Origin of the sequence: Methylobacterium oryzae, from assembly GCF_021398735.1 — a bacterium.
Classification (GTDB): domain Bacteria; phylum Pseudomonadota; class Alphaproteobacteria; order Rhizobiales; family Beijerinckiaceae; genus Methylobacterium.
Genome location: NZ_CP090349.1, coordinates 5262525 through 5318064 on the forward strand (window position 1 = coordinate 5262525; position 55540 = coordinate 5318064).

Sequence of the window (55540 nt, forward strand, 5' to 3'; positions counted from 1 at the left end):
CGAGACGGTGACCGATCTCGGGCACACCGCGCTCCCGGTCGCCTCCGGGTCGGAGGCGCTGGCGCGGCTGGGCGAGGGTCCGGTGGCGGCGGTGCTCCTCGACCTGCGCATGCCCGGAGACCTCGACGGCATGGCCACGCTGGAACGGATCCGGGCCCTGCCGGAGCCGCCGCCCGTGACGGTCCTGACGGCCTTCGCGAGCCCGGCCAACACGATCGAGGCGATGCGCCTCGGGGCGCACGACCACCTGACCAAGCCGATCGGCCGGGCCGACCTCGCCGCCGTCCTCGACGCGATGCTGCGCGATGCCCGCTCCGATCCCGTCGGCGCTGCCCCGCCGCCGGACCACCCGGTCCTGATCGGGTCGAGCGCGGGCATGCGGAAGGTCCAGAAGACCATCGGTCTCGTCGCCGACAACGCGTCCACGATCCTGGTCCAGGGCGAGACCGGCACAGGCAAGGAGGAGGTCGCCCGGGCCCTGCACGCCTTCTCGCGGCGGCGCGCGCGGCCGTTCGTCCCGGTCAACTGCGCGGCGATCCCGGCCGAGGCTCTGGAGAGCGAGCTGTTCGGCCATGTCCGGGGCGCCTTCGCGGTCGCGACCGCCGACCGCGCGGGCGCCTTCCACGAGGCCCAGGGCGGCACCCTGTTCCTGGACGAGATCGGCGACATGCCGGCGGCGATGCAGGCGAAGATCCTGCGGGTGATCCAGGACGGCGTCGTGACCCCGCTGGGGGGCCGGCCTGCCCGGGTCGATGTCCGCCTCGTGGCGGCGACGCATCGCGACCTGCCGGCGCTCGTCGCCGCGGGCGGGTTCCGCGCCGACCTGTACTACCGTCTGAACGTCGTTCCGATCACCCTGCCGCCCCTGCGCGAGCGCCTGGCCGACATCGTGCCGCTCGCCGAGCACTTCCTGGTCCCTTCGGGCAAGCGCCTGAGCGGTGGGGCCGCCTCGCGCCTGCTCGCCTACGAGTGGCCCGGCAATGTCCGCGAGCTGCGCAACGTCGTGGAGCGCTCCGCCATGCTGGTGCGCGGCGGCGTGATCGCGGCCGAGGCCATCGATCTGCCGGCCGCGCGACTCGACCGCCGCGGCGAGGACGGCGCGGCCGACTGGCTCGCCGGCGACCTGCCCGGGGCCGTGGCTCGCCTGGAGCGGACCATGATCGCGGCCGCGCTCCGCGAGGCCGACGGCAACCGCGCCCGGGCCGCCCGCCGGCTCGGCATCCAGCGGCAGCTCCTCTACGCCAAGATCGAGCGCTACGGCCTCGGCGCGCCGGGCACCGATCTGTCGGAAGAGACGACAGACGCTGTCGGGAATTCCGACGCTTCGGCCGGCACCGACACGGCCTGAGGCCCGTGCGGGCCGGAGAACCGTTCACATCCCGCATGAGGCCCGCGCCGCGCGGGAACCGATGGCGCGCGCGGGCGTCGAGCCCCGCATGCGACGGTACGGCTTGGATCGGGGCCGCGCCGTCCGTCGGTCGGGGGATCGCGGCAGGATGAACAGCATCGAGACGGGCGCCCGCGGCGCCGGCGGCCGGACACCCTCGGCCAAGGCCCTGCGCGGCCTCGACGCGCTCAACTTCTTCCTCGCCGACGTGCGCGACGGCCTCGGCCCCTACCTCGCCATCTACCTGATCGCCGTGCGCGGCCCCGACCAGGGCTGGAACGAGGCCACGACCGGCCTCGTGATGACCATCGCGGGCATCCTCGGCCTCGTGGCGCAGACGCCCGCCGGCGCGCTGATCGACGCCACCAACCACAAGCGCGCGGTGGTGATCGGCGGCGCCATCGCGGTGACGGCCAGCTGCCTCGTCCTGCCGTTCATCACGAACTTCTACCTCGTCACCGCCACCCAATCGATCGCCCACGTCGCCGGGACGATCTTCCCGCCGGCGCTGGCCGCGATCACGCTCGGCCTCGTCGGGCCGAAGATGTTCGCCAAGCGGATCGGCCGGAACGAGGGCTTCAACCACGCCGGCAACGCGGTCTCCGCCGCCCTGGCGGGCGGGCTCGCCTACTTCTTCGGGCCGGTGGTCGTGTTCTGGCTGATGGGCATCCTGGCGGCGCTGTCGATCGGCGCCATGCTGATGGTGCCGGCCGACGCCATCGACAACGACCTCGCCCGCGGCATGACCGAGGCGGAGGAGCAGGCGCAGGAGAAGCCCTCCGGCCTCGCCACCCTGCTACAGAACCGGGCGCTGCTGATCTTCGCGGTGCTCTGCGCGATCTTCCACCTCGCCAACGCGGCGATGCTGACCTCGGTGGGCCAGCTCCTGACGCACATCTCGGGCAAGGACCACGCGACCTCGCTGATCGCGGTCTGCATCGTGGCGGCGCAGTGCGTGATGGTGCCGGTGGCGATCTTCGTGGGCGCGAAGGCCGACGTGATCGGCCGCAAGCCGATCTTCCTCACCGCCTTCGGCATCCTGGCGCTGCGCGGCGTCCTGTACACGCTGTCGGACAACCCGTTCTGGCTGGTGGGCGTCCAGCTCCTCGACGGCATCGGGGCCGGCGTCTACGGCGCGCTGTTCCCGATCGTCGTCGCCGACCTGACCCACGGCGGCGGCCGGTTCAACGCGGCCCAGGGCGCCGTGGCGACGGCCCAGGGGATCGGCGCCTCCCTGAGCGCGACGCTGGCCGGCGTGATCATCGTGTCGGCGGGTTACTCCACCGCCTTCCTGGCGCTGGCGGCCATCGCGGCGCTCGGCTTCGTCCTCTACTTCGCGCTGATGCCAGAGACCCGCGAGGCGGTGCGCGCGGGCAGCGAGCCCGAGAGCGGCGCCGGCATGCCGCCGGCCGTGCCGGCGAGCGCCTGAGCGCCGCGATCGGATCCGGAGGCCGGGCTCAGGACGCGGCGGCCAGCTCCGGCACGACTTCGCCCGGCACGACTTCGCCTGACCCGAGTTGGCCCGGCACGGTCGCCTCCGGCGGGGCCTTCCGCGAGACGTAGTAGATGTCGACGGCGCGCCAGAACGCGCCCTGCTCCTCCGTCGAGCGGCGCGCGAGGGAGGTCTCGAGGATCGACATCGCGGCCCGCGCGGGCTCGCTCCGCTCGAGTTCCTCGAGCAGGCCGGCGAGATGCAGCATGGGATCTATCTCCGAGCGGACAGCAACCTCCATCAACGCCCGAGCTTGCGTAACGATCCGTCGCGCCCTGCACGTCGGCGCCCTGCATGATCCTTGCCTCGGGCCGGGGCACGGCTACCATCCCCGCGTCGAGTCCGACTCGCTCTCCCGTCAACCATCGAGGATCTCCGATGTTCTCCTGCCGAAGCGGCGCGGCTCTTCCCCTGCGCGGAGCGGTCTTCGCCCTGGCCCTGGCCAGCGGATTCGGCGCGGCGCCCCTCGTCGCGCGCGAGATGCCCGAGGCCGGCACGGCCGCCGCGGCGAAGAAGCCGAACGTCGTGATCCTCGCCACCGGCGGGACGATCGCGGGCGCCGGCGCCGACGCCGCCAACAGCGCCACCTACACGGCCGCCAAGGTGCCGGTCGACAAGCTGATCGCCGCCGTGCCGCAGGTGAACACCATCGCCAACGTCCGCGGCGAGCAGGTCTTCCAGATCGCCTCCGAGAGCTTCACCGACGCCCAGCTGGTCCAGCTCGGCAAGCGCGTGTCCCAGCTCCTGAAGCAGGACGACGTCGACGGAATCGTCGTCACGCACGGGACCGACACGCTGGAGGAGACCGCGTTCTTCCTCGACCTCGTGGTGAAGAGCGACAAGCCGATCGTGGTGGTCGGCTCGATGCGGCCGGGCACGGCGATCTCGGCCGACGGCGCCCTCAACCTGCTCGACGCCGTCACGGTCGCCGCCAGCAAGGAGGCGATCGGCCAGGGCGTCACCGTGACGATGAACGACTACATCCAGTGCGGCCGCGACGTGAACAAGCGGACCAACATCGTGCCCAGCGCCTTCTACAGCCAGTGGGGGCCGCTCGGCATGGTGGTCGAGGGCAAGACCTACTTCTTCCGCTCGCTCACGAAGCGGCACAACATGAGCTCCGAGTTCGACATCGACCAGATCGACAGCCTGCCGCTGGTCGGCATCGTCTACGGCTCGGGTAACATGATCCCGGGCGTCTACGACGCCGAGCTCCAGGCCGGCGCCAAGGCGATCGTCAATGCCGGCACCGGCAACGGCTCAGTGCCCGGCTACCTCGTCGACAAGCTCAAGGACATCCGCTCCAAGGGCGCCATCGTGATCCGCTCGTCGCGGGTGCCGGACGGTTTCGTGCTGCGCAACGCTGAGCAGCCCGACGACAAGTACGACTGGGTGGTCGCCCACGACCTCAATCCCGCCAAGGCCAAGATCCTCGCCGCCGTGGCGCTCACCAAGACCAACGACACCAAGGAGCTGCAGCGCATTTTCTGGGAGTATTGAGGCCAGGGACGTGCTGGGTCTCTGAGGTTCGACCCCATCCTGCAGCATGCCTCGAACGAGCGCTTCGAGGCGTGGCGACGTCGGGCGTCCGGGCAAAGGCGGGCGGTCACCGTCTTTGCGGGCGCGGCGAAGCACTCCAGGGTCGCGCTGCCCTGGGTCACTTCGCTCCGCTCGTGATGACGATGCGGGCGGCATCGGTCGAACGCGACAGCGACCGCGGCCTCGGACTTGGGGTTTCCTGAGCCGGCGGGCAGACCTCATGTCAGCGTCGGCGCCCGCCCCGGGTTACATCCCGCGGCGCACTCCTTAGATACCGGCCACCGACGCGGGCGCGCGGCCGATCCCGACTCGCGGCCTCGGCCGCGCGCCCGTCGGCACCGAGCCTGGAGGAACGAGCATGACCGAGCTTCATCCCGAGGTCGCGGCGGTCACCGAGCGCGTCGTGGCGCGCTCCCGCGAGACCCGGCGCGCCTATCTCGACCTGATCGCCCGCGAGCGCGAGGCGGGGGTCCGGCGCGGGAAGCTCGCCTGCGGCAACCTCGCCCACGGCTTCGCGGCCTCCGGCGAGGACAAGGCGGCGATCCGCGACGAGCGGACGGTGATGAACATCGGCATCGTCACCGCCTACAACGACATGCTCTCGGCCCATCAGCCGTACGGGCGCTACCCGGAGCAGATCAAGCTGTTCGCCCGAGAGCGCGGCGCCACCGCGCAGGTCGCGGGCGGCACGCCGGCCATGTGCGACGGCGTCACGCAGGGGCAGAGCGGCATGGAGCTGTCGCTGTTCTCCCGGGACACGATCGCGCTCTCCACCGCGGTCGCGCTGAGCCACGGCATGTTCGACGGCGCGGCGCTGCTCGGCATCTGCGACAAGATCGTGCCGGGCCTGCTGATCGGGGCGCTCCGCTTCGGCCACCTGCCGACGATCCTGATCCCGGCCGGGCCCATGCCGTCGGGCCTCGCCAACAAGGAGAAGCAGCGGATCCGCCAGCTCTACGCCGAGGGCAAGGTCGGCCGGGCGGAGCTGCTCGAATCCGAGTCCGCCTCCTACCACGCGGCCGGGACCTGCACGTTCTACGGCACGGCCAACTCCAACCAGATGATGATGGACATGATGGGCCTGCACATGCCGGGCTCGTCCTTCATCAACCCCGGCACCAAGCTGCGCCAGGCCGTGACCCGGGCGGCGATCCACCGGCTCACCGAGATCGGCGGCGCCGGCAACGACTACCGGCCGCTGGGCCTCTGCGTCGACGAGAAGGCGATCGTCAACGCCGCGGTCGGCCTGCTCGCGACGGGCGGATCCACCAACCACGCGATCCACCTGCCGGCCATCGCGCGCGCGGCCGGCATCGTCATCGACTGGGAGGACATCGACCGCCTGTCCAGCGCCGTGCCGCTGATCGCCCGCGTCTACCCGAACGGCGCCGGCGACGTGAACCACTTCCACGCCGCGGGCGGCATGAGCTTCGTGATGGCGGCCCTGCTCGACGCGGGCCTCCTGCACGACGACATCCTGACCGTGTCGGGCCAGACGCTGCGCGACCACGCCCGCGACCCGAAGCTCGACGGCGAAGAGCTGGTCTTCGAGGACGCCGTGCCGGAGAGCCTGGACGACACGATGCTGCGCCGGCCCGGCAACCCGTTCCAGCCCGACGGCGGCATGCGGCTCGTGAAGGGCAATCTCGGCCGGGCGACGTTCAAGACCAGCGCCGTCGAGGAGCATCGCCGCACCATCGAGGCCCCGGCCCGGGTCTTCTCCGACCAGGACGAGGTGCTGAAGGCGTTCAAGGCCGGTGAGCTGGAGCGCGACGTCGTGGTCGTGGTCCGGTTCCAGGGCCCGAAGGCGAACGGCATGCCGGAGCTCCACAAGCTCACGCCGCCGCTCGGCGTGCTGCAGGACCGCGGCCACAAGGTCGCCCTGGTGACGGACGGGCGGATGTCGGGCGCGTCCGGCAAGGTGCCGGCCGCCATCCACCTGAGCCCCGAGGCGCTCGGCGGCGGCCCGATCGGGCGGATCCGCGACGGCGACATCGTCCGCCTCAGCGCGGCCGACGGGCTGCTGGAGGTGCTGGTCGACGAGGCAGAGCTTGCCACCCGCCCCGAGGCCGAGGCGCCGGAGCCCGCGCAGGGCACCGGGCGGGAGCTGTTCGCGTTCATGCGTCACGGGGCCGACACGGCGGAGCGGGGCGCCTCCGCGATGCTCGCCGCCGCCGGCCTCTGAAAGCGAGAGGGAGTTGCCGACCATGAACGATCTGACCAGCATCGACGCGCTGATGCGCTCCGTGCCCGTCATTCCGGTCCTGGTGATCGACGACGCGGCGCAGGCGCGGCCCATCGCCGAGGCCCTGGTGAAGGGCGGCCTGACCGCCCTGGAGGTCACCCTGCGGACCCCGGCCGCCCTCGACGTCATCCGGGAGATGACCCGGGTCGAGGGCGCGGTGGTGGGCGCCGGGACGGTGCTCAACCCGCGCGATCTCGAGAAGGCCCTGGCGGCGGGGGCCGAGTTCATCGTCTCGCCGGGCCTCACCGAGCCGCTGACCGACGCCGCCAAGGCCAACGGCGTGCCCTACCTGCCCGGCGTCGCGACGGCGGCCGACATCATGCGCGGCCTCGACCACGGGCTCGACCGGTTCAAGTTCTTCCCGGCGGAGGCCGCGGGCGGGATCAAGGCGCTGAAGGCGCACGCGGCGGTGTTCGGCGCGGTGCGGTTCTGCCCGACGGGCGGGATCACCGAGCTGAGCGCCCCGGACTGGCTGTCGATCCCGTCCGTGCTCTGCGTCGGCGGCAGCTGGGTGGTGAAGCCCGGCACGCCGGATCCGGCGGCGATCGAGCGGGCGGCCCGGGCCGCCGCGGGGTTGCGCAAGGCGTAAGCCTCACGACCGACGTCCTTGCGAGCGGAGCGAAGCAATCCAGGGTCGCGCCACATCTCCAGGATGTCGCGCGACCCTGGGTCACTTCGCTGCGCTCGTGATGACGGAGAGGGCGCGGCCCCGCCCGCAGAGAGGTGGGAGCTGTTGCAGCCCCTCACTCCGCCGGCAGCGGCTGCCTCTGCACCCGCGGGACGAAGACACCGCTTTCCGGCTCGAGCGCGATGCGCCGGTCGTGGAAGGCGTCCAGCGTCGAGCGGTGGCCGATCGACACGATCGTCGTGCCGGGGAGCTGCTCGCGCAGCATCCGGTAGAGGGCGGCCTCGGAGGGCTCGTCGAGGGAGGCCGTCGCCTCGTCGAGGAACAGCCATTCGGGCTTGGCCAGCAGCGCGCGGGCGATGGCGAGCCGCTGCTGCTCGCCACCCGACAGCCGCCGCTCCCAGGTGTCGCTCTCGTCGAGATGGTCGACGAGGTGGGGGAGCTGCGCGGCCGTCAGGGCGTCCCGGATCGCCGCGTCCGAGAACTGGTCGGTGGTGTTCGGGTAGACAACGGCGCCGCGCAGGGTCCCCTGCGGAATGTAGGGCCGCTGCGGCAGCAGCAGGGCCGACTGCCCGGCGGGCACGTCGACCCGGCCCTTGCCGAACGGCCAGATCCCCGCGATCGCCCGGAACAGGGTCGACTTGCCGGAGCCGGAGGGACCCGTGACCAGGGTCGCGCCGCCGCGCGGCAGGGTTAGCGCGTCGGCGGTGACGATCGGCTTCCCGTTCGGCAGGGCGAGGACGAGGCCGCGCGCGGTGACGTCGCCGGTGCTCTCGTTCCCCTGGACGAGGCCGTAGCCCGCCGCCTCCAGCGCCTCGGCCTTCGTCATGGCCCTTCGGAACGAGCCGAGACGGATGGTATTGGCCTTGTAGGCGGCCAGCGTCGTGTACGAGTCCACGAAGAACGACAGCGAGCTCTGCACCTGGCTGAACGCCTGGGACGTCTGCTGGAGCGCGCCCAGCGTGATCTTCTTGGCGAAGAAGGACGGGGCCGCCAGCACCATCGGGAAGATGACGCTCGCCTGCCGGTAGCTGAACGTGAAGGCGATCAGCTTGATGCGGCGGAAGATGATCCCGACGTAGTTGTCGATCACGCTGTGGAACAGGCTCGAGAGCCGCGAGGCTTCCGCCCGCTCGCCGCGCAGCAGGGCGATCTGCTCGGAGTAGATGCGGTTCCGGGCCAGCGCGAAGCGGAAATTCGCCTCGACCTGCTCCTGCCGGAAGTCCAGCCCGATGAGCGGCCGGCCGATCAGGTGGGTGAGCCACGTGCCGACCACCGCGTAGGCGATCACCAGCCAGACCAGGAAGCCCGGGATCACCGTGTCGGTGAACGGCACGACGAAGTCGCGCGACAGGGTCCAGAGGATCACGATGAACGACACGAGCTGCGCGGCCTGGCTGAGGAGCCGGATCGACAGCGTCGTGGTCTGCACGATGAAGCTGTTGACGTCGGCCTGGATGCGCTGGTCCGGGTTGTCCGCTTCCTCGTCGGTGAACGGGATCCGGTAATGCGTGCCGTTGCCGAGCCAGCGCTCGTACAGGCTGTGGGTCAGCCACGTGCGCCAGCGGATGAGCAGCGAGGAATCGACGAACAGGTCGAACATGCCGATGGCGATGTTCAGCGTGGCCAGCGGCACGAACACCCAGAGCAGCTGGTACCAGAACGCGTTCGCGTCGTATTCCTGGAGCGAGTTGTAGATGTCGCGGTAGAAGAAGTTGAACCGCAGCGTCAGCGCCACGTCGGCGAAGTTCACGAAGATCGACAGCGCCACGAGGTTGCGGCCGATCCGGCCCTCGGTGGTGCCGAACCAGCGGAACAGGCCGATCTCCTTGGTCGGCTTGTCGCGATTGGCGAAGTACGGGTCGGCGATGTTGGTGATCGCGCGGATCGGCTCGAGATGCGAGATGCCGAGCACGATGGCGGCGAAGACCACCGCGCCGGTGGCGGCGAAGGCCGGCGGGAGCAGCGCGGCGATCACCGGCGGCAGCAGTCCCATGGCGGCGATCGTCTTCGATCCGGCGAGCAGCAGGTAGCCGACGCCGTAGACCGAGACGAAGACCTTCAGGTAGGCCGAGATGCCGTTCGCGGCGATCAGGATGCCCGCCATGGCGAAGCCGGCGAGGGAGACGTAGAGCGGCGGGCTCGGGATTCCGGGAAACGCCAGCAGGATCAGCGCGGCCAGGGCCGTGAGCACGGCCTGGATGCCCAGTCCGGTCCTGAGTGCTGCCACCGTCGATCCCCCATCCGTGCGCGCCCGCCCGGGGCGCCGCCGGCGGCCTTGGCCCCGGCAGATGGCCAGATAGTGGCACTCGGCCCGCGCTGTCGCGTGAAACTTTGGTCACGTTCCGGCGGTGCGGCGATTTACGCGGGCACCGCGGCTACCAGTTCCACTCCTCGAAGCCGGGCTCGCGGCAATGGTAGCCGATCGGGCATTGCGGGTTGTCGCGCGTCGGGGCGAAGCGCAGCTCGGCGATCTCCGCGCCGCTGCACTGGCCGGGATTGCTGACGAACCGCTCCGGCGCCGCCCCGGCGGCGATGATCACGTCGCCCTCGTTCTTCACCAGGGCCATCGCCTCGGAGCAGGTCATGCGGGCCGTCATCGAGCCGCGCGGCGGCCGCGACTGCGCACGGGCCTCGACCCCGGCCGCGACGGCGGCGAGGTGGGCGAACAGCAGAGCGAGGGCCAACGGCCTCATCGGTTACGGGTTCCGGTACACACCCGGGAAGAAAGCCCGCGGGTCTGGCGCCATCCTGCACAAGCGGGCCGCCCGAGACTGTCACCGGAATGCGCCACCGGGCCGCTTTCGCCGTCGGACCGCCGCAATCGGCGGATTAGGAGATTCCGGGATCGCCGGAAGCAGCAGTAGATTTGTGGTCGTGGACGCCTGCGCGGGCGGCCCCGGCACGACGGCTGGACCGGCCCCCCGGCACGCGTCTCCGGCGCCCCGCGTGCCGGCCGACCGGCGCCGGAGCCAAGGGACCCAGCGATGTCCGCTCTCTCGATCCTCGACATCTCCGCCGTGCGCGCCGCGCCCGTCTCCCGCGAGCCCTACGCCTACACGCTCGGCAGCAACGTCCTGAATCCCGACGCGATCGACGACATCCGGCGCGACTTCCCGGACATCGCCAAGCCCGGCTACCTCACGGTCGACGAGATCACCCTGAAGGGCCGGTTCAAGGCGCTGATCGACGAGCTGGAGAGCGACGCCTTCTCGAAGATCCTCGGCGAGAAGTTCGGCATCGACCTCGTCTCCTGCCCGCGCCTGACGACCATCATGCGCCGCAGCCAGCTGAAATACGGCTCGATCCACACCGACGGCCCGTCGAAGGTGCTCACCCTGCTCGTCTACATGAACGACGCCTGGGACGCCCCGGCGGCCGGCCGCCTGCGGGTGCTCTACGACGGCCGCAACTACGAGCCCTTCGCGGTGGAGGTCCCGCCGACCATGGGCACGATGTTCGCGTTCCTGCGGGCGGACAATTCCTGGCACGGCCACGAGCCCTTCGAGGGCGAGCGGCGCGTGGTCCAGGTGGCGTGGCTCAGGGACGCGTCGGAGCTGGAGCGCAAGCGCAAGCGCAACCGCACGGCGCAGTTCCTGAAGGGCATCTTCGGCCGCTGAGCGGACGAGAGGGGGGCAGACCATGGGGGCGGTCGTTCTGGCGGATCCGGGCGACGGGGCGCGTTCCGGCTCCTGGCGTCGCTTCGCCTTGCCGACCCTCCTCGTCCTCGGCTGGGTGGGCCTCTTCGCCTACAGCGCCGCCTACCTCACCGAGGACCTGCCGTTCCGCCCGTCCCCGCCGGAAGCGAGCCCGTCCGCGGCGAGGTCCGCCGCGCCGCGCCCCGCGCGCCGCGTCGTGATGCTCGACGAGCCCGACCCGCTCACCGCCCCGGCCGAGCCGCCCGGCCAGACCGCCATGGCGGCCTCGCCGGCGCCGGCGGCCCCGCAGAGTGCCGCGGCGCCGCCCGCGACCACGGCGAATGCCCGCCCCGCCCCGGGCGCCGCTCCGGCCGCCGCCGTGCCCGCCGCCGAGTATGTCGGTGTCTGGGGCCCGACGCCCGAGGCCTGCGGAGCGCGCTCGCGCCGCCGCGGCTACATCCCGGCCACGATCACGCAGGACCGCGCCCGCGCGGGCCGCACGCTGTGCCTGTTCCACGACGTGCGGCGAAGCGGCGGCGCCTGGGTCACGGCCGCCGAGTGCAGCGATCGCGGCCGCCACTGGTCGTCGCAGGTCCGCCTGCAGGTGGATGGCGAGCACCTGACCTGGTCGAGCAGCCGCGGGACCTCGACCTATATCCGCTGCGGCCGCCGCGCCGGCTGAGCGGCGCCGTCACGCCGCCGGATCCGCTCCCTGCCCCTCGGCCGCGCGCAGGACGATCCGCGCCGCGGCCCGGCTCGGCGTGTCCGCCGCGGCGAGCCGCATCCGCCCGTCGATGCGGCCGAGGGCGGCGAGCTGGACGTCGCGCTCGGCACCGCCGGCCAGGAGCGGCCGCAGGGCGCCGGCGAGGCGCTCCGGGGTGCAGTCGGCCTGGACGAATTCCGGCATCGCGTTCTCGGCGAGGATCAGGTTCGGCAGCACGATGCTCGGGACCTGGATCAGCCGGCGGGCGATGAACTCCTCCGCCCGCGAGACCTTGTAGGCGACGACCATCGGGACGCCCGCGAGCGCCAGCTCCAGCGTGACCGTGCCGGAGGCGGCGAGCGCCGCCCGGGCCTCCCGGAAGGCCGCGTATTTCGGCGCCTCGCCGGTGACGATGCGGACCGGCACCGGCCACCCGGCCGACAGCCGCTCGATCAGGGCCCTGTGCCGGGTCACGGCGGGCAGCACCGCCTCGACCGCCAGGCCCTCGGCGACGCGGGCCAGCGCCGCACCGAAGACCGGCATCAGCCGCTCGATCTCGGACCGGCGGGAGCCCGGCAGGACCACGAGGCTGTAGGGAACGGCCTCGCGCCGCCCCCGCTCGGCCGCGCCGGGCCGCAGTTCCGGGAGGCGCTCGATCAGCGGATGCCCGACATAGGTGCAGGGGGGACCGCCGAGCCGCAGATGCGCGTCGGGCTCGAAGGGGAGCAGGGCCAGCACGTGGTCGATGAACGGCCGCATGCCCTTCGCCCGCCACGGCCGCCACGCCCACACGCTCGGGGACACGTAGTCGATGATCGGGATGCCGGGGGCCGCCCTGCGCACGCGCCGCGCCACCGCGTGGGTGAAGCCCGGGCTGTCGATGATCACCAGCACGTCGGGCCGCGCGCGGATCGTCGCCTCGACGGTCTCGCGGATGCGGCGGAGCAGGGTCCGCGCGCGGGCGAGGACCGGCAGGTAGCCCATCACCGCCACGTCATCGAGGGGGAACAGGGACGCGAACCCCGCCTCCGCCATGGCCTCGCCGCCGACGCCGCCGAAGACGGTGTCGGGCGCGGCCTCGCGCAGGGCGCGCATCAGCTTGGCGCCGAGCTGGTCGCCGGAATCCTCGCCGGCCACGAGCCAGATCGTGCGGGGCCGGCCGGTCACGGCGCGCCCCCGTACCCGACCACGAACAGGCCGAGGCGGTCGGCCTCCGCGGCCGTCGCCGCCCGGTCGATGACCAGGGTCCCGCCGGCCTCCAGGGCGAGCCCGGCGCAGCCCGCCCGGGCCGCGTTGCGCACGGTGCGGGCGCCGACGGCCGGGAGATCGATGCGGCGGTCCTGGCCGACCTTCGGGGCCTTCACCAGCACGGTCGCGGGCATCGCCCGGCCGAACCCGAAGGGGCGCCGCCCCAGGGCCCGGGCCCGGGCCAGCATGCGGTCCGTGCCCTCCGGCCCCTCCACGGCGAGGATCCGGTCGCCGGCCAGGACGACCGCCTGCCCCAGATCGTAGGGCGAGAGGGCGTCGAGGACGCCGCGCCCGGTGCGGATCGAGGCGGCCGCCTCCGCGTCCGGGGCCCGGCGCCCGAGCGGGCCGTCCGGGCAGAGCAGGTCCGGCGCGGCCTCGTGGACGCCGACGACCCGGTGGCCCGCCTCCTCGACCAGCGTGACCGCCGCCCGCAGCAGGCGGTCGTCCCCGCCGCCGGCGATCGCCAGCAGGGCCTCGCGGTTGCGCAGGGCGGCGCCCGCGTTGAGGATCGCGGCCGGGCTCGGGCGGGAGACGCCGCCCGCCGGCACCACGGTCGCCGGCCCCCAGAGCCGCAGCAGCTTCAGGGTGGCCGCGAGATCGAGGAGGTCGACCGTGGCGTCGGCGCCGGCGCGCAGGGCCGGGCCGGTGAAGCCGCGCAGCGCGATCACCCGGAAGGGCCGGCGCGCCCGGCGGAGCGACTCGGCGACGAGCTCCGGCAGGCGCCCCGCCCCCGCGATCAGGACCAGGGCCCCCTCGGGGGCGGGATCGGCCTCGGTCACGGCCCGGCCGCTCAGGCGGCGCTGATCGGGGTCGGGACCTCGCGCGGCGTGCAGATCGAGCGCTTGCCGCCGAGGCGGATGAAGTCGAGGATCTCGGCGACCGCCGCGTGGGACTCGAAGGTCGCGGCCACGTCCTCCACCCGCTCCATCAGCGTGCCCTCGGGGGCGAAGAGCAGGCGGTAGGCGCGCCGCAGCGCGTGGATGTCCTCGCGGGCGAAGCCGCGGCGCTGCAGCCCGATGATGTTGAGCCCCGACAGGTAGGCCCGGTTGCCGAGCACCATGCCGTAGGGGATGCAGTCGTTCTCCAGGCCCGACAGGCCGCCCACGAAGGCGTGCGCGCCGACCCGCGCGAACTGGATCACGGCGGCGCCGCCGCCCAGGATCGCGTAGTCGCCGACGCTGCAATGGCCCGCCAGCATGACGTTGTTGGAGAAGATCACGTGGGCGCCGACCCGGCAATCGTGGCCGACATGCGAGTTGGCCAGGAAGGTGCAGTGGTCGCCGACCACGGTCTCCAGGCCGCCGCCGCTGGTGCCCGGGTTCATGGTGACGCCCTCGCGGATCAGGCAGTCGGCGCCGATCGTCAGGGTCGAGGCCTCGCCCCGGTATTTCAGGTCCTGCGGCTGGTGGCCGATGGACGCGAAGGGGAAGATCCGGGTGCGGGGGCCGATCGCGGTGCGGCCCGCCAGGACCACGTGGCTGATGAGTTCGCAGTCCGCGCCGAGCACGACCTCGGGCCCGACATGGCAGAAGGGGCCGATCCGCGCCCCGTCGCTGATGCGGGCGCCGGTCTCGATCACCGCGCTCGGGTGGATGACGGGGGCGGTCACTCCGTCACCAGCATGGCACTGATCTCGGCCTCCGCGACCAGCGTGCCGTCGACCCGGGCCTCGCCGCGGAACCACCACATGGTCCGGCGCTGGTTCAGCTTCGTCATATGGAAGCGCACTTGGTCGCCGGGGGTGACGGGCTTGCGGAACTTGCACTTGTCGATGGTCATGAAGAACACCTGCTTGGTGTTCCGCCCGTCCGCCCGGATGTGGCGGCAGCAGATCGCCCCCGCCGTCTGCGCCATACCCTCGATCAGGAGCACGCCCGGGAAGACCGGCATGTCGGGGAAGTGGCCCATGAACTGCGGCTCGTTGGCCGTGACGTTCTTGATGCCGACGCAGGATTCGTCCCGGTCGATCTCGACGATGCGGTCGACCATCAGGAACGGGTAGCGGTGCGGCAGCAGCTCCAGCAGCGTCTGGATATCGGCTATGCCCAGCTCGCTGCCGGTCTCGCGCGCCGCCTCACTCATCGAAATCCGCACCTCGACTTGCCGCCATCGGCGGCCCGCAATCCGGCCGCCACCGGGGCGCCGACCGCCCTATTCGGAAGAAATCGCCGGAAGCGCAAGGCCTTCCCGGTCAGGCGTCGTCTCCGGCGGGCTCCTTGCCCGAGCGTTCCGCGAGCCGCGCGAGCGTCGTCAGCTCGCGGAACCAAGCCCGCACCGGCTTGGCGGGCGTCCCGCCCCAGCGGCTGCCCGGCGGCACGTCGCGGTTGACGTTGGACGAGCCGGCGATCTGCGCGCCGCGACCGATGCGCAGGTGGCCGACGACGCCGACCTGCCCGCCGAGGACGACGTAATCCTCCAGCGTGGTCGAGCCCGAGATGCCGACCCCCGACACGATGACGCAGTGGCGCCCGATCACGACGTTGTGGGCGATCTGCACGAGGTTGTCGATCTTGGTGCCCTCCCCGATCACCGTGTCGCGCGAGGCGCCCCGGTCGACCGTGGTGTTGGCACCGATCTCGACGTCGTCCTGCACGATGACCCGCCCGACTTGCGGCACCTTGAGGTGGGTGGCGCCCATGGCGAAGCCGAACCCGTCCTGTCCGAGCCGGGCCCCCGGATGCAGGATCACCCGGTTGCCGAGGAGGGCGTGGCTGAGGGTCGTGCCCGCGCCGATCGCGCAGTCGCGCCCGATCCGGACCCCCGGCCCGATGACGGCGTTCGGCCCGATCACCGTGCCGGCGCCGATCTCGGCTCCCGGCCCGATCACCGCGCCGGGATCGACCGTGACCCCGTCCTCGAGCCGGGCCTCGGGATGGACGTGGGCGCCGGAGGCGACGCCGCGGACCGCGAACTGGGAACCGGGACGCAACGCGTCCGGGTGCAGGCGGCCGAGCAGGGCCGCGTAGGCGCGGTAGGGATCGCGGCTGACGAGGGCGACGGTTCCGGCGGGGCAGCGCGCCGCGAAGCGGGGCGAGATGAGGCACACGCCCGCACGCGTCGCCGCGAGGGCGTCGCCGTAGCGGGCATTGTCCATGTAGGCGAGGTGGTCTGGACCGGCACTCTCCAGGGAGGCCGCGCCGCTGAACCGGCGATCCGGATCCGCTCCCTCGGGGAGGCCGAGGCCGGCGGCGGCCGCGATCTCGGCCAGGGTGAGGCCGGTGGCGGCGGTGAAGAAGACGGGATCTGTCATGTCCGACAACGCGCCGGCCGGGAGAATCCGGCCGGCGCGCGTGTTTTTTATCAGAAGCGCGAGCCGCCGGAGAAGCGGAAGGCCTGGACCTGATCCGCGCCGATATGGCCGAACTTGCCGAGGATCGGGACGAACACCTTCTGACCCTCGTCCTTGGACAGAGCGTAGGCGTAGTCGAACCGGATCGGGCCGAGCGGCGAGTTCCACAGGATGGACGCGCCGATCGAGGAGCGGATCGCCGCCGTGTCGCGGACGTTCACGCATTCCGGCTCCACGCCGATCGTGAAGGCGTTGAAGTTGCACTTCCCGGTCGTCGGCGAAATGCCGTTGATGAAGGCGTCGCCGTTCACGTTGAAGTTCCGCTGGCCGTGATAGCCGAACAGCGTGCCGGCATCGGCGAAGAGCGCGCCTTTCAGGCCCAGATCCCGCGGAACGAGGGGCAGCGGGAACTGCACTTCGAGGGTGCCGCCGACGTAGGTCGAGCCGCCGATGGCGTTCGAGCGGGCGTCGGCGATGCCGACGTCGCGCGGACCGATGCCGTTCGGCGCGAAGCCGCGGACCAGCGACGGGCCGAGGAAGAACTGGTCGGTCACCCGCAGCGGGTCGTTGTTGAGCGACGAGATGTGGCCGCCCTGGAAGCGGATGAAGCCGACCACGTCCTCGAAGATCTCCTTGTAGTACCGCGCGTCGGCGGTCACGCGGAAGAACTTGGAGTCGCCGCCCAGGCCCGCGACGTCGGGCTTCAGCTCGGCGTAGAGACCGTTGCGGGGCGCGCCGATCACGTCGAGGGTCGAGTAGGCGAGCGTCAGGCCGGCCAGCGAGGTCAGCGTGTTGCCCTGCGAGCCCTTGATGGCGATCGAGGCCTCGCCGTCATACGCGCAGTTCGGGTAGATCGACTGGCCGCCGATGTTGCGGCCGGTGTTCGGGTCGATCGTGCCCGCCGCGTAGGTGGCGGTGTAGCCGGGGATCGGGATCGAGCAGTCGTTGTACGGCCGCTTGAGGGTGTTCGGCACCTTCAGCTCGGTGTTGTACAGCGAGTAGCGCAGCGTGATGCCGAACTCCTCGGTGATCGGCAGGCCGAGGCGCAGCTGACCGCCGTACACCGTGGTCTCGTAGCGCGAGTACCGGGTCAGGTCGGAGTACTTGTAGAAGGCATCGAAGCCCGCCGCGAGGCGGTAGCCGAGGAAGTACGGCTCGGTGAACGAGAAGTCGACGCCGCGCGAATACTGGCCGCCCGTACCGGCGAGCCGGACGTACTGGCCACGACCGAGGAAGTTCGACTCGGAGACCGAGACCTCGCCGATGATGCCGTCCTGGGTGGAGTAGCCGCCCGCCACCGAGAACGAGCCCGTGGGCTGATCCTCGACATCGATGTTGATGACCACCCGGTCCGGGGCCGAGCCCGGCTCGTTCGAGAAGCGGACCTTCTTGAAGAAGCCTAGGCCGTTCAGGCGCCGCTCGGCGCGGTCGGTCAGCACGCGGTTGTAGGCATCGCCCTCCGCGATATCGAGCTCGCGGCGGATGACGTAGTCGCGGGTGCGGGTGTTGCCGCGGATGTTGATGCGCTCGACGTAGACGTGCGGGCCGTCCTCGACCACGAAGCCCAGGGAGACTTGGTGGCTCGCCGGGTCGCGCTGGCCGGTCGGGCGGACCTGCGCGAACGGGTAGCCGGCGCGGTTGACCTGGCGGGTGACGTTGTTGAGCGTCTTCTCGACGTCGTCGGCGTTGTAGACGTCGCCCACGGAGGTGGCGATGTCGCTGTCGAGCTTCGCGGTGTCGAGGCCCGGCAGGCGGGAATCCACCTGGACGGCGCCGACCCGATACTGCTCGCCCTCGCTCACCGTGATGGTGATGACGTAGCCGGACTTGTCGCCCTCGACGTAGCGCGCGTCGGCGCTGACCACCTGGAAGTCGGCGTAGCCGTTCTTCAGGTAGTAGCGGCGGACTTGGTCGAGGTCGTTGGTGATGCGGTCGGGATCGTAGACGTCGGAGGTCTTGATGAACGACAGGAAGTTCATCTCCGAGGAGCTCATCAGCCCCTTCAGCGTCCGCTCCGAGTAGGCGTTGTTGCCGACGAAGTTGATCGAGAGGATACCGGTCTTGTCGCCCTCGTCGATCTGGTAGATCACGTCGACGCGGCCGTTGGGCAGGTCGACGGTCCGGTAGGTCACCTTGGCGGTGCCGCGGCCGAAGCGCTTGTAGACGTCGCGGATGCGCGCGAGGTCGGCGTTGATGATCGCCTCGCTGTAGGGCCCGCGCGACTTGGCCTCGACCACCCCTTCCAGGGTGGCCTTCTCGATCTTCTTGTTGCCCTCGAAGACCACGCGGTTGATCAGGTTGTTCTCGCGGACGGTCACCACCGTGCGGCCACCCGACTGGGCGACCTTCACGTCGGAGAACATCCCGCTCGCGAGCAGGTTGCGGCGGGCCTCCTCGGCGGAGCCGGACGCCGTCCCGGTCACGTAGGACCGGATCGTGTCGGCATCGACGCGCTGGTTGCCCTGGACGACGATCTGCTGCGCCTGGGCAGCCCCGCTCAGGACGACACCCAGACCGGCAGTGACTAGGACGATGGTTTTCCGCACCGACTTACGTCGGGGCTTCCCCGTCAACGACATCATGCAATCGCCCGTTTCTGTTCTGGTCGCGGGGGTTAGCCCGTCACGGGCGACCGTTGATCGGCCGTCCCGTCACCTGGTCCAAGCGTGGCTTCGGTCCAAGCGTAGCTCTTAGCGGGATTCCCCTGCCAAGCAAACGCGCGGGAGGCCATCGTCAGGGGATTTTGGGGGGTCGTGGCCTTCGCGCCACTTAACGGTGCGGTCAGCTTACGGGCAAACCGCGGATCATGGTGAACGCGCCGTAAACGCCTGAGCGACCGGCCCTTTTTCGCGCCGCTCACGGTCGCGTGAACGTCCCGTTAACCCCGTTTCGACGCTTCGGCGGGGCGTCATCCGGGCGGTGTCCGGGCGAGATCGCGGCGGGATTGGGGCAGTGTTTCCGGTGGAGATCCGGCGGCGATCCTCGGATCCCCGCCGGCCCCGGATCAGGTGTTCCGCCAGGAGGCGCCGAGGTTGAGGATGTCGTTCCAGGCGGCGAACAGCATCAGCATCAGCACGAGGGCGAGGCCGATGCGGAAGCCGATCTCCTGGGCCCGCTCGCTCAGCGGGCGGCCGCGCACCACCTCGAAGGCGTAGAACAGCAGGTGGCCGCCATCGAGCAGTGGCACCGGGAACAGGTTGAGCAAGCCGATCGAGACGGAGAGCAGGGCGATCAGCCCGACCAGGCCGCCGACGCCGCCGGTCTTGGCGACCTCGCCGGAGACGCGGGCGATGCCGATCGGACCCGAGAGCTGGTCGGCGGATTCCCGCCCGGTCACGAGCTTGCCGAGATACGAGAAGGTGCGCTCGACGACGAAGTAGGTCTCCTTCACGCCGAGATTGAGCGAGTCGAGCGCCCCGTACTGCACCAGTCGCGCCTCGGAGCCCGCGGGCGAGCGGATGCCGAGCCGGCCGATCCGGTGGCGGCCGAACGGCGTCTTCTCCTCGAAGGTGGCCGGCGTCGCCTGGATGGTGATGGGCTGGTCGTTGCGCTCCACCGTGAAGGTCAGCGGCGTCCCGGCGCTGCCGGTCACCGTGCGGTACATGGCGTTGAAGTCGCCGATCTTCTCGCCGTCGATCGCGGTGATCACGTCGCCGGGCTGGAAGCCGGCCTGGGCGGCGACGCTGTTCGGCTCCACCGACGAGACCCGGGCGGGCAGCTCGTAGCGGCCGCCGAGCCAGATGGCGCCCGCGAAGAGCAGGATCGCCAGGATGAAGTTGGCCACCGGGCCCGCGGCGACGATCGCGGCGCGCTTGGACACGGGCTGGGTCGGGAAGCTGATCGCCCGCTCGTGCGGGCTCATCCGGGCGACCGCTTCGGGATCGGGCATGCTGGCGCCGTTCACGTCGCCGTGGAACTTCACGTAGCCGCCGAGCGGGATCGCGCAGACCTTCCAGCGGGTGCCGCGCCGGTCGTTGAACCCGAACAGCTCGGGACCGAAGCCGAGCGAGAAGGCGTGCACGCCGACCCCGCACCAGCGCCCGACCAGGAAGTGGCCCATCTCGTGTACGAACACCACGACGGTGAGCACGAACAGGAACGGGATCACGGCGCCGAAGAAACCGCCGGCGGTTCCGCCCATCGCGTTGAGGAAGTCCATAAGCCGTATCCTGGCCGTCTCGGCGCCGGCTTCTCGGGCCGGCCATCCGCCCTGTCTAGCAGATCGGCGGTGCCGACCGCCAACGCAATCCTGCGGCCCGGCCGCGGAAGGTCGCACGCGCCGTCCGATTCCGCACCGGCCGATCGCGCGGGGTCGGTCCCGCCCGTCGGGGACCGCCCGTCAGTGGCCGCCGCCCCCGCCCGCGCCGGCATTCGGCCGCCGGATCATGGGGACCGCGCAGGCCATCGCGAGGAACAGGACGGTGAGGGACAGGAACACGTCCTCGAAGGCCATGACGAGCCCCTGGATCCGCACCGTGTTGGTCATCGCCTTCAGCGCCATGTCGGAGGCGGCGCTGCCGTAGGCGTCGAAGCCGCGCTGCATCGCGTCGAGCCGCTCCAGCGCGGCCGTGTTCGCCCAGGTGAAGCGCTCGTGCAGCCGGGCGAGGTGCAGGTCCCAGCGGTCGTTGAGGATCGTGTTGATCAGCGCGAGCCCGACCGCGCCGCCGAGGTTGCGGGTCAGGTTGAACAGCCCCGACGCGTTCTTCATCCGCGCCGGCGGCAGCGTGCCCAGCGCGATGTTGTTGATCGGGATCATGCACAGCATCAGCGAGCAGCCGCGCAGGATCTGCGGCACGAGCAGCTCGTAGAAGTCCCAGTCCTTGGTGAGCCCGGTGACGATCCACGTGCCGCAGGCGAAGCCGACGAAGCCGATCCCCATCATGATCCGGGGATCGACCTTGCCCGAGAGCCGGCCGGCGATCGGCGCGGTGGCGAACATGCACAGGCCGGAGACGAACATCGTCTCGCCGATCATCAGCGCCGAGTAGCCGCGCACCCGGGCGAGGTAGACCGGGTAGATGTAGGTCAGCCCGTAGAGGCCGATGCCCAGCACGAAGCTCGCCACGCAGCCGCTGGCGAAGTTCCGGTCCGAGAAGGCCCTGAGATCGACGATCGGCTGCTTCGCCGTGAACACCCGCCAGAAGAACAGCAGCGCCGACGTCCCGCAGACGACCGCGCAGGCGAAGACCGCCTCGTCCTGCAGCCAGTCGTGGTTGGGCCCCTCCTCCAGCACGTATTCGAGGCAGCCGAGGAAGCCGGCCATGAAGGCGAGTCCGGCCCAGTCGAACGACCGGATCAGGCCGTAATTGGGCTCGTCGAAATCGACTAGGATCCAGGTCGAGACCGTCACGAAGATGCCCGGCACGACGTTGATCAGGAACAGCCAGTGCCAGGACATCAAGTCGGTCAGGTAGCCGCCCACCGTCGGCCCGATCGTCGGCGCCAGCGTCGCCACGAGGCCGATCATCGGCGAGACGATGGTCCGCTTCGAGGGCGGGAAGATCGTGAAGGCCGCGGCGAAGACGGTCGGGATCATGCCGCCGCCGATGAAGCCCTGGAGCGCCCGCCAGACGATCATCTCGCCGATCGACGAGGAGGTGGCGCACATCAGGCTCATCAGGGTGAAGCCGCCCGCCGAGATGGCGAACATCCAGCGCGTCGAGAGCACCCGCGACAGGGTGCCGGAGAGCGGGATCGAGATGACCTCGGCGATCAGGTAGCTGGTCTGGACCCAGGGGATCTCGTCGCCGGAGGCCGAGAGGCCGGCCTGGATCTCGTTCAGGGAGGCCGAGACGATCTGGATGTCCAGGATCGCCATGAACATGCCGAAGACCATGCAGACGAACGCCACCATGCGGCGGCGGTCGAGGGGCGGCTCGGCGGCGCGGATCGGCGCGCCGGGCGCGAGGGCGGCACTGGCGGCCATCGCCGGTCTCAGCGGCTGGCGGTGCTGACCGGCCGCGGCGCGGAGGCGCGGTCGAGGACGGAGCGGTCCGCGCCGGTGCGGGTATCGACCCGGACCACCGCCGACAGGCCCGGCCGCAGCAGGCCCTCGCGGGCGACCTCCTCGGGCACGCGCACCCGCACGGGCAGGCGCTGGACGATCTTGGTGAAGTTGCCGGTGGCGTTGTCGGGCGGCAGCAGGCTGAACACCGAGCCGGAGGCCGGCGAGAACGATTCCACCACGGCGTGGATCTCGCGGTCCGGATAGGCGTCGACCGTCACGGTCACCGGCTGGCCGGGACGCATGCGCTCGACCTGGGTCTCCTTGAAGTTCGCGTCGATCCGGACGCTCTGGAGCGGGACCAGGGCGGCGATCCGCGTGCCGGGCCCGACATAGGCGCCGGCCTCGACGGCCTTGTTGCCGACCACCCCGTCGAAGGGCGCGCGGATCGCCGTGAAGTCGAGGTCGCGCCGGGCCCGGTCGACGGCGGTGCGGAGCTCCGCCGCGAGGCTCTCCGCCTCGCGCTTCTGCGCCTGGAGCACGTCCACGTTGGCGCGGGCCGCGAGGAGGCCGGCCTCCATGGCCTTCACGGAGGCCTCGGTGCGGTCGCGGTCGGCGCGGGTCTGGTCGATGCGCGACTTGGCGACGTAATCCGCCTGCATCTGCGTCGACCGGGCGAAGTCGGCCTGGGCGCGGACGGCGTCGGCGCGGGTCGCGTCGAGCTGCGCGGCGGCCTGGGCGACCTGGGCCTGCGCCGCCTCGGCCTGCCGGCCGATCCGCGCGATCGTGCTCTCCTGGGTGGCGAGCTTGTCCTGCGCCGCCTGCAGCGCGAGGCGGTAGTCGCCGTCGTCGAGCTTGGCGATGACGTCGCCCTTCTTCACCGCGAGGCCGTTCACGACCGGGACCGACTGGAGATAGCCCGGGATCTTGGCCGCCAGGACCGAGATGTCGGCCTGGACGTAGGCGTCGTCGGTCGAGACGAAGAACCGCCCGACGGTCCACCACTGCCATCCCTGATACGCGCCGCCGCCCAGGGAGGCCGTCAGCAGTCCGAGCAGGACGAGCCGCTTCACGGAGCGCTTGCGGGCGGGCGGCGCCTCGACCGGCACGGGTGTCGGCAGGGACGCCGCGGCGGGGGCCGGCGCGGCCGGCGCCGTGCGCTCGGCGCGCGCCTCGTCCCCGGCCTCGATTCGGGCCTCAATAGCGGCATCGAGACCGGAATTCGGCCGATCGGCGTCCTCGCGGAGGGACATATCAGCGCCTCGACATCAATGACCGAACCGTTCGGTCAATAACGAGGCACGGCTTGACGCGCCCCCGAAGAAGCCGCAGGTTATTTTGACCGAACGGTTCGGTCAAGCGTGACGGTGTCACGGTGCGGAGCGGGATCATGGCTCAGGGTGCGGCGTTGGAGCGGGGTCAGGCCCAGCACGAGGGCGACAAGCGGCAGCAGATCCTCGAGGGCGCGCGGACGGTGTTCCTGGCGGCGGGGTTCGACGGCGCCAGCATGGGCGAAATCGCACGGGCGGCCGGGGTCTCGAAGGGCACGCTCTACGTCTACTTCGAGAACAAGGAAGACCTGTTCGAGGCGCTGACCATCCAGGAGAAGGCCAGCCTCGCCGAGGCCCTGTTCACCCTGGACGCGGACGATCCCGACGTGCCGGGCGTCCTGACCCGGCTCGGAAGCAGCTTCCTGACCGAGATGTGCCGGCCGGCGCACGTCTCGCTGGTCCGCATGGTCATCGGCGCGAGCGAGAAGTTTCCGCGCTTCGGGCAAGTCTACTACCAGGCCGGTCCGGCCTGCGGCGTCGAGCGCCTCTCGCGCTACCTCGACGCGCAGGTCCAGGCGGGACGCCTGACGATCGCCGACACCGAGCTCGCGGCCCGGCACTTCCTGCATCTCTGCCAGGCGGGTCTGCTGACCCGCCTGCTGTTCGCGGCGGGCGGCATCGCCGGCGAGGCCGAGATGCGCCATCAGGTCGACGAGGCGGTGCGGGTGTTCCTGGCCGGGTACGGCCCCGCGCGCTGAGGCGCGGCTCAGGCGGGAAACGTCTCTGCGAGCGCAGCGAAGCAACCCAGCGGCGCCACGCTCGCAGAATGTTGCGCCGCCCTGGGTTGCTTCGCTACGCTCGCAATGACGGCTCAGCCGGCGGCGCGCAGCTCCGGCAGGGCCTCGGCGCTCCAGATCCGCACGTGGGCGTCGATGGCGAGCGCCTCGTCGACGTCGGCGGGTGCGGCCCGGTACTGGCCGGCGAAGTGGGTGCAGGCGCGCTCGACCAGATCGCTGATCCCGTAGAAGCCGATCCGGCCGGCGATGAAGGCCGCCACCGCGATCTCGTTGGCGGCGTTCATCACGGTGGGCGCCGCGCCTCCGGCGGCCAGGGCCGCGCGGGCGATCCGCAGGCACGGGAAACGCGCCTCGTCCGCGGCCTCGAAGGTCAGCGAGCCGAGCTTCACGAGGTCGAGGGGCCGGCCGCGCTCGATCGTCAGCCGGTCGCCGAGGCCGAGGCAGTGCGAGATCGGCACGCGCATGTCGGGCAGCGCCAGCTCGGCGGTCACCGCCCCGTCGAGCCAGTAGACCAGGCCGTGGATCACCGATTGCGGGTGCACGACCACGTCGAGGCGCTCGGGCTCGATGCCGAACAGGTGGTGCGCCTCGATCAGCTCGAGCCCCTTGTTCATCAGGCTGGCCGAATCGATGTTGATCTTCATGCCCATCGACCAGGTCGGATGGGCGGCGGCCTCGGCCGCGGAGGCGGCGGCGATCCGCTCGCGGGTCCAAGTCCGGAACGGGCCGCCCGAGGCCGTGATCATCATGGTGCGGACGTCGGCGAGCGGCCGGCCGGCCAGCGCCTGGCTCAGCGCGTCGTGCTCGGAATCCATCGGCAGGATCGTGGCGCCGTAGCGGGCGGCGTCGCGCATGAAGGCGTCGCCGGCGCAGACCAGGCTCTCCTTGTTGGCGAGCGCGACCTTGCGGCCGAGCCGGAGGGCGGCGTGGGTCGATTTCAGCCCGGCCGCCCCGCTCACGGCGGCGACGACGATGTCGGCGTCGCGGGCGGCGGCCTCCATGACGGCCGCCTCCCCCGCCCCGCTCGGGATGCCGGAGCCCGACAGGGCCTCGGCGAGCGCCGGGCCGGCGGCCTCGTCGGCGAGCGCCGCGAAGGAGGCGTTGAGCTCGCGGGCGACCTTGGCCAGGGCGACGGGATCCTTGCCGCCGACCAGGGCGCCGACGCGGAACCGGTCGGCGTGCTGCGCCAGGAGGTCGGCGGTGGAGCGGCCGATCGAGCCGGTGGCGCCGAAGACGGTGACGACCTGGGTCACGGGTTCAACTCCCTCATCGTCACGTGATCAGACCGCCGCCGCGCAGGGCGAGATAGACGGCCGCCAGCACGGCGACCGCGAAGAATCCGTCGAGCCGGTCCATGACGCCGCCATGGCCGGGGATGATCTTGCCCGAATCCTTGACGCCGTAATGGCGCTTCAGTCCGGATTCGATCAGGTCGCCGGCCTGACTCAGCACCGAGGCGAGCGCGCTCACGCCCGCCACGACCGGGAGAGAGGCGGCGCTGGGCAGGGTCATCCCGGCGAGGTCGGCGACCACCGGGACCAGCGTCCCGGCGGCGACCGCGCCGACGAGGCCGCCGAGTGCGCCCGACCACGTCTTGTTGGGCGAGACCCGGGGCATCAGCTTGGGGCCGCCGATCTTCCGGCCGGCGAAGTAGGCCGCGATGTCGGTGGACCAGACCACCGCGAACATCCAGGCCGGCCCGACCAGGCCGATGGCGGGGTCGTCGCGCAGGGCCACCGGCACCGCCGCGATCGCCGCCGCGCCGAGCACGCCGAGGAAGGCGCGGAGCCGGCCCCGTCCGGTCCGCGCCACCGTGGCGCAGGCCGCGGCGCCGAGCAGCAGGACCGCGAGGCAGGCCGGCGTCGGGGCGCCGCCGCGCTGGCAGAGCAGCAGGGCGCCGAGCGTCGCCGCGCCCAGCGCGATCAGCACCTCGCGGGGCTCGGTGCGGCTCATCACCATCCACTCGGCGAAGCCGACGATGCCGGCGGCGAGCCAGATCCCCGCGAAGGGCCAGCCGCCATAGACCAGAGCGGCCAGCACGCCGGCGCCGAGCACGAGGCCCGAGGCAACGCGCAGCCACAGCTCGCGCCGTCCCGAGGGACGCGCGGCCGGTGCGGCGGCGGAGGTCACGCGCGTCCTGCCCTTCGCCTCAGACCTGCATGATCTCCTTCTCCTTGGACGCCAGCACGCCGTCGATCTCGGCGATGTACTGGTCGGTCGCCTTCTGCACGTCGGTGGCCTGACGCTTCTCGTCATCCTCCGAGATGGCGCTGTCCTTCAGGAGCTTCTTGAGATGGTCGAGGCCGTCCCGGCGCACGTGGCGCACGGCGACGCGGGCCTCCTCGGTGTACTTGTGGGCGACCTTGACCATCTCCTTGCGGCGCTGCTCGTTCATCTCGGGGATGCGGAGCCGGATGGTCTGCCCCTCGGTCTGCGGGTTGAGGCCGAGGTCGGATTCGCGGATCGCCTTCTCGACGGCCGTGACCATGCTGCGGTCCCAGACCGAGATCGACAGGAGCCGCGGCTCCGGCACGCTGACGGTGGCGACCTGGGCCATCGGCATCATCGAGCCGTAGGCGTCGACCTGGATCGGGTCGAGGAGCGACGGCGTGGCGCGCCCGGTGCGCAGCGAGCCGAGATCCTTCGAGAGCGAGGACACAGCGCCCTGCATGCGGCGCTTGATGTCGTTGAGATCGAATTCCGGTGTGGCCATGAGGGTCGTCCCGAGACGTCTGACGTGGTCTTGAGCCCGGCGCGGGCAGTCGCGGCCTCAATGGACGAATTTTTTCAGGGCCGCAAACGGTCGCGGCCCGGTCGTGCCGCGCGTCAGGGCGCCACGAGGGTCGAGGGCGCGTCGCCCGACAGGATCGCGGCGATCGAGCTCGGCGGGTGGAGCGAGCCGACCACGATCGACAGGCGGCTCTCCCGGGCCAGCGCGAAGGCGGCGGTGTCCATCACCTTCAGGTCGCGGGCGATCGCCTCGTCGTGGGTGATGCGGTCGTAGCGCGTGGCGCTCGGATCCTTCTTCGGATCCGCCGAGTAGACGCCGTCCACCTGCGTCGCCTTGAGGACCGCGTCGCAGCGCAGCTCGGCGGCGCGCAGCACCGCGGCGGTGTCGGTGGTGAAGAACGGGTTGCCGGTGCCGCCGGCGAGGACGACGACCTGGCCCTTGTCCAGGTGGTGCAGGGCCGGCTGGCGGGCATAGGTCTCGCAGATGGTCGGCATCGAAACCGCCGACATGGTCCGCGCCTGCACGCCCGCGGCGTTGAGCGCCGTCTCGATCGCCAGCGAGTTCATCACCGTGGCCATCATGCCGAGCGAATCCCCGGTCGCCCGGTCGATCCAGCCGGCCGCGGAGATCCGCGCCCCGCGGATCATGTTGCCGCCGCCCACCACGATGGCGATCTCGGCGCCCGACTCGATCGTGCGGGCGATGTCCTCGGCGAGCGCCGCCAGCGTCGGCGGATGCAACCAGTAGCCGTCGGGAGCGGCGAGCGCCTCCCCCGACAGCTTCACGAGGATACGGCGAAACGGCGTCGTCTCCGGCATCTGGGCCCCCGGCTCCATCCCGCATCGCGTGAGCGGGGAGGCTTCTACGTCAACCGCCCGAGCGCCGTCGAGGGGCCCGGCCCGGATCCGGCGGGGATCGTGGGTACAAGGCCTGCGCCGCGCGAACGGCGCGCGGCCGTGGAGGATGTCTGCGCCGCCTTCGCGGTCCGGGTCCGGAACGGCGGGATCCCGGTCGATGCGGTGCCGGCGTGACGGCGATCCGCCGCGCCGGCGCCCGTTCTCAACTGCCAGCCAGGACGCCGACGGCGCCGAAGACGGTCATGGCGAGGCCGGAGGCGAACACGCCGATCATGAGGTAGGAGAAGGGCTTCAGAGGCATGCCCGGACCTTAGCGCGGCGCCGCACGGCGGGGTGTGCGGCGCAACACGACCCCGCGCGGATCGATCGGGCGCCTCCGGAAACGCGAAGCCCCGCCCGGCGCGTGCCGGACGGGGCTGATCTCACGATGACGGCCCGGCAAACCGGGCGTTCGCGGTCGGTGTCAGGCGCGGCCGGCCTGCTGGGCGACCTCGGTGGCGAAGTCCGGACCCTCTTCCTTCTCGATGCCGTCGCCCAGCGCGTAGCGGACGAAGCCCGTCAGGGTCACGGGGCCGCCGACCTTGGAGCCGGCCTCCTTGAGGACCTGGCTCACGGTCTTGGAGCCGTCGTGCACGAAGGGCTGCTCCAGGAGGGTGACCTCCTTGTAGTAGCTCTTCAGGCCGCTCTCGACGATCTTGGCCATCACGTGGTCCGGCTTGCCGGCGTTCTTCTCGCGCAGGATGTTCGACTCGCGCTCCACCGTGGCGGCGTCGACGCCCGAGGCGTCCAGCGCCACCGGGTTGGTCGCCGCGATGTGCATGGCGATCTGGCGACCCAGCGCCGAGAGCGCGTCGACGTCGCCCTCGGACTCGAGCGCCACGAGCACGCCGATCTTGCCGAGGCCCTCGGAGATCTGGTTGTGCACGTAGGAGGCGATGACGCCCTTCTTGACCTCGAGCTTGGTGACCCGGCGCAGGTTCATGTTCTCGCCGATCGTGGCGATCAGGGCCTGCAGCTTCTCCGAGACGGTCTCGGTGGCGCCCGGGAAATGGGCGGCCTGGAGGCCCTCGAGCGTGCCGTCGGTGTTGAGCGCGATCTTGGCGGCCTCGCGGGCGAAGGCCTGGAAGGCGTCGTTGCGGGCGACGAAGTCGGTCTCGGAGTTCACCTCGACCACGGCGGCGTGGCGGCCGGCGGACTCGACGGCGACGAGGCCCTCGGCGGCGACGCGGCCGGCCTTCTTGGCGGCCTTGGCGAGACCCTTCTTGCGCAGCCAGTCGACGGCGGCCTCGATGTCGCCCTGCGTCTCGTTGAGCGCGCCCTTGCAGTCCATCATGCCGGCGCCGGTCTTCTCCCGGAGCTCCTTCACCATCGCGGCGGTGATGTTGGCCATGGCGGTCCCTTTCGTGTGGTCTGGATGCGAGAGGCCCGGCGCGCGGGTGAGCGGCCGGGCCCGGTATGCCTGGATCCGCGACGGCCCGATGACGGTGCCGCCGCGAAGCCCCGTTGGATCAGGCCGCGGCGGCGGCCTCGACGAAGCCGCGGGCCTGCGAGACCCACGAATCGCGGTCGATGCGGCCGTTGAGCTTCAGGTCGGCATCGACCTTGGCGACGTCCTCGGGGGTCATCGCGGCGAGCTGCCAGTAGTGGTAGATGCCGGCGTCGTTGAGCTTCTGCACGATCTGCGGGCCGGCGCCGTTGAGCTTGGTCAGGTCGTCCGGCGCGCCGCGCGGGGCAGCGAGCAGCTCGAAGTGCTCGGTCGACTCGGCGAGCATCGCCACGTCGGCCGGGTCGAGGGCGTCGGACTCGACCGTGACGGCCGCGTCGTCGTTCGCCGGCAGTTCCTCGGCCATCGGCTCCTCGGAGGCGCCGATATCCATGCCCGACGAGCCCTGGGCGCGCGAGATGCCGTCGATGGCGGCCTTGGCGATCAGGTCGCAGTACAGCGCGATCGCGCGGCCGGCGTCGTCGTTGGCCGGGACGATGTAGCTGATGCCGTCCGGGTTGCAGTTGGTGTCGACGATGGCGGCGACCGGGATGCCGAGGCGGTTCGCCTCCTTGATCGCCAGCTGCTCCTTGTTGGTGTCGATCACGAACAGCAGGTCCGGCACGCCGCCCATGTCCTTGATGCCGCCGAGCGCCTTCTCGAGCTTCTCCTTCTCACGGGAGAGCATCAGGCGCTCCTTCTTGGTCAGGCCCGGGCCGCCGGTCTCCAGCGTCTCGGTGACCTTGCGCAGGCGCGAGATCGAGCCCGAGATGGTCTTCCAGTTGGTGAGCATGCCGCCCAGCCAGCGGGAGTTGACGTAGTACTGGGCCGAGCGCTTGGCCGCCTCGGCGATCGTGTCGGCCGCCTGGCGCTTGGTGCCGACGAACAGCACACGGCCGCCCTTGGCGACGGTGTCGCTCACCGCCTGGAGCGCCTGGTGCAGCGCCGGCACGGTCTGGGCGAGGTCGATGATGTGGATGTTGTTGCGGGTGCCGAAGATGTACGGCTGCATCTTCGGGTTCCAGCGGTGGGACTGGTGACCGAAATGGGCGCCCGCCTCGAGGAGCTGACGCATAGAGAAATCGACGGCCATGGCTCTTGTGCTCTCCGGTTATATCCGCCGCGGAGGGATGCGGTCGGCCGAGAGTTCGGACGACCACCGGAAACGCCTCATTCAGGCATGAGGCCGGCTCCGCGTGTGGGATGGGCGGGCGCTTAGCAGAGGGCGGGTCCGAAGGCAAGAAGCGCCGGGGCGGCGCGGGCCAGCCCTCAATCACAGCCTGCGTTCAGACCGCTTGCAACACGCGGGCTCGCCTCGCGAGAGTTCGGACCATGGCGGCGGTCGCCTTCGACACCCTGAAATTCGCCCGGGTCCTCCGGGAGAAGGCCAAGCTCTCCCCGGAACAGGCGGAGGGCCATGGCCGATGCCATGGCGGAAGCGTTGCAGGGCGATCTCGTCACGAAGGCGGATCTGCGCGCCGAGCTGGCGGATACGCGGTCCGAAATCGTGCGCTGGGTGGCGGGCCTGATCGGCCTCCAGACACTCGCTGTGATCGGCGCGGTCGTCGCCCTCGCCCGGGCGCCGCACTGACAGGCCCGCAGCCCGGATCACCCGCCCGCGAACACCGCCGCCACGTCGTCGGCCGTCATCACCCGGTACGCCCCCGCCGGCAGGTCCGCCGGCAGAGCGAGACCGCCGACCCGGTCCCGGTGCAGCGCCGCGACGTGGTTGCCGACGGCGGCGAACATCCGGCGGACCTGGTGGTAGCGGCCCTCCGTCAGCGTCACCGCGCAGCGCGTGGCATCCTCGACGTCGAGCCGCACCGGCAGGAGCGGCCGCTCCTCGCCCTCCAGCACGAGCGTCCCTGCGGCGAACACCTCCGCCTCGCGGCCGGTCAGCGGCCGGTCGAGGGTCACGCGGTAGCGCTTCGCCACCTGGGCCTTCGGGCTGATGATCCGGTGCAGGAGCGCCCCGTCGTCGGTCAGCAGCAGCAGGCCCGAGGTCTCCTTGTCGAGGCGCCCGACCGTGGAGAGGGGCGGGTCGCGGCGGCGCCAGCGCTCGGGGAGCAGCCCGTAGACCAGCGGGCCCGCCTCCTTGTGCGAGCAGGTGACGCCCAGCGGCTTGTGCAGCATCAGGCACAGGCCGGGGAGCGGGTCCAGGGCCTCGCCGTCGATCGTGAGGCGCTCCGGCAGGTCCGGCGCGAGGGCGATCCGGTCGCCGGCCTCCGCGAGCTCCGCGCCGTCGAGGCGGATCGCGCCGGCGCGGGCGAGCGCCTGGATCTCGCGGCGCGAGCCGTAGCCGAGATTGGCGAGGAGCTTGTCCAGGCGGACGGATCTCGCCGCGCTCATGGAAGCGGCGCGCTCACCGGCGGGCCTCGTAGACCCGGTAGCCGTTCGCCTGGACGGCCACCGCGACGTGCCGGAACGCCTCGCGCAGGCTCGCCTCGTAGGGCAGGTGCGCGTTGGCCACGAGCCACAGCGCCCCCCCGGGGCGCAGGGCCTCGGCGGCCCGCGCGATGAACGCCCGGCCGAGGGCCTGATCCTCGCTCCCGCCCTCGTGGAACGGCGGGTTCGTGACGACGAAATCGAGGTGATCCGGCACGGCGCCGGACGCCCGGATATCCGCCCAGAGGATCGTCGCCCGCGGGTCGGCGACGTTGCGGCGCGCCATCTCGACGGCGCGCCGGTCGATCTCCAGCAGGGTCAGGGCGGTCACGGCCTCGGAGCCCAGGACGGCCCGCGAGAGGACCCCGAGCCCGCAGCCGAAATCGGCGCCGCGGCCCTTGAGGGCCGGGAGGTTCGCGAGCAGCAGCGCCGTGCCCGGATCGAGCCGGTCCCACGAGAAGATGCCGGGCTGCGTGCACAGAGCGAGGTTGTCGACGTGGCGCGGGCCGCCCTCGTCGATCGCCTCGGCGAGGCCGGCCGGCGCCGTTGGCCGCTCCGCCGTGCAGATCCGGTGGTGCCGGCGCGGCTGGTCCGCGGCCGCGCAGCCGAAGGTCGTCAGCTCCTTGGCGAGGCGTGTGCCGCCGCGATCCTTGGGCGCCAGGGCGACCATGCGGCCGCCCGGCCCGAGGGCGCGCAGCACCTGGGCCAGCACGTAGCGCCGCTCGACCGTTCCGGGCGGCGCCAGCACGGTGGCCGAGTCGAGGCTGTTCTCGGACAGATCCTCGAGCCGCGCAGCGCCGGGGATCAATGGGGAGAGCTGGACGGCGTCGCCCGGGACCTCGGCGAGGTCCACCGGCGGCAGGCCGTAGACGGCGTGGCGCATAGACGATTCGGGATTTGGAGTGCCGAAACCGGAACGCGAATCCGCGGCGGAGCGGGGTAAACCCGCGCCCGACTCGATTCATCCGGGGGAACACCGCGTTTATACCGGAACCGGCCGCGAAGCCCAGCCTCCCGCGCGGCCCGGCGCGTCAGCCCCGCGGAAATTCCAGGCCCATCTCGCGGTAGCGGGCCGGGTCGTCGGCCCAGTTCTCCCGCACCTTCACGTGCAGGAACAGGTGGACCTTGGCGTCGGCCGCCTCGGCGATCTCGATCCGGGCCGCCTGCCCGATCGACCGGATGGTCTGGCCGCCCTTGCCGAGCACGATCGAGCGCTGGCTCTCCCGCTCGACGAAGATCGTCTGCTCGATCCGCACCGAGCCGTCGGGCCGGATCTGCCACTGGTCGGTCTCCACCGTGGAGCGGTAGGGCAGCTCCTCGTGCAGCCGGTCGTAGATCTTCTCCCGGGTGATCTCGGCGGCGAGCATGCGCAGGGGCGCGTCCGAGACCTGATCCTCCGGATACAGCCACGGGCCCGCCGGCATGCGGGCGGCCAGCGCCCGGCGCAGGTCGGCGACGCCGTCGCCGTTGAGCGCCGAGATCATGAAGGTCTCGGCGAAGGGCGCGGCGGCGTTGAGCTTGGCGGCGAGATCGAGCAGCCGTTCGCGCGGGATCAGATCGATCTTGTTGAGGATCAGCAGTTTCTCGCGCTTCACCTCGCCGAGCCGGCCGAGCACCGCCTCGACTTCCGCGTCGACACCCTTGCGCGCGTCGACCAGCAGGCAGACGGCGTCGGCGTCGGCGGCGCCGCTCCAGGCCGAGTGGACCATCGCGCGGTCGAGGCGGCGCTTGGGCGCGAAGATGCCGGGGGTGTCGACCAGCACGACCTGGGCCGAGCCCTCGATGAGGATGCCCCGCACCAGGGCCCGGGTCGTCTGCACCTTGCGGGAGACGATCGAGACCTTGGTGCCGACGAGGTTGTTGAGCAGGGTCGACTTGCCGGCATTCGGCACGCCGATCAGCGCGACGAAGCCGGCCCGGGCGTCGGCGGGCGTGCCGGGAAGGGTGGACGGGTCGCGCGCGGGGTCCCGGGCCGGCGCGATGCCGGGCCCGTCCTGCGCGTCGTGATCGTCCTGCTCGTGCGCGCTCATGCTGTCTCCGTCGGTTCCGCGTCCGCGGAGGCCCCGATTCCCTCCCGCTCCATCAGCGCCCGCGCGGCGGCCTGCTCGGCGATCCGCTTCGACGTGCCGTCGCCGAGACCGGGCTCCAGGCCCTCGACCTGCACGGCGATGCGGAACCGGGGCGCGTGGTCGGGACCGGTGCGCTCCACCACCTCATAGGTGGGGATCGGCAGGCTGCGGCCCATGGCCCATTCCTGCAGGGCGGATTTGGCGTCGCGGCCCCGCGCCGCCGCGGTCGGCTCGCCGGGATGGAAATGCGCCTCGACCACCGCCCGGGCGGCGTCGAACCCGGCATCGAGGTAGATCGCACCCAGGATCGCCTCGCAGACGTCGGCCAGGATCGTCTGGTTGCGCCGGCCGCCGCCCATGACCTCGCCCTGGCCGAGGATCAGGTGCGGGCCGACCTCCCAGGAGGCGGCCACGGCCGCGCAGGTCTCGCGCCGGACCAGGGCGGCAAGGCGCCGGGAGAGGTCGCCCTCGTCAGCCTCCGGGAAGGCGCCGTAGAGGCGGTCGGCGACCGCGAGCCCGAGCACGCGGTCGCCGAGGAATTCCAGGCGCTGGTAGCTGCCGCCCCGGCCGCTCGCCTTGCTGGTGTGGGTCAGCGCGCGGGTGAGCAGGTCCTGATCGCCGAAGCTGTGGCCGATCCGCTCTTCGAGCGCGGTCAGCGGCGGGCGCGGCTTGTGGGCCCGCCGGGATCGGGCGTTGGCCCGGGGCTGCGCGGCGTCGTCCAAGTCCGGGCCGGTCAATGGATCGTCGTGAACAGGCGCGACCAGCGCACGTGGGCCGGCCAGTTCCAGACCTGCCAGGCCGGCGTACCCTCGTCGATCGAGAAGAAGATCATCTCGGCGCGCCCGACCAGGTTGGCGAAGGGCACGTAGCCGACATTGGCGAGATCGCGCGAATCGGTGGAGTTGTCGCGGTTGTCGCCCATCATGAAAAAGTGACCGGGCGGGACCGTGTACAGCTCGGTCTTGTCCCAGAAGCCGTTGTCGCCGTCGCGCTCGATCACCCGGTGGACCACGCCGTTGGGCAGGGTCTCCAGGTACTGGGGCACCTTGGTCGGCTGGCCGTAGGGATCGGTGGTCTCGTAGTCGGCGATCCGCTCGCGCTTGACCGCCTTGCCGTTGATGTTGAGCACGCCGTCGATCATCTGGATCTTGTCGCCCGGCAGGCCGATCACGCGCTTGATGTAGTCGGTCGAATTGTCCTTGGGCAGCTTGAACACCGCGATGTCGCCGCGCTTCGGGTCCGCGCCCCAGATCCGGCCGTCGGCCTGGATCGGGATATACTCCGAGAGCGGCAGCGAGTACTTGGAATAGCCGTAAGAATATTTTGACACGAACAGGTAGTCGCCGATCAGCAGGGTCGGCACCAGCGAGCCGGACGGGATGTTGAACGGCTGGAACAGCAGGGTCCGCACCACGAGGGCGATCAGCAGCGCCTGGATGCCGACCTTCAGCGTCTCGCGGATGCTGGCCCAGGTGCCGGTGTCGGCAGGTTTCCTGAGCGGCTTGCCGTCGTAATCCACGCGCGCGTTCCGTCTTCGATTGAGGTGCGACGCCCGCGATCCGCGGGGCGCGGCCCCGCCGCGCGCGGCCTGATGTGCGGTTGTCCCGAGGAATGCGCCGCAATCGTGTCCGCCGTGTCCGGCGGTCTAGACCATGCGCGAGCCCCCCGCAACGCGCGACCGGCGCTGGCTAATCCGCGACGGCGGCCTCAACCGGCGACAGGGACCGGCAAGGCCTCGATGATCACGAAGGCTTGCGCCATCGGCGGATCGTCCGTGAGGCTCACGTGGAGCCGCGCCGCGTGCCCCGCCGGCAGGAGTTCCGCGAGCCGCTCGGCCGCGCCGCCCGCGAGCCGCAGGGTCGGCTGCCCGGAGGGCAGGTTCACCACCTCCATGTCGCGCCAGAACACGCCGGCGCTGAGGCCGGTGCCGAGCGCCTTGGCGCAGGCCTCCTTGGCGGCGAAGCGGCGGGCGTAGCCCTCGGCGCGGGCGGCCCGGCGGTCGCAGCGGGCCCGCTCCCCGTCGGTGAAGACCCGGTGGGTGAAGCGCTCGCCGTGCCGCTCCAGGGTCCGGGCGATCCGGCGGATGTCGCAGAGATCCGAGCCGATCCCGACGATCATGGGTGCCGCGCCCGGTCCATGGCGGCCCGCATGTCGCGCACCGCCCGGTCGAGCCCCACGAAGATCGCGTCGGCGATCAGGGAATGGCCGATATTCAGCTCCCGGATCTGCGGCAGCGCCGCCACCGGCCCGACGCTGCCGAGGGTAAGCCCGTGGCCCGCGTGGATCTCGAGGCCGAGGCCGGCCCCGTGCTCCGCCGCGCGCCGGATGCGGGCGAGCTCGCGCGCGGTCCGGGCGTCGTCGTCCTCCAGCGCCGCCTCGCAGTAGCTGCCGGTGTGCAGCTCGACGACGGGCGCCCCGAGGGCGCGGGCGGCGTCCATGACGGCGGGCTCGGGCTCGACGAACAGCGAGACGCGGATGCCGGCCTCCGCGAGGGCGCGGATGCGCGGCGCGAGATGCGCGCGGCCGCCGACGATGTCGAGGCCGCCCTCGGTGGTGCGCTCCTCGCGCTTCTCCGGGACGAGGCAGGCGGCGTGCGGGCGGGTCTCGAGCGCGATCGCCACCATCTCGTCGGTGGCGGCCATCTCGAAGTTGAGCGGCACGGACAGGCCGCGCTTGAGCGCCGCGATGTCGGTGTCGCGGATGTGGCGCCGGTCCTCGCGGAGATGCGCGGTGATCCCGTCGGCGCCCGCCTCGACGGCGAGCAGGGCCGCCCGCACCGGGTCCGGATAGTCGCCGCCGCGGGCGTTGCGGACGGTCGCGACGTGATCGATGTTGACGCCCAGGCGCAGTTTCTCGGAGGTCATCCGCTCGTTCGTCCCCGTGTCGGCGCGGCGCGACAGGCTCACCGGGGGGTCGGAAGGCGCCGCGCGCCCTCACCCCGTGCCGGCGATATGCGGAGGATCGCGCGCGCCGGCAAGACGGTCGGGGTTCGGGGGCGGGCTCCGGCGGCCGACCCGCCCGGTCAGGCGAGCCGCAGGCGCGACCGGCTGTCCTTCCGCTCGGGCAGTGTGTCGAGGGCGGTCCTGACGATGGTCGTGGCGTCGAGGCCCGCCTCGGCGTACATCTTCTCCGGGCTGTCGTGGTCCTGGTAGGCGTCCGGCAGCGTCATCGTCCGCACCCGCACGCCCCCCGCGTCCAGAGCGCCCCGCTCCGCCAGCAGGTGCAGCACCATCGCGCCGAACCCGCCCCGCGAGCCCTCCTCGATCGTGATCAGCACCTCGTGCTCGCGCGCCAAATCCAGGATCAGCGCCTCGTCCAGCGGCTTGGCGAACCGCGCGTCCGCCACCGTCACCGCCACGCCCTGCTCGGCCAGCGTGTCGGCCGCCTTCAGCGCCTCCGACAGGCGCGTGCCGAGCGACAGCAGCGCCACACGCGCCTCCGCGTCGCGCCGCACCACCCGACCCTTGCCGATCGCCAGCGCCTCGCCCCGCTCCGGAAGCTCGACGCCCACACCCTCGCCGCGCGGGTAGCGCAGCGCGATCGGGCCCGTGTCGTGCGCGTGGGCGGTCGCCACCATGTGCACCAGCTCGGCCTCGTCGGAGGCCGCCATCACGGTCATGTTCGGCAGGCAGCACAGGTAGGCCAGGTCGAACGCGCCCGCGTGCGTCGCCCCGTCGGCGCCGACCAGCCCCGCCCGGTCCAGGCAGAACCGCACGGGCAGGTTCTGCAGCGCCACGTCGTGCACCACCTGGTCGTAGGCCCGCTGCAGGAACGTCGAGTAGATCGCCACGAACGGCCGGTAGCCCTCGGTGGCCAGACCGCCCGCGAACGTCACCGCGTGCTGCTCGGCGATGCCGACGTCGAAGGTCTTGTCCGGGTGCGCCTTGCCGAACAGGTCGATGCCGGTGCCCCCCGGCATCGCCGCGGTGATCGCCACGACCTTGTCGTCGGCGTCGGCCGCCTTGATCAGGCTCTCGCCGAACACCCGCGTGTAGGCCGGCGCGTTCGGCTTGGCCTTGGCCTGGACCCCTGAGACCACGTCGAACTTGACCACGCCGTGGTAGCGGTCGGCCGAGGCCTCGGCCGGGGCGTAGCCCTTGCCCTTCTGGGTGACGACGTGGAGCAGGATCGGGCCGTGCTCGGCGTCGCGGACGTTCTTGAGCACCGGCAGCAGGTGGTCGAGGTTGTGCCCGTCGACCGGGCCGACGTAGTGGAAGCCCATCTCCTCGAACATGGTGCCGCCGCCGACCACGAGCGAGCGGGCGTATTCCTCGGCCGCGGCGGCGCGCTGGTAGAGCGCCTTGGGCAGGAGCTTGCCGAGCTGCTTGGCGGTCTCGCGCAGGGACTGGTAGGCGCCGCCCGAGGCGAGGCGGGCGAGGTAGGCCGACATGGCGCCGACGGGGGGCGCGATCGACATGTCGTTGTCGTTGAGGATGACGATCAGGCGCGAGTGCAGGGCGCCGGCGTTGTTGAGGGCCTCGTAGGCCATGCCGGCCGACATCGAGCCGTCGCCGATGACCGCGATGGCGTTGCGGCGCTTGGGCGGGCGGTTCTTCGACTTGGCGGCGGCGTTGTCGAGGTCGCGGGCGACCGCCATGCCCAGCGCGGCCGAGATCGAGGTCGAGGAGTGGGCGGCGCCGAAGGGGTCGTAGACGCTCTCGCTCCGCTTGGTGAAGCCCGACAGGCCGCCGCCCTGGCGCAGCGTCCGGATGCGGTCGCGGCGCTCGGTGAGGATCTTGTGGGGGTAGCACTGGTGTCCGACGTCCCAGACGATGCGGTCGTCGGGGGTGTCGAACACGTGGTGCAGCGCCACGGTCAGCTCGACGACGCCGAGCCCCGAGCCGAGATGGCCGCCGGTGATCGAGACCGCGTCGATCATCTCGGCGCGCACCGCGTCCGCCACCGCCGGAAGCTCCGACTCCGGAAGACGCCGCAGCGCCGAAGGAGACGGAACGCGGTCCAGCAACGCCGATTGCTCAGGGGAGAGTGCCAATGCTCGCATCCGTTCGTTCGAGTATGGCGACGGCTCCGTCGCGGGCCCTCGGCAACCGCGACGCCAGCACCCCGGGGACGCGTGTTCATGCTAGAACCCGCCCGTCCGTCGCTGTCATGATAGTGCCAGTTACGGACGAACGGCGGCGCGATCAATGTCGGGCCGGCGTTTTTTTCAATCACGTGCCCTTAACGCCACAAGAGGTTCGCCTTTGAATCCGGCTCGTCTGTGCACAATCCTGCTCATGTTCGCGATTACGGGTCACGGCCAAGCTTACGCCCAGCCGCGGCCGCCGGACGGCAATCTCGACTTCCTCTGCAACTTCCTCGGCGACTGCCCGGCGCGGGTCGCGCCGGGCGGCCCCGATCGCGACGTCCGCCCGTTCAGCAACAGCCTCGGCCGGCCCTGCGCGTGGCGGGACCGCCCGACCCCGGAGGGCGTCCGCCGGGTCCGCGTCTGCTGGTGATGCGGGCACCGACGCTCGCCGCCGCGGTCCTCACCCTCGCGCTGGGCCCGCTCCCGGTCCGAGCCCAGGATTCCTGTCCGGCCCTGTTCGCGGACGGGCAGACGCCCGTCCTCACGAATCCGAAGCTCGCCGTCCGCGCGGTCCCGCTGTGCTTCGAGGCCTTCGCGGTCCTGCATTCCGGCGTGACGCGCACGCCGCTCTACGCCGCCGAGCACCTCACCCGCGCCAGCGTCGCGGCGGCCCGGGCGGTGGCCCGCGACGATTCCTTCCACGAGGAGACGCGCCTGCCGGAGGATCAGCGCGCCGCGCTGGAGGATTACGTCCGCAGCGGGTTCGACCGGGGCCATCTCGCGCCGGCCGGGGACATGCCGACCCTCGCCGCCCAGGCCGAGTCGTTCAGCCTCGCCAACATCGTGCCGCAGAACCGCGTCCTGAACCGGGGACTCTGGGCGGATATCGAGGAGAGCACCCGGCGCCTGGCCACCCGCCGGGGCGCGCTGTTCGTCGTCACCGGGGTGATCTTCGCGGGCGACGCGGTGCAGCAGATCAAGGGCGGCGTGCTCGTCCCGACGCAGCTGTTCAAGGCCGTGTACGACCCGTCCCGCGGCGAGGCGGGTGCCTACCTCGCCCGGAACGACGATTCGAGGGACTGGCGCGCCCTGTCGATCGACGATCTCCGCCAGGAAGCCGGCATCGACGTCTTTCCCGGCCTGCCGCCCGCGGCCCGGGCGACCGCGATGGGGCTGCCGGATCCTCAGGCCTCCGCCCGCGCGGAGGAGCGCCGGCCCCGGCACGAGCAGACCTGGCAGGACTGGCTCGAGCGCGAACTCGCCCGCGCCCTGCGCAAGCTCGTCCGCGACTTCCTGCGCACGTTCTTCTGAGAGGACCCGATGCCCGAGGACAAGCGACGCGCCCGGCCCAAGAGGGGAAGCCCGGAGAGCGAGAGCCCGGACGGCAAGAACTCGGACACCGAGGGCTTCGCGCCGTTCGCCGACGATGCCGGCGTGCGCTCCGTCGGCGCCCTGAGCTTCGAGAACGGCACGGACCGGATCGCCCTGCACGGGTCCCTCGACCTGACCCGCGACCGGACCGGCCTGGAGCAGGCCAGGCTGCTCCGGGAGACGCTGGACGCGATCGTGAAGGCCCTGGAGGCGTCCGACCTGCCGGACGCGGTGGCGGAGGTGCCGGACGCGCCGCCGGGAACGGTCAAGAACCCCTTCGCGTGAGCGATCCGGCGCCCGCCGGCGGCGGGCCCGTCCTTGCCGCGTCCCGGCGGGCCTGATACTCGGAGAGGGTCATTCCTATATCGTAGGGACGCGCGTCCAGGACGGGTGCTGAGGCCCGGTGCCTGACCCGTGCCGCTGGCACGATCCGCGCGGTCCCGAACAACGCGCCGAGGACGATCCGCGATGGCTCGCGAATTCATCTACCACATGCGGGGCCTGACCAAGGCCTATACCGGCGGCAAGAAGGTCCTGGATAGCGTCAACCTGTCCTTCTACCCCGACGCCAAGATCGGCGTGCTCGGCATCAACGGCTCCGGCAAGTCGACGCTGCTCAAGATCATGGCGGGCATCGACAAGGAGTTCACCGGCGACGGCTGGGTCGCGCAGGGCGCGCGCGTCGGCTACCTGCCGCAGGAACCCCAGCTCGATCCGAGCAAGTCCGTCCGCGAGAACGTGATGGAGGGCGTCGCCGAGAAGCAGGCCATGCTCGACCGCTACAACGAGCTCGCCATGAACTACTCGGAGGAGACCGCCGACGAGATGACCGAGCTCCAGGACCGGATCGAGTCGCTGGGCCTCTGGGAGCTCGACTCGAAGGTCGATCAGGCCATGGAGGCCCTGGGCTGCCCGAGCGACGAGCAGCCGGTCGCGACCCTCTCGGGCGGCGAGCGCCGCCGCATCGCGCTGTGCCGCCTGCTCCTGTGGGAGCCGGAGCTGCTGCTCCTCGACGAGCCCACCAACCACCTCGACGCCGAGACGGTGAACTGGCTGGAGGGTCACCTGCGCCAGTATCCGGGCGCGATCCTGATCGTGACCCACGACCGCTACTTCCTCGACAACGTGACGAGCTGGATCCTGGAGCTCGATCGCGGCAAGGGCATCCCGTACGAGGGCAACTACTCGGCGTGGCTGGTCCAGAAGCAGAAGCGCCTGGAGCAGGAGGGCCGCGAGGACATGGTCCGGCAGCGCTCCATCGCCCGCGAGCAGGAATGGATCGCCGCCTCGCCGAAGGCCCGCCAGTCGAAGTCGAAGGCGCGCATCACCCGCTACGAGGAGCTGGTCGCCAAGCAGGCGCAGAAGGTCGACGCGTCCGCGCAGATCGTCATCCCGATCGACGAGCGGCTCGGCAACAACGTCATCGAGTTCGAGCACCTCAGCAAGGCGTTCGGCGACCGGCTGCTGATCGAGGACCTGTCGTTCAAGCTGCCGCCCGGCGGCATCGTCGGTGTGATCGGCCCGAACGGGGCCGGCAAGACCACTTTGTTCAAGATGATCACCGGCCAGGAGAAGCCCGACAACGGCAAGATCGAGGTCGGCGAGACGGTGAAGCTCGGCTACGTCGACCAGTCGCGCGACGCCCTCGACCCGAACGCCACGGTCTGGCAGGAGGTCTCCGGCGGCAACGACATCATCTATTTCAACAAGCGCGAGATCAATTCGCGCGCCTACTGCGCGGCCTTCGCGTTCAAGGGACCCGACCAGCAGAAGAAGGTCGGCACCCTCTCGGGCGGTGAGCGCAACCGCGTTCACCTCGCCCGGACCCTGAAGGGCGGCGCCAACGTGCTGCTCCTCGACGAGCCGACCAACGACCTCGACATGGAGACCCTGCGCGCCCTCGAGGACGCGCTGGAGGATTACGCCGGCTGCGCGGTCATCATCAGCCACGATCGCTGGTTCCTGAACCGCATCGCCACGCACATCCTGGCCTTCGAGGGCGACAGCCACGTCGAGTGGTTCGAGGGCAACTTCTCCGACTACGAGGCCGATAAGGTCCGCCGGCTCGGGGCGGATTCGATCATGCCGAAGAAGATCAAGTACAAGCGCTTCTCGCGCTGAGACCGGTCGCGGCTCCGGGGCGCCGCCGGCGTTCCGGAGCCGCGCGCCCGTCCGAGGACGTTGCCGTCACCTCTGCCCGGTGACGGATCACCGGATGCGCGCCCGCGCCTCCGCCAGGATCGTCGCCAGGCTCTGCGCGAGCGGGATCGTCGGGGCCCATCCGGTGGCGGTCGCGAAGGCCGCGGGGTCGCAGCCCTCGCTGCGCACACCCGCCGGGCGGACCCGGCCGGGCGCGACGCGCAGGTCGAACCGCGCCTCCGTCAGGCCGCGCAGCGTCTCCAGGATGTCGGAGACCGGTGTGACGACCCCCGATCCCACGTTGAAGATGCCGCCATCCGGCAGGTCGTCGATCCGGGCGATCACGCGCAGGCACGCCGCGGTGACGTCGGCCACGTCGAGGAAGTCGCGCCCCGCCGAGAGGTCGCCGACCTCCAGGCTCGGCGGCGCCAGCCCCCGCTCGATGCGGGCGATCTGACCGGCGAAGGAGGCGACCACGAAGGTCTCGCTCTGTCCGGCCCCGATGTAGTTCGACGGCCGCAGCACGAGATGCTTGATCCGGGCATTCGCCAGCACGTCGCGGAGGATGTACTCGCAGGCGTTCTTAGTCCGGCCCGAGATCGTGTCGGGGCGCGGCGTGACGCTCTCGTCCGGGCGCGGGCAGGCGCGGAACACTTCGCCGTAGACGACCGTGGAGCTGAGGAAGACCAGCGCCGCGCGAGTCCGCGCCACCGCCTCGGCGAGGTTGAGGGTGCCGAGCAGCTCCGCCCGCCAGGCGTAGGACGGCGTCTCGCTCGACTGCGCCACCGAGGCCAGCGCCGCGAGGTGGAACACGCAGGTCGGGTCGAAGGCCGCGACCGTCTCGGCGAGCTCGCGCGCGTCGAACGGGTCCACGGCCCTAAGCGTCACGCCGTCGAGGGGCGGTGGCGGGCTCCGGTCGAGGCCGAGGATGGGGCTGCCCGGCGGCAGGTCCCGACGCAGCGCCTCGAGCAGGCGGCGGCCGAGATAGTCTCCCGCTCCGGTGACGAGGACGCGCATGCCCCTTGCCCTCAACCCTGCCACGAACCCAGCGACGCGCCCCGTGCCGGCGCGGGCGCCGGCAACCGGGATCGTCGGCCGCGTCTATACCGGGCCTTGCCGCGACGCGAGGGGGCGACGCGGCCAACGGCCGCCGCGGCGGGCGGATCATCGGTGCGACCCCGCCGTTGTGCACATCCGAACAAAGGCGCGTGATCGGAGGGGCCTCGGGCGGCCGGCGCGCTATGGTTGCACCGCGGCCCCGGCCGCTCCGCGTCCGGACGGAGAGCGCCACGGTGATGGGCTGAGTGACGCGCCTCGACGATCTCGAACGGCCCGGCGCCGCGGAACCGCGGGCGCTCCCCCCACCGCCCGCGGAGGCACGGCCGGCGAAGCCCGCGCGCGACGCGCGGGTCGACGTGGTGCGCGGCCTCGCGCTCCTGACGATCTTCATCGACCACATCCCGCGCAACGCGCCGGCCCTGCTGACGCTGCACAATTTCGGGTTCTCGGACGCGGCCGAGATCTTCGTGCTGCTGGCCGGCTACTCGTCGATGATCGCCTACGGCGGGCTGTTCCGGCGCGCCGGGATCCGGACGGCGCTCACGCGCATCGCCAAGCGCTGCCTGCGCATCTACCTGTTCCAGGCGGGGCTGCTGCTCGCGACCCTGGTCATCGTCCGGATCTGGATGGACCTCACCGGCCTGACGCCGCGATTCGGCGTCGCGCCGCTGCTGCAGATGGGTCTCCTGCCGGGCCTGCTGCGCGGCCTCGCGCTGAACGCGCTCCCGAACTACCTCGACATCCTGCCGCTCTACATCCTGCTGCTGGCGCTGTTCCCGCTGATCTACCTCGGGATGCGGCGCGGGATCTGGGGCGTACTGGGCCTGTCGGGCGCCCTCTGGCTCGCCGCCAACGTCGATCACCAGCTGAACCTCCCGAACGCCGCGGCGGTGGACGACGGGTGGTACTTCAACCCCTTCGCGTGGCAGTTCCTGTTCGTGATCGGCGCGGCGCTCGCGGTCAAGGTCCGCGCCCATGACGGCCTGCTGCCGCGGCGCGGATGGGCCGTGGCGGCGGCCGCGGCCTACCTCGCCTTCGCGTTCCTGCAGGGCGGGTCCTGGGCGGAGTGGGGGCTTCCGGACCTCCGGCCGCTGGCGATCGGCCCGCCCGACAAGAGCCACGTCGCACCCCTGCGCCTGATCAACATGCTGGCGCTGGCCTACCTGCTGTTCAGCGCGCCCGCCGTGGCCCGCGCGAGCCGGTGGCGGCGGCTGCGCCTCGTCGACGCCTGCGGGCGGCACTCGCTGGAGATCTTCGCCGCCGGATGCCTGGCGGCGCTGATCGGCCGCATCCTCTACCGGACCTTCGACCCCACTTGGCCGCTGCAGATCGCGGTCAATGTCGGGGGGATCGCGATCATGCTCGGCCTCGCCCACGTCCTGGACGCGCGCCTGCGCCGGGCGGCCGGGACCGGCCCCGACGCGCGCCGGCCCGGATAGGCCGGGAGGAGCCGCGATGCCGCCGATGCGCCGCAAGGGCGATCTGCCGGAGAAGATCTGCGCCCAGTGCGGCCGCCCGTTCGCGTGGCGCAAGAAGTGGGAGCGCGTCTGGGACGAGGTCCGCTACTGCTCGGACCGGTGCCGGGCCGAGGCGAAGGCCGCGCGCGGGCGCGACGCGGCGGGGCGCTGACCGCGCAGCGCGGCCAGCGCGTCCGGCGTGTCGACGTCGAGGGCGGTGGCCGGGTCGCCCGGGATCTCCAGCACGTCCGGCCGACCCTTCAGGAGCGGCCCGGCCCCGTGATCGCCGGCGAGGCGGGCGATGTCCGGGCCGAGGCGGCGCAGGTTGAGCAGCACCGGATTCCCCCGCCGGCCGGCCTGCACCGGCACCACGGCCGCCGGCGGCTCCAAGGCGCCCGCGGAGGCCTCCGCGAAGGCCTCCGCCAAGCGGTCGAGATGCGCGGCGGTGACGCGCGGCATGTCGCCCAGCACGACGATGGCGGCCGTGCAGGTGGCGGGCAGCGCCGCGAGGCCGGCGCGCAGCGAGCTCGCGAGGCCGGAGCGGTAATCCGCATTGTCGACGCGGACGAGGTCGAGCCCCGCCAGCGCGTCGCGGACCGCCGCCGCGTGCGCGCCGAGCACGGCGACCACCGGCCGGGGCCGGGCGCCGAGGGCCGCCTCCGCGGCGTGGCGCACCAGCGGCCGCCCGTCGAGGGGCGCGAGCAGCTTCGGCGCGGCGCCGAACCGGCTGCCGAGGCCCGCGGCGAGCAGGATCGTGCCGATCTCAGGCATGCCGGTCCTCCGCCCCCGGATCCGGCTCGTCCGCCGCGGCCGCGCCGCCGGCGCGGGGCTGCGGGCGCGAGACGATCTCCATCAGCAGGCCGCCGACGCCGAGGGCGACGATGTCGGCCCGGGTCACGGTCAGGTCCGCCAGCAGGCGGTGGAGGATCCAGTCGAAGCCGTTCTCCTTGGGCGAGCGGGCGCAGCCCGGCGCGCCGATCACCGGCACGCCGCCGCGGGCGCCGACGAGGAGCAGGTTGCCGGGGTCGACCGGCATGCCGAGATGGTCGACCCGGCCGCCCGCCTCCGCGATGCCGGCCGGGATGACGTCGCGCCGGTCGGCGATCGCCGAGGCGCCGAACACCACCACGAGGTCGGCCCCGGCGCGGTCGATCATCTCCGCCAGGGACGCCGCCACGGAGGCGGCGGCGTGGGGCACCCGGGTCTCGGCCACGATCGCCGCACCCGCGGGCGCGAGGCGGTCGGCCAGGGCCCGGAGGGTCTTGTCGATCGTCGTCTCCTTGAGGCTCGGCAGGCGCGTCGAGACCACGGCCACCCGGCGGCGGCGATACGGCACCACCCCGAGGACGTCGCCCTCCGCGGCCGCGCAGGCCCGGGCCAGCACGGCGCCCGGCACGGCGTAGGGGATGATCTTCACCGTGGCGACCATCTCGCCCTCGACCACCGGCCGGAAGCGCGGCAGAGTCGCCACCGTCACCGCCTCGTCGACGGCGTTGACCGCGTCGATCCGGGCCGGATCGAGGGTGAGCACCCCCGCCGTCTCGGCGAACAGGTTGCTGCGGCCGGTGAAGGGCGCCTCGACGCGCAGGTTCGGCCCGCGCAGGCGCGCGGCGAGCCGCGCCGCGGCGGCGTCCTCGCCGACGTCGCCGGGCTCGAGCGTGGCCGCCACGATCTCCGACAGGCCGGCCCGGGCCAGGCCGGCGGCGGCTTCCGCGGCGATGACGGCGCCCTTGCGCAGGGTGATGTCGGCCCGCCGCACCGTGTGCGCGCTGATCAGCCCGGCCGAGTCCGCGACCGGGACGGTCCCGAACCTCACGCGACCTCCGGGCGGGGCACGCGGCGCAGGGCGGCGACGATCTCGGCGAGCACCGCCAGGGCGATCTCGGCCGGGCTCACGGCGCCGATGGGCAGGCCGATCGGCGCGCGGATCCGGCCGATCTGCGCCGGCGTGAAGCCGGCCTCCGTGAGCCGCGCGACGCGCGCCGCGTGGGTCTTCCGGGAGCCGAGGGCGCCCACGTAGAAGCATTCGGCGGTCAGCGCCGCCTTCAGCGCGGGATCGTCGATCTTCGGATCGTGGGTCAGGGCCGCCAGGGCGCAGTAGCGGTCGAGGACCGGCACGGTGGTCCCGAGGGCGGCGTCCGGCCATTCGGCGATCAGCGCGGTGCCGGGGAAGCGCTCGGGGGTCGCGAAGGCGGTGCGCGGGTCGATCACCGTGAGCGCGAGGTCGAGCCCCGCGGCCATCGGCGCCAGGGCCTGCGAGATGTGGACCGCGCCCACCACCACGAGCCGCACCGGCGGCACCTGCACGGTCAGGAACAGGGTCCGCCCGCCCGCCTCGACGAGGCCGCTCTTGCCGGAGGCGAGGTGCTTCGCCAGCACGTCGGCGAGGGGATCGGCGGCGATCGCGTCCTCGCCGACGAGGCGCTGCGCGCCGTCGGCGATGTCGGTGATGAGGATCGCGGCGCGGCGCGCGGCCCGCGCGTCGTTGAGCGCTGCCAGGACGTCGCCGCGCATCAGTCGACCCGCTCGACGAAGACCCGGATCCGGCCGCCGCAGGACAGGCCGGCGCGCCACGCGGTCTCGTCCGCGACGCCGAATTCGAGGACGCGGGGCACGCCCGCCTCGATCACCTCGATCGCCTCGGTGATCACCGCGCCCTCGACGCAGCCGCCGGAGACGGAGCCGAGGAAATTGCCCTCGCCGTCGACCACGAGGTGGCTGCCCACCGGTCGGGGCGCCGAGCCCCAGGTCTCGATCACCGTGGCGAGGGCCACGGCGCGGCCGTCGCGCCGCCAGGATTGGGCAGCGGAGAGGATGTCTGTGTCTGTGCTGAGCATGGCCTCGTGGACTTCCGGCCGGCGGGCGCCCCCCGCTCCTCACAGGTATGGCCCGCGTGCCGCGGTGCAAGAAGCCCTCATGCTGAAGGGAGCGTCAGGAAACATTGGCCGAGATCGTCGGTCGGCCATACTCTGCACCCACGATCTTTCGCGGAGACGGCGCCCCGATTAGTGTCCGGCATGTCCAAACCACAGCCTCATCCTGAGGTGCCGGAGCGCGGCGGAGGCCTCGAAGGAGCCCTCCAGCCGGCCGCGCGACCCCTGGAGCCCTCCTTCGAGGCCCGCTGGCGCGGTCACCTCAGGATGAGGGCGTGGGGTGGACGTTTCGCTGAAACCGAAGCCCCTCTCGCCCGATGGGCCCGGCCCCGGCGCCCAGCCCCATGAACGCCCCGGATCCTGCCCTCGCCCGGGCGCTCCGCAAGGAACCGCCGCGCTCGCCCCCGCGCCGCCTGTGGAAGCGCGTCAGCCGGGCGATCGGCGACGTCCTGCCGAAGGGCCTCTACGCCCGCTCGCTGATCATCATCATCGCGCCGGTGGTCCTGCTCCAGTCGGTGATCGCCTACACCTTCATGGAGCGGCACTGGCAGCTCGTGACCAAGCGCCTGTCGGCGGCGGTCACGGCGGACGTCGCCGCGCTGATCGACATCTACGAGAGCTACCCGCAGGACAAGGATGCCGAGACCCTCGCGCGCATCGCCGGTGAACGGCTGAACCTCGACCTCGACATCCTCAAGGGCGCCAAGCTGCCGCCCCCGGGCCCGCGCCCGTTCTTCTCGATCCTCGACGAGGCCCTGTCCGACGAGATCAAGCGCCAGATCCGAAGACCGTTCTGGATCGACACGGTCGGGCGCTCGAACCTCATCGAGATCCGCGTGGCGATCCCCGACGGGGTGATGCGCATCACCGCCCGGCGCAGCCAGGCCTACGCGTCGAACTCGCACATCTTCCTCGTGTGGATGATCGGCTCGTCGCTGGTGCTGCTCGGCGTCGCGATCCTGTTCCTGCGCAACCAGATCAAGCCGATCCTGCGGCTCGCGGCCGTGGCGGAGGGCTTCGGCAAGGGGCGGGAGATCGAGTTCCGGCCCCGCGGTGCCCGCGAGGTGCGTCAGGCCGGCCACGCCTTCATCGAGATGAAGCGGCGCATCGAGCGGGCGATGGAGCAGCGCACGACGATGCTGAACGGCGTCAGCCACGACCTGCGCACCATCCTGACCCGGTTCCGCCTGTCCCTGGCGCTGATCGAGCAGACCGAGGAGATCGAGGATCTCAGCCGCGACGTCGACGAGATGAGCCGGATGCTGGAGGGCTACCTCGCCTTCGCGCGGGGCGATTCGGCCGAGCCCGCGACGCCCACCGACATGCGCGCCCTGCTGGAGGACCTGCGGACCGACGTCGAGCGCCTCGGCGCCCACGTCTCCGCGGTCGATCTCGCCGGCGCGCCCGAGGTCACGGTGCGGCCCGGCGCCTTCCGGCGCTGCCTGTTCAACCTCGCCGCCAACGCCGTCCGCTACGGCGAGACGGTGGCGATCTCCGGCCGGCTGGAGGCCCGGACCTTCCTCGTCTCGATCGACGATGACGGGCCCGGCATTCCGGCGGAGAGCCGCGAGGACGTGTTCAAGCCGTTCGTGCGGCTCGACGACGCCCGCCAGGATGCCGGCGGCTCCGGGCTGGGCCTGTCGATCGCCCGGGACATCGCCCGGGCCCACGGCGGCGACATAACCCTGCACGACAGCCCGCTGGGTGGCCTGCGGGCCACCGTCCGGGTCCCGGCCTGAGCCGGATCCGGCTCAGGTATCGGCGGGCCGGCGCAGGCGCAGGAACTCGGCCTGCACGTTGCGGATCAGGTGATCCATGCTCGCCTCGTCGAGGGCGGCGCTCGTCAGCCGGGCGCGCAGGCCGGCCTCGCCGTTCCAGGCGTAGCCGGCCTCGAACGGCAGGTGGCGCCGCAGGAGCGGACTCACGACCGACTCGCGCCGGTAGGCGGGATGTCGCAGCAGCCGCCCGATATGGAGCGCCAGCGTCTCGACGCTGGAGGATCTGGAGCCTGAACTCCCCGCTCCCTTGCCTTTCGAATCGACCGATGCCCAACGCATACGTGTCCGCCCTCCCGGAGACGCCACTGTTGCGCGAAATGATTGCGCATCCATGAGCGTTCGGGCGAGCCGGCGAAAAACTGCAGCTCGCGGGGTCCCAACCTTCGCAGCGCGGTGATATGCAGGGGCGCTTTCCCAGGGCCGCGGTCAGCCGCGCGCCGGATCCCGAGTGCCGAACATGAACCCGCTCGTCCCGCTCTTCGCCCTCATCTCGCTGCCGCTCGCGGCCATCGGGCTCGTGCTCTACACCGATGAGGGCATCAACCCGGACCTGTTCTACGCCTCCGTGAAGACCTTCGTGATCCTGGGCGCGATCGCCGCGGCGATGTCGTTCGGCGCGATGAAGCTCTCGGAGCGGTCCAAGCACTGACGTCCCACCGCCCGGAGGGCGCGATGCTGCACGTGGTCCCGGCCTTCTCGCGCATCGGCGAGGAGAACGCCTTCGCGGTTCTGGCGCGGGCCCAGGCCCTCGCCGCGCAGGGGCGGGACGTGATCAACCTCGGCATCGGCCAGCCGGACATGCCCACGCCCGCCCACGTGGTCGAGGCGGGCATCAAGGCGCTGCGCGACGGACACCACGGCTACACGCCGGCGGTCGGCATCCCGCAGCTCCGCGAGTCGGTGGCCCGCGACATCCACCGCCGCCACGGCGTCGAGGTCTCGCCGGATTCCGTGATGATCGTGCCGGGCGGCAAGGTCACCATGTTCATGGCGATCCTGATGTTCGGCGCGCCCGGGACCGAGATCCTGTATCCGGACCCCGGCTTCCCGATCTACCGCTCGATGATCGAGTTCACCGGGGCGACGCCCGTGCCGGTGCCGATCCGCGAGGAGAACGGCTTCGCCTTCTCGGCGGCCGAGACCCTGGCGCTGATCACGCCGAAGACGCGGCTGCTGATCGTCAACTCGCCCGCCAACCCCACCGGCGGCGTGACGCCGAAGGCCGAGATCGACGCCCTGGTGAAGGGCCTCGCCGAGCACCCCGACGTCGCGGTGCTGTCGGACGAGATCTACGGCACCATGACGTACGACGGCGAGACCCACCACTCGCTGCTGAAATATCCCGAGATCCGCGACCGGCTGGTCTACCTCGACGGCGCGTCGAAGACCTACGCGATGACCGGCTGGCGGCTCGGCTGGTCGGTCTGGCCGAAGCCGCTCTACGACGCGGCGCGCAAGCTCGCGGTCAACGCGCATTCCTGCGTCAACGCGGCGACCCAGTGGGCCGGCATCGCGGCGCTCGACGGACCGCAGGCTTGCGTGGCCGAGATGGTCGCCGAGTTCGACCGGCGCCGGGCGATCGTGGTCGACGGGCTGAACGCCCTACCGGACGTCTCCTGCATCGCGCCCAAGGGCGCGTTCTACGCCTTCCCGAACATCGCCCGGACCGGCTGGAAGGCGAAGCCCCTGGCCTCGACCCTCCTGGAGGAAGCGGGTGTGGCGGTGATCGGCGGTCCGGATTTCGGCGTCCACGGCGAGGGCTACCTCCGCCTGTCCTACGCCAATTCGGCCGAGAACATCCGGCGGGCGCTGGAGCGGATGGGCACGTTCCTCAGCACGCACAGGCCGGGCTGAGAAGACGCCCCGTCGCCGACCTCGGCAGGGACGCCATCATCCGCGCCGCCGTCCTCGCGAGCGCGGCGAAGCGATCCAGTCGCCGCGACGACCGCCGAAGCTGGGCAGCCCTGGGTCCTTTCGCAGCGCTCGCGATGACGGTTGTGGCGACCGAACCGTTTGAACGCACACCGGTTCGACCGGCACGCCTCAGGACTTGCCGGGCGCCCGCTTGTCGATCCAGCCGACCAGCCAGTCGGCGATGTCGAGGCTGTTCTTGTCCTGCATCAGCATGTGCGAATTGCCGTGGATGCCGATCTCGGGCAGCAGGATCAGCTCCGCCTTGCCGCCCGCGGCGTTGGCGGCCGCCACGAAGCTGCGGCACTGCTTGAGCCGCGGCGCCCAGCGGGGCGAGGCGTCGACGTAGTCGCCGAACAGGACGAGGATCGGCAGGTCCTTGTAGGGCGCGAGGTCGTCCTTGGCCGGGTCCGGGCAGGCGGCCGGCTCGATGGCCACGATGGCGCGCAGGCCGGTCCGATCGAGGGCGGCGGTCTGGAACGGGTAGATCCCCGACTGCGAGTGCGAGATCAGCACCGCGCCCTTGAGCCGCTTGGCGAGCTCCGACAGGGCCGGCACGGTCGGGTTCGGCACCGGCAGGGCGGCCGACCAGTCCGGGACCATCTGCTTCCAGAACTCCCCCTGGGCCTCCAGGGGGAACTGCATGCCGGGGAACACCTTCGGGTATTCCGGCCCGAACCGGAAGATCGCCCAGGCCGGCTCGCGCCCGGCCGAGAACACGGCCGGCAGCGTCTTGGGGTCGGCCTGCCCCGTCTTCACGGCGTTGATCTGGGCCGGGCTCGCCGCCGAGCGGCCGCGCCAGGCCTGGTCGATCACGTAGGTCGGGAAGCCGCGCCGGACGAGATACTCGTCCCAGCCCATGCGCCCGTCGGGCGTCGTCTCCCAGGTCTTGCCGGTGAGGCAGCAGCCGTGGATCAGGACCAGCGGCGGCCGTCCGGCATTCACCGGGACCTGGTAGCGGACGTAGATCTGGTCGACGCTGATCGTGCCCGACGGCGCGTAGGCCGGCAGCGTCGAGAGCGTGTCGGACTGGACGTCGCGGCCGCCGACGAAGAAGCTGCCCTGCTCGGCGATCGTCAGGGGGCCGGCGGCCGGATCGGCCGCGCGCGCGGAGCCGCCGGCGATCAGCATGGCTGCGACCAGCGCGCAGGCCCGCCGGCGGGCGCGCCCGGGCGCGGGCACTGACAGTCCTGCCATGAAATGTCCCGTCCTCCCGCGCGCGGGCCGTCCTCCGGACCCGTCGTCGCGCGGGAGCCTAGCACGAAGCTCGGCCGCCGTGGGAGATCCGCCCTTCGGGCAGGTTGCCAGTCAGGCTCCGATGTCGCGCTCGACACGCTCGACCGCCTCCGCGGGCAGGTCGAGGGCCTCGGCCAGCATCTTCAGGAACTGACGCTCCTGGAGCGTGTCGGGCTCGATGGCGAGTCGCGCCGCCGCGAAGATCCGCGCCGCCGCGTCGGGATCCGCGACCCGGTCGGCGATCGCGTCGACGTCGGCCGGGTCCGCGAGCTCGCGCTCGAGCCAGGCTCGACCGTCGGGATCGAGGCCCGCCTCCGCCACGGCGGCGTCGAGGCGCCTACGTTCCGCGGCGTCGACCATCCCGTCGGCCGTCGTGGCCGCCACCATGGCCCGCAGCATCAGCCGGGCCTCGTCCTCGTCGACCTTCGTGAAGTCCGGGCCCCCGGCCTCGGGCGGGGGCGCCCCGCGCAGCGCCCGGTAGGCGAGGCCGCCGATCAGCGCCAGTCCGCCGAGGGCGGCACCGGCGGCGAGCCCGCCGCGCCTCGACCGCACGAGCGCGTCGACGATCCGTCTGCTGTCAGCCATGCCGTCCTCCCGGTTTCCGATCCAGATCGGATCGGAAACCTCCCGGGAGGCGCTCGGGTTCAGCCGCGCTCAGGCGTCGGCCTCGTCCTCGTCCTCGTCGATATCCACGAGGAAGACGATGTCGGCCTCGTCCTCGTCGTCCGAATCGGACCCGGTGTGGCGCGGATCCTCGACGAAATCACCCTCGCCGTCGTCCTCGGCGAGGGCATCCTCGAAGATCTCGACCTCGTCCTCGGTGGCGGCCCGGACCGTGAGCGCCGACGTGCCGTTCCAGACCGGCTTCCCGCCGGTCGTCATGGTCCGGATGTCTTCCTTGAAGCCGTCACAGGTGAAGAGGTCCTTGGCGGACGCCTCGTCGCTGTTGATCACCGCAACGGCGGTGCCGTCGATCTCGAGCGTGAACATGGCCGGCATCCCTCTCGTAACCGTCCTCAGGCGCGCCCGGTCAGCGGGCTGGCGCACGGGTGCGACGCGCTGCCCCGGGAAGAAACGTCTCGGTTTCGTCCGTCTGACACGAGCGTCGCGCGGGGATGCTGTAGGGGTGAAGCGGACGGCCGCCAAGCCCGTCGCGGCCCGACCCGCACGATTCGGCGCGGCACGGATCCTGCGCCCATCAGGGCGGCCACAGTCTCGAACACGAAGGATCACCCGCGCATGCGGATCAGGCTCGGCTGCGAGATGCGCTACGCCTTCCCCTACCCCGTGCCCATGGTGGTGATGCTCAACGTGCATCCCTCCGGGGCGGCCGCCCTGGAGGCGCCCGACACGCTCCGGACCGATCCGCCCGTCCCGGTGGCGATCTACCGCGACGGTTTCGGCAACCTGTGCGGCCGGCTGACCGCGCCCGCCGGCAACTTCACCGTCGGGACCGACGCCGTGATCCGCGACAGCGGGAGGCCCGATCCGGTGCACCCGGAGGCCGCGCAGCACGCGATCGAGGAGTTGCCGGCCGAGACGATCGCGTTCCTGCTTCCCAGCCGCTACTGCGAATCCGACCTGCTGGCCGACGCGGCGTGGCGTCTCTTCGGACATACCGAGCCCGGCTGGGCCCGGGTGCAGGCGGTCTGCGACTTCGTCCACGCCCACATTGTGTTCGGCTACGAGTTCGCCCATCGCGACCGCACGGCCGCGGACGCCTACGCGGGCGGGCGCGGCGTCTGCCGGGACTTCACCCACCTGGCCGTCGCGTTCTGCCGCGCCCTGAACATCCCGACCCGGTACTGCACCGGCTATATCAGCTTCATCGGCGAGCCCGAGCCGCACCCGGCGGGCGACTTCGCGGCCTGGATGGAGGTCTACCTCGGCGGCGCCTGGCACGTGTTCGACCCGCGCAACAACAGCCCGCGGATCGGCCGGGTCATGGTCGCGTACGGCCGGGACGCCGCGGACGTGCCGCTGACCCACACGTTCGGACCGAATCCCCTGGTGGGCTTCCGGGTCTGGGCCGACCGGATCGACCACCTGGACGCCTCGGGCGACGCGCCGGTCCTGCCGGAGGAGCCCTTGCCGCCGCAGAGCATGGCGACACGGACCGGGTGAGCGTCAGACGCCGGCGCCGCGGGCGATGGCGCGCTTGACCACGCCCTGGACGTCCGGGTTCGAGAGGAACAGGTCGTGGTTGATCAGGCCGCCGCCGTAATCGGAGGCGTCGGCGACGCGCACGCCGAGCGCCTCGAGCTTGGCGCGATCGGCGGCACCGGCGCGCACGCCCCCCGCCAGCGCGGCGGAGAGCTCGAGCGCCCGGTCGTTGGTCGAGGAGATCACCGTGATCTTCGAGACGTCGGGTCCCATGCGGGCGACGCCGTTGGAGAACAGGTCGAAGTCGATGTCGGGGGCGGCCAGCACCACGGCGCCGATCCGCGACATCGCCGCCTCGCCCGCCTCGGCGCGGAGCATCCGCAGGGTCTCGAGGGTCAGGAGCGTGCCCATCGAGTGCGCGACGATGTTGATGCGGCCGCCGCTGGGCGAGGCGGCGAGCGCCTTCAGCAGGTCCTCGAAGGCGTCGCGCGACCAGAGGGCGCTCTCGCGATCGTAATTGTAGTCGAGGGTCGCGGCCGCCGACGGCCACGTGAACAGGCCGGAGACGCCGCGGAACCGGATCCCGTCCGAGAGCCGGGCGGCGCTGACCGCGGCCGATTCGAACGATTCGCGGTAGCCGTGGACGTAGATCAGCACGTCGCGTCCGAGGGCCGCCTGGGCGAAGGCCTCGGCGGCGCCCGGTCCGGATTCGGATTTCGGAACCGCGCCGATGGTCCAGTCGCCGGTGATGACGGACGAGACCTTGCCGAGCAGCGAGCGGTCGGGCGGTGACAGGCGCACCTCGGCGAAGCTCAGGCCGCGGCCGCGGTCGCTGCTGAAATACGGCGGCCGGGGCGGGTTGCCCACGGGCTTGCGGGTCG

55 protein-coding genes (2 of these 55 only partly in view) are annotated in these 55540 nt (G+C 71.8%); 19 read left to right on the forward strand and 36 right to left on the reverse strand.

The genetic code is table 11. The annotated features are described in order from the left end of the window. Both LXM90_RS25145 and LXM90_RS25150 read left to right on the forward strand, forming a co-directional pair. A protein-coding gene (locus tag LXM90_RS25145) for a sigma-54-dependent transcriptional regulator (RefSeq protein WP_234081193.1) crosses the window boundary here: on the forward strand, positions 1–1348 show its 3' portion. The gene continues 53 nt to the left of window position 1, outside the view; only the last 1348 of its 1401 coding nucleotides appear in the window; its start codon lies off the left edge, out of view; it ends in the stop codon at positions 1346–1348. 148 nt (positions 1349–1496) lie between these two features. Then, on the forward strand, positions 1497–2816 hold the full coding sequence (locus tag LXM90_RS25150; protein WP_020092998.1) for an MFS transporter: 1320 nt from the start codon (positions 1497–1499) through the stop codon (positions 2814–2816). Between the two features lie 28 nt (positions 2817–2844). On the opposite strand, the gene LXM90_RS25155 is transcribed toward LXM90_RS25150, so the two are convergent. After that, complete coding sequence (locus LXM90_RS25155; protein WP_020092997.1) at positions 2845–3087, reverse strand: hypothetical protein; 243 nt, start codon at positions 3085–3087, stop codon at positions 2845–2847. 170 nt (positions 3088–3257) lie between these two features. Here LXM90_RS25155 and LXM90_RS25160 point away from each other — a divergent pair, with 170 nt between their 5' ends. From LXM90_RS25160 to eda, 3 genes are all read left to right on the forward strand, one after another. Continuing rightward, positions 3258–4379: an asparaginase gene (locus LXM90_RS25160; protein ID WP_020092996.1), complete on the forward strand. Its 1122-nt coding sequence runs from the start codon at positions 3258–3260 to the stop codon at positions 4377–4379. Positions 4380–4776: 397 nt separating this feature from the next. Then, positions 4777–6603: a phosphogluconate dehydratase gene (gene edd / locus LXM90_RS25165; RefSeq protein ID WP_020092995.1), complete on the forward strand. Its 1827-nt coding sequence runs from the start codon at positions 4777–4779 to the stop codon at positions 6601–6603. Positions 6604–6625: 22 nt separating this feature from the next. Continuing rightward, positions 6626–7252: a bifunctional 4-hydroxy-2-oxoglutarate aldolase/2-dehydro-3-deoxy-phosphogluconate aldolase gene (gene eda / locus LXM90_RS25170; RefSeq protein WP_020092994.1), complete on the forward strand. Its 627-nt coding sequence runs from the start codon at positions 6626–6628 to the stop codon at positions 7250–7252. Between the two features lie 154 nt (positions 7253–7406). Here the strand turns inward: eda and LXM90_RS25175 are convergent, their stop codons facing one another. Both LXM90_RS25175 and LXM90_RS25180 read right to left on the reverse strand, forming a co-directional pair. After that, positions 7407–9518 carry an ABC transporter ATP-binding protein/permease gene (locus tag LXM90_RS25175; protein WP_026604903.1) on the reverse strand — a complete coding sequence of 704 codons (2112 nt, stop codon included), beginning with the start codon at positions 9516–9518 and terminating at the stop codon, positions 7407–7409. 148 nt (positions 9519–9666) lie between these two features. After that, a complete protein-coding gene (locus LXM90_RS25180; RefSeq protein WP_026604902.1) occupies positions 9667–9984 on the reverse strand; it encodes a hypothetical protein in 318 nt (105 codons plus the stop codon). Between the two features lie 291 nt (positions 9985–10275). Between LXM90_RS25180 and LXM90_RS25185 the strand changes: the two genes are divergently transcribed. After that, the gene (locus LXM90_RS25185; RefSeq protein ID WP_020092991.1) at positions 10276–10908 is read left to right on the forward strand and encodes a 2OG-Fe(II) oxygenase; all 633 of its coding nucleotides are present in this window, start codon (positions 10276–10278) and stop codon (positions 10906–10908) included. A gap of 22 nt (positions 10909–10930) precedes the next feature. After that, a complete protein-coding gene (locus LXM90_RS25190) occupies positions 10931–11608 on the forward strand; it encodes a hypothetical protein (RefSeq protein WP_026604901.1) in 678 nt (225 codons plus the stop codon). A gap of 9 nt (positions 11609–11617) precedes the next feature. On the opposite strand, the gene lpxB is transcribed toward LXM90_RS25190, so the two are convergent. From lpxB to LXM90_RS25235, 9 genes are all read right to left on the reverse strand, one after another. Continuing rightward, entirely contained in the window at positions 11618–12796 is a 1179-nt protein-coding gene (gene lpxB / locus LXM90_RS25195; RefSeq protein WP_026604900.1) for a lipid-A-disaccharide synthase, read from the reverse strand. Continuing rightward, complete coding sequence (locus LXM90_RS25200) at positions 12793–13656, reverse strand: LpxI family protein (protein ID WP_020092989.1); 864 nt, start codon at positions 13654–13656, stop codon at positions 12793–12795. Before LXM90_RS25200 ends, lpxB begins: the two co-directional genes overlap by 4 nt. An 11-nt stretch (positions 13657–13667) precedes the next feature. Next, the gene (lpxA, locus tag LXM90_RS25205) at positions 13668–14486 is read right to left on the reverse strand and encodes an acyl-ACP--UDP-N-acetylglucosamine O-acyltransferase (protein ID WP_020092988.1); all 819 of its coding nucleotides are present in this window, start codon (positions 14484–14486) and stop codon (positions 13668–13670) included. Continuing rightward, positions 14483–14959 (reverse strand): 3-hydroxyacyl-ACP dehydratase FabZ, encoded by a 477-nt coding sequence (gene fabZ, locus LXM90_RS25210; protein WP_020092987.1) that lies wholly within the window; start codon positions 14957–14959, stop codon positions 14483–14485. Before fabZ ends, lpxA begins: the two co-directional genes overlap by 4 nt. Positions 14960–15068: 109 nt before the next feature. Next, positions 15069–16127 (reverse strand): UDP-3-O-(3-hydroxymyristoyl)glucosamine N-acyltransferase, encoded by a 1059-nt coding sequence (gene lpxD / locus LXM90_RS25215; protein ID WP_020092986.1) that lies wholly within the window; start codon positions 16125–16127, stop codon positions 15069–15071. 50 nt (positions 16128–16177) lie between these two features. Continuing rightward, positions 16178–18748: an outer membrane protein assembly factor BamA gene (gene bamA, locus LXM90_RS25220; protein WP_026604899.1), complete on the reverse strand. Its 2571-nt coding sequence runs from the start codon at positions 18746–18748 to the stop codon at positions 16178–16180. A 422-nt stretch (positions 18749–19170) separates the two neighbouring features. After that, complete coding sequence (locus LXM90_RS25225) at positions 19171–20325, reverse strand: M50 family metallopeptidase (RefSeq protein WP_020092984.1); 1155 nt, start codon at positions 20323–20325, stop codon at positions 19171–19173. Positions 20326–20505: 180 nt separating this feature from the next. After that, positions 20506–22092, reverse strand: a complete 1587-nt coding sequence (locus LXM90_RS25230) for a DHA2 family efflux MFS transporter permease subunit (protein ID WP_020092983.1) — start codon at positions 22090–22092, stop codon at positions 20506–20508. Between the two features lie 8 nt (positions 22093–22100). Next, the gene (locus LXM90_RS25235; protein WP_020092982.1) at positions 22101–23363 is read right to left on the reverse strand and encodes an HlyD family secretion protein; all 1263 of its coding nucleotides are present in this window, start codon (positions 23361–23363) and stop codon (positions 22101–22103) included. Between the two features lie 137 nt (positions 23364–23500). On the opposite strand from LXM90_RS25235, the gene LXM90_RS25240 reads away from it, so the two are divergent. Beyond that, on the forward strand, positions 23501–24139 hold the full coding sequence (locus LXM90_RS25240) for a TetR/AcrR family transcriptional regulator (protein ID WP_026604898.1): 639 nt from the start codon (positions 23501–23503) through the stop codon (positions 24137–24139). Positions 24140–24252: 113 nt separating this feature from the next. On the opposite strand, the gene dxr is transcribed toward LXM90_RS25240, so the two are convergent. The 6 genes from dxr to LXM90_RS25270 form a co-directional block, all read right to left on the reverse strand. Then, on the reverse strand, positions 24253–25431 hold the full coding sequence (dxr, locus tag LXM90_RS25245) for a 1-deoxy-D-xylulose-5-phosphate reductoisomerase (RefSeq protein ID WP_020092980.1): 1179 nt from the start codon (positions 25429–25431) through the stop codon (positions 24253–24255). 19 nt (positions 25432–25450) lie between these two features. Then, positions 25451–26308 carry a phosphatidate cytidylyltransferase gene (locus tag LXM90_RS25250; RefSeq protein ID WP_020092979.1) on the reverse strand — a complete coding sequence of 286 codons (858 nt, stop codon included), beginning with the start codon at positions 26306–26308 and terminating at the stop codon, positions 25451–25453. 19 nt (positions 26309–26327) lie between these two features. Next, complete coding sequence (gene frr / locus LXM90_RS25255; protein WP_020092978.1) at positions 26328–26891, reverse strand: ribosome recycling factor; 564 nt, start codon at positions 26889–26891, stop codon at positions 26328–26330. A gap of 113 nt (positions 26892–27004) precedes the next feature. Further along, on the reverse strand, positions 27005–27727 hold the full coding sequence (pyrH, locus tag LXM90_RS25260) for a UMP kinase (protein WP_026604897.1): 723 nt from the start codon (positions 27725–27727) through the stop codon (positions 27005–27007). A gap of 502 nt (positions 27728–28229) precedes the next feature. Then, positions 28230–29156, reverse strand: coding sequence for a translation elongation factor Ts (gene tsf / locus LXM90_RS25265; RefSeq protein WP_042676079.1), 927 nt, complete (start codon positions 29154–29156; stop codon positions 28230–28232). 118 nt (positions 29157–29274) lie between these two features. Further along, positions 29275–30342 (reverse strand): 30S ribosomal protein S2, encoded by a 1068-nt coding sequence (locus LXM90_RS25270; protein WP_020092974.1) that lies wholly within the window; start codon positions 30340–30342, stop codon positions 29275–29277. Positions 30343–30666: 324 nt separating this feature from the next. Here LXM90_RS25270 and LXM90_RS25275 point away from each other — a divergent pair, with 324 nt between their 5' ends. Further along, entirely contained in the window at positions 30667–30840 is a 174-nt protein-coding gene (locus LXM90_RS25275) for a hypothetical protein (RefSeq protein WP_020092973.1), read from the forward strand. A gap of 17 nt (positions 30841–30857) precedes the next feature. On the opposite strand, the gene LXM90_RS25280 is transcribed toward LXM90_RS25275, so the two are convergent. The 8 genes from LXM90_RS25280 to dxs form a co-directional block, all read right to left on the reverse strand. After that, positions 30858–31598 carry a pseudouridine synthase gene (locus LXM90_RS25280; protein WP_020092972.1) on the reverse strand — a complete coding sequence of 247 codons (741 nt, stop codon included), beginning with the start codon at positions 31596–31598 and terminating at the stop codon, positions 30858–30860. Positions 31599–31611: 13 nt separating this feature from the next. Next, positions 31612–32517 carry a class I SAM-dependent methyltransferase gene (locus tag LXM90_RS25285; RefSeq protein ID WP_020092971.1) on the reverse strand — a complete coding sequence of 302 codons (906 nt, stop codon included), beginning with the start codon at positions 32515–32517 and terminating at the stop codon, positions 31612–31614. Between the two features lie 148 nt (positions 32518–32665). Beyond that, entirely contained in the window at positions 32666–33664 is a 999-nt protein-coding gene (gene era, locus LXM90_RS25290) for a GTPase Era (RefSeq protein ID WP_020092970.1), read from the reverse strand. Beyond that, the gene (gene rnc / locus LXM90_RS25295; protein ID WP_081636475.1) at positions 33661–34440 is read right to left on the reverse strand and encodes a ribonuclease III; all 780 of its coding nucleotides are present in this window, start codon (positions 34438–34440) and stop codon (positions 33661–33663) included. The genes era and rnc overlap by 4 nt, the downstream gene beginning before the upstream one ends. After that, positions 34437–35222 (reverse strand): signal peptidase I, encoded by a 786-nt coding sequence (lepB, locus tag LXM90_RS25300; protein ID WP_020092968.1) that lies wholly within the window; start codon positions 35220–35222, stop codon positions 34437–34439. Before lepB ends, rnc begins: the two co-directional genes overlap by 4 nt. Positions 35223–35410: 188 nt before the next feature. After that, positions 35411–35821: a holo-ACP synthase gene (gene acpS / locus LXM90_RS25305; RefSeq protein WP_020092967.1), complete on the reverse strand. Its 411-nt coding sequence runs from the start codon at positions 35819–35821 to the stop codon at positions 35411–35413. Beyond that, on the reverse strand, positions 35818–36567 hold the full coding sequence (locus tag LXM90_RS25310) for a pyridoxine 5'-phosphate synthase (protein WP_026604896.1): 750 nt from the start codon (positions 36565–36567) through the stop codon (positions 35818–35820). The genes acpS and LXM90_RS25310 overlap by 4 nt, the downstream gene beginning before the upstream one ends. A 158-nt stretch (positions 36568–36725) precedes the next feature. Further along, positions 36726–38705 carry a 1-deoxy-D-xylulose-5-phosphate synthase gene (gene dxs / locus LXM90_RS25315; RefSeq protein WP_205833354.1) on the reverse strand — a complete coding sequence of 660 codons (1980 nt, stop codon included), beginning with the start codon at positions 38703–38705 and terminating at the stop codon, positions 36726–36728. Between the two features lie 235 nt (positions 38706–38940). Here dxs and LXM90_RS25320 point away from each other — a divergent pair, with 235 nt between their 5' ends. From LXM90_RS25320 to ettA, 4 genes are all read left to right on the forward strand, one after another. Continuing rightward, positions 38941–39162: a hypothetical protein gene (locus tag LXM90_RS25320; protein WP_020096339.1), complete on the forward strand. Its 222-nt coding sequence runs from the start codon at positions 38941–38943 to the stop codon at positions 39160–39162. Beyond that, on the forward strand, positions 39162–40043 hold the full coding sequence (locus tag LXM90_RS25325) for a DNA/RNA non-specific endonuclease (protein ID WP_020096340.1): 882 nt from the start codon (positions 39162–39164) through the stop codon (positions 40041–40043). The genes LXM90_RS25320 and LXM90_RS25325 overlap by 1 nt, the downstream gene beginning before the upstream one ends. Positions 40044–40052: 9 nt before the next feature. Further along, positions 40053–40388: a hypothetical protein gene (locus tag LXM90_RS25330; protein WP_020096341.1), complete on the forward strand. Its 336-nt coding sequence runs from the start codon at positions 40053–40055 to the stop codon at positions 40386–40388. A 183-nt stretch (positions 40389–40571) separates the two neighbouring features. Beyond that, positions 40572–42224 carry an energy-dependent translational throttle protein EttA gene (gene ettA, locus LXM90_RS25335; protein ID WP_020096342.1) on the forward strand — a complete coding sequence of 551 codons (1653 nt, stop codon included), beginning with the start codon at positions 40572–40574 and terminating at the stop codon, positions 42222–42224. A gap of 87 nt (positions 42225–42311) precedes the next feature. Here the strand turns inward: ettA and LXM90_RS25340 are convergent, their stop codons facing one another. After that, positions 42312–43259, reverse strand: coding sequence for an NAD-dependent epimerase/dehydratase family protein (locus tag LXM90_RS25340; protein WP_020096343.1), 948 nt, complete (start codon positions 43257–43259; stop codon positions 42312–42314). Between the two features lie 287 nt (positions 43260–43546). Between LXM90_RS25340 and LXM90_RS25345 the strand changes: the two genes are divergently transcribed. Together LXM90_RS25345 and LXM90_RS25350 are read left to right on the forward strand one after the other, a co-directional pair. After that, entirely contained in the window at positions 43547–44740 is a 1194-nt protein-coding gene (locus LXM90_RS25345) for an OpgC family protein (RefSeq protein WP_234081195.1), read from the forward strand. Between the two features lie 16 nt (positions 44741–44756). Then, entirely contained in the window at positions 44757–44930 is a 174-nt protein-coding gene (locus tag LXM90_RS25350) for a DUF2256 domain-containing protein (protein ID WP_170855278.1), read from the forward strand. Here LXM90_RS25350 and LXM90_RS25355 read toward each other — a convergent pair. The 4 genes from LXM90_RS25355 to LXM90_RS25370 are packed head-to-tail and all read right to left on the reverse strand — an operon-like array spanning position 44864 to position 47595. Then, positions 44864–45529, reverse strand: a complete 666-nt coding sequence (locus tag LXM90_RS25355; protein WP_020096345.1) for a nucleotidyltransferase family protein — start codon at positions 45527–45529, stop codon at positions 44864–44866. The genes LXM90_RS25350 and LXM90_RS25355 overlap by 67 nt on opposite strands. Beyond that, positions 45522–46574: a molybdopterin-binding protein gene (locus tag LXM90_RS25360; RefSeq protein WP_020096346.1), complete on the reverse strand. Its 1053-nt coding sequence runs from the start codon at positions 46572–46574 to the stop codon at positions 45522–45524. The genes LXM90_RS25355 and LXM90_RS25360 overlap by 8 nt, the downstream gene beginning before the upstream one ends. Then, the gene (locus LXM90_RS25365; RefSeq protein WP_020096347.1) at positions 46571–47272 is read right to left on the reverse strand and encodes an XdhC family protein; all 702 of its coding nucleotides are present in this window, start codon (positions 47270–47272) and stop codon (positions 46571–46573) included. The genes LXM90_RS25360 and LXM90_RS25365 overlap by 4 nt, the downstream gene beginning before the upstream one ends. Further along, positions 47272–47595 carry an XdhC family protein gene (locus LXM90_RS25370; protein WP_020096348.1) on the reverse strand — a complete coding sequence of 108 codons (324 nt, stop codon included), beginning with the start codon at positions 47593–47595 and terminating at the stop codon, positions 47272–47274. The genes LXM90_RS25365 and LXM90_RS25370 overlap by 1 nt, the downstream gene beginning before the upstream one ends. 380 nt (positions 47596–47975) lie before the next feature. Between LXM90_RS25370 and LXM90_RS25375 the strand changes: the two genes are divergently transcribed. After that, positions 47976–49370: an ATP-binding protein gene (locus LXM90_RS25375; RefSeq protein ID WP_020096349.1), complete on the forward strand. Its 1395-nt coding sequence runs from the start codon at positions 47976–47978 to the stop codon at positions 49368–49370. A gap of 12 nt (positions 49371–49382) precedes the next feature. Here LXM90_RS25375 and LXM90_RS25380 read toward each other — a convergent pair whose 3' ends face one another. Continuing rightward, positions 49383–49556, reverse strand: coding sequence for a hypothetical protein (locus tag LXM90_RS25380; RefSeq protein ID WP_020096350.1), 174 nt, complete (start codon positions 49554–49556; stop codon positions 49383–49385). A gap of 310 nt (positions 49557–49866) precedes the next feature. On the opposite strand from LXM90_RS25380, the gene LXM90_RS25385 reads away from it, so the two are divergent. Both LXM90_RS25385 and LXM90_RS25390 read left to right on the forward strand, forming a co-directional pair. Further along, positions 49867–50058 (forward strand): hypothetical protein, encoded by a 192-nt coding sequence (locus LXM90_RS25385; RefSeq protein WP_026605443.1) that lies wholly within the window; start codon positions 49867–49869, stop codon positions 50056–50058. 23 nt (positions 50059–50081) lie between these two features. Beyond that, on the forward strand, positions 50082–51263 hold the full coding sequence (locus tag LXM90_RS25390) for a pyridoxal phosphate-dependent aminotransferase (RefSeq protein ID WP_020096352.1): 1182 nt from the start codon (positions 50082–50084) through the stop codon (positions 51261–51263). A gap of 189 nt (positions 51264–51452) precedes the next feature. Here the strand turns inward: LXM90_RS25390 and LXM90_RS25395 are convergent, their stop codons facing one another. The 3 genes from LXM90_RS25395 to LXM90_RS25405 form a co-directional block, all read right to left on the reverse strand. Beyond that, the gene (locus LXM90_RS25395; RefSeq protein ID WP_026605444.1) at positions 51453–52517 is read right to left on the reverse strand and encodes an esterase; all 1065 of its coding nucleotides are present in this window, start codon (positions 52515–52517) and stop codon (positions 51453–51455) included. A 111-nt stretch (positions 52518–52628) separates the two neighbouring features. After that, positions 52629–53141 (reverse strand): DUF533 domain-containing protein, encoded by a 513-nt coding sequence (locus LXM90_RS25400; RefSeq protein WP_020096354.1) that lies wholly within the window; start codon positions 53139–53141, stop codon positions 52629–52631. Positions 53142–53210: 69 nt separating this feature from the next. Beyond that, positions 53211–53546: a hypothetical protein gene (locus tag LXM90_RS25405; protein WP_026605445.1), complete on the reverse strand. Its 336-nt coding sequence runs from the start codon at positions 53544–53546 to the stop codon at positions 53211–53213. A gap of 249 nt (positions 53547–53795) precedes the next feature. Between LXM90_RS25405 and LXM90_RS25410 the strand changes: the two genes are divergently transcribed. After that, positions 53796–54680 carry a transglutaminase-like domain-containing protein gene (locus LXM90_RS25410; RefSeq protein WP_020096356.1) on the forward strand — a complete coding sequence of 295 codons (885 nt, stop codon included), beginning with the start codon at positions 53796–53798 and terminating at the stop codon, positions 54678–54680. A 3-nt stretch (positions 54681–54683) separates the two neighbouring features. On the opposite strand, the gene LXM90_RS25415 is transcribed toward LXM90_RS25410, so the two are convergent. Further along, positions 54684–55540, reverse strand: the 3' portion of a protein-coding gene (locus LXM90_RS25415; protein ID WP_020096357.1) for an alpha/beta hydrolase. Its footprint extends 172 nt past the window's final position; only the last 857 of its 1029 coding nucleotides appear in the window; its start codon lies beyond the right edge, outside the window; its stop codon occupies positions 54684–54686.

Coding starts and splice junctions, on each gene's coding strand:
- LXM90_RS25150 (WP_020092998.1), top strand. CDS start 1,497: ATGAACAGCATCGAGACGGGCGCCCGCGGCGCCGGCGGCCGGACACCC.
- LXM90_RS25155 (WP_020092997.1), bottom strand. CDS start 3,087: ATGCTGCATCTCGCCGGCCTGCTCGAGGAACTCGAGCGGAGCGAGCCC.
- LXM90_RS25160 (WP_020092996.1), top strand. CDS start 3,258: ATGTTCTCCTGCCGAAGCGGCGCGGCTCTTCCCCTGCGCGGAGCGGTC.
- edd (WP_020092995.1), top strand. CDS start 4,777: ATGACCGAGCTTCATCCCGAGGTCGCGGCGGTCACCGAGCGCGTCGTG.
- eda (WP_020092994.1), top strand. CDS start 6,626: ATGAACGATCTGACCAGCATCGACGCGCTGATGCGCTCCGTGCCCGTC.
- LXM90_RS25180 (WP_026604902.1), bottom strand. CDS start 9,984: ATGAGGCCGTTGGCCCTCGCTCTGCTGTTCGCCCACCTCGCCGCCGTC.
- LXM90_RS25185 (WP_020092991.1), top strand. CDS start 10,276: ATGTCCGCTCTCTCGATCCTCGACATCTCCGCCGTGCGCGCCGCGCCC.
- LXM90_RS25190 (WP_026604901.1), top strand. CDS start 10,931: ATGGGGGCGGTCGTTCTGGCGGATCCGGGCGACGGGGCGCGTTCCGGC.
- fabZ (WP_020092987.1), bottom strand. CDS start 14,959: ATGAGTGAGGCGGCGCGCGAGACCGGCAGCGAGCTGGGCATAGCCGAT.
- lpxD (WP_020092986.1), bottom strand. CDS start 16,127: ATGACAGATCCCGTCTTCTTCACCGCCGCCACCGGCCTCACCCTGGCC.
- bamA (WP_026604899.1), bottom strand. CDS start 18,748: ATGATGTCGTTGACGGGGAAGCCCCGACGTAAGTCGGTGCGGAAAACC.
- LXM90_RS25225 (WP_020092984.1), bottom strand. CDS start 20,325: ATGGACTTCCTCAACGCGATGGGCGGAACCGCCGGCGGTTTCTTCGGC.
- LXM90_RS25230 (WP_020092983.1), bottom strand. CDS start 22,092: ATGGCCGCCAGTGCCGCCCTCGCGCCCGGCGCGCCGATCCGCGCCGCC.
- LXM90_RS25235 (WP_020092982.1), bottom strand. CDS start 23,363: ATGTCCCTCCGCGAGGACGCCGATCGGCCGAATTCCGGTCTCGATGCC.
- LXM90_RS25240 (WP_026604898.1), top strand. CDS start 23,501: ATGGCTCAGGGTGCGGCGTTGGAGCGGGGTCAGGCCCAGCACGAGGGC.
- frr (WP_020092978.1), bottom strand. CDS start 26,891: ATGGCCACACCGGAATTCGATCTCAACGACATCAAGCGCCGCATGCAG.
- pyrH (WP_026604897.1), bottom strand. CDS start 27,727: ATGCCGGAGACGACGCCGTTTCGCCGTATCCTCGTGAAGCTGTCGGGG.
- tsf (WP_042676079.1), bottom strand. CDS start 29,156: ATGGCCAACATCACCGCCGCGATGGTGAAGGAGCTCCGGGAGAAGACC.
- LXM90_RS25270 (WP_020092974.1), bottom strand. CDS start 30,342: ATGGCCGTCGATTTCTCTATGCGTCAGCTCCTCGAGGCGGGCGCCCAT.
- LXM90_RS25275 (WP_020092973.1), top strand. CDS start 30,667: ATGGCCGATGCCATGGCGGAAGCGTTGCAGGGCGATCTCGTCACGAAG.
- LXM90_RS25280 (WP_020092972.1), bottom strand. CDS start 31,598: ATGAGCGCGGCGAGATCCGTCCGCCTGGACAAGCTCCTCGCCAATCTC.
- LXM90_RS25285 (WP_020092971.1), bottom strand. CDS start 32,517: ATGCGCCACGCCGTCTACGGCCTGCCGCCGGTGGACCTCGCCGAGGTC.
- era (WP_020092970.1), bottom strand. CDS start 33,664: ATGAGCGCGCACGAGCAGGACGATCACGACGCGCAGGACGGGCCCGGC.
- acpS (WP_020092967.1), bottom strand. CDS start 35,821: ATGATCGTCGGGATCGGCTCGGATCTCTGCGACATCCGCCGGATCGCC.
- LXM90_RS25310 (WP_026604896.1), bottom strand. CDS start 36,567: ATGACCTCCGAGAAACTGCGCCTGGGCGTCAACATCGATCACGTCGCG.
- dxs (WP_205833354.1), bottom strand. CDS start 38,705: ATGCGAGCATTGGCACTCTCCCCTGAGCAATCGGCGTTGCTGGACCGC.
- LXM90_RS25320 (WP_020096339.1), top strand. CDS start 38,941: ATGTTCGCGATTACGGGTCACGGCCAAGCTTACGCCCAGCCGCGGCCG.
- LXM90_RS25325 (WP_020096340.1), top strand. CDS start 39,162: ATGCGGGCACCGACGCTCGCCGCCGCGGTCCTCACCCTCGCGCTGGGC.
- LXM90_RS25330 (WP_020096341.1), top strand. CDS start 40,053: ATGCCCGAGGACAAGCGACGCGCCCGGCCCAAGAGGGGAAGCCCGGAG.
- ettA (WP_020096342.1), top strand. CDS start 40,572: ATGGCTCGCGAATTCATCTACCACATGCGGGGCCTGACCAAGGCCTAT.
- LXM90_RS25340 (WP_020096343.1), bottom strand. CDS start 43,259: ATGCGCGTCCTCGTCACCGGAGCGGGAGACTATCTCGGCCGCCGCCTG.
- LXM90_RS25350 (WP_170855278.1), top strand. CDS start 44,757: ATGCCGCCGATGCGCCGCAAGGGCGATCTGCCGGAGAAGATCTGCGCC.
- LXM90_RS25355 (WP_020096345.1), bottom strand. CDS start 45,529: ATGCCTGAGATCGGCACGATCCTGCTCGCCGCGGGCCTCGGCAGCCGG.
- LXM90_RS25365 (WP_020096347.1), bottom strand. CDS start 47,272: ATGCGCGGCGACGTCCTGGCAGCGCTCAACGACGCGCGGGCCGCGCGC.
- LXM90_RS25370 (WP_020096348.1), bottom strand. CDS start 47,595: ATGCTCAGCACAGACACAGACATCCTCTCCGCTGCCCAATCCTGGCGG.
- LXM90_RS25375 (WP_020096349.1), top strand. CDS start 47,976: ATGAACGCCCCGGATCCTGCCCTCGCCCGGGCGCTCCGCAAGGAACCG.
- LXM90_RS25385 (WP_026605443.1), top strand. CDS start 49,867: ATGAACCCGCTCGTCCCGCTCTTCGCCCTCATCTCGCTGCCGCTCGCG.
- LXM90_RS25390 (WP_020096352.1), top strand. CDS start 50,082: ATGCTGCACGTGGTCCCGGCCTTCTCGCGCATCGGCGAGGAGAACGCC.
- LXM90_RS25395 (WP_026605444.1), bottom strand. CDS start 52,517: ATGGCAGGACTGTCAGTGCCCGCGCCCGGGCGCGCCCGCCGGCGGGCC.
- LXM90_RS25400 (WP_020096354.1), bottom strand. CDS start 53,141: ATGGCTGACAGCAGACGGATCGTCGACGCGCTCGTGCGGTCGAGGCGC.
- LXM90_RS25405 (WP_026605445.1), bottom strand. CDS start 53,546: ATGTTCACGCTCGAGATCGACGGCACCGCCGTTGCGGTGATCAACAGC.
- LXM90_RS25410 (WP_020096356.1), top strand. CDS start 53,796: ATGCGGATCAGGCTCGGCTGCGAGATGCGCTACGCCTTCCCCTACCCC.